The organism is Shinella sp., from assembly GCF_035998705.1.
GTDB lineage: Bacteria > Pseudomonadota > Alphaproteobacteria > Rhizobiales > Rhizobiaceae > Shinella.
In genome coordinates this window covers 222,259-264,249 of record NZ_DASYHH010000007.1, presented here as the reverse complement: position 1 = coordinate 264,249, position 41,991 = coordinate 222,259, and the positions used below count along the sequence as shown (strand labels likewise).

At 64.4% G+C, this 41,991-nt stretch carries 42 protein-coding genes, 2 tRNA genes and 1 pseudogene (1 of these 45 only partly in view); 21 read left to right on the top strand and 24 right to left on the bottom strand.

Translation table 11 applies throughout. The features are described 5' to 3' along the window. Both VGN93_RS02950 and VGN93_RS02945 read left to right on the top strand, forming a co-directional pair. Positions 1 to 232 (top strand): annotated as a pseudogene (locus VGN93_RS02950) (IS110 family transposase); the annotation flags it as partial. 283 nt (positions 233 to 515) lie between these two features. Then, entirely contained in the window at positions 516 to 1,952 is a 1,437-nt protein-coding gene (locus VGN93_RS02945; protein ID WP_327506273.1) for an MFS transporter, read from the top strand. A gap of 51 nt (positions 1,953 to 2,003) precedes the next feature. Here the strand turns inward: VGN93_RS02945 and VGN93_RS02940 are convergent, their stop codons facing one another. Continuing rightward, on the bottom strand, positions 2,004 to 3,026 hold the full coding sequence (locus VGN93_RS02940; protein WP_327506272.1) for an NAD(P)H-quinone oxidoreductase: 1,023 nt from the start codon (positions 3,024 to 3,026) through the stop codon (positions 2,004 to 2,006). Between the two features lie 329 nt (positions 3,027 to 3,355). Here VGN93_RS02940 and VGN93_RS02935 point away from each other — a divergent pair, with 329 nt between their 5' ends. Beyond that, positions 3,356 to 3,613 (top strand): DUF1344 domain-containing protein, encoded by a 258-nt coding sequence (locus VGN93_RS02935; protein ID WP_327506271.1) that lies wholly within the window; start codon positions 3,356 to 3,358, stop codon positions 3,611 to 3,613. A gap of 93 nt (positions 3,614 to 3,706) precedes the next feature. Here the strand turns inward: VGN93_RS02935 and VGN93_RS02930 are convergent, their stop codons facing one another. The 3 genes from VGN93_RS02930 to crcB form a co-directional block, all read right to left on the bottom strand. Next, positions 3,707 to 5,521 (bottom strand): GGDEF domain-containing protein, encoded by a 1,815-nt coding sequence (locus VGN93_RS02930; protein ID WP_327506270.1) that lies wholly within the window; start codon positions 5,519 to 5,521, stop codon positions 3,707 to 3,709. A gap of 123 nt (positions 5,522 to 5,644) precedes the next feature. After that, positions 5,645 to 6,082, bottom strand: coding sequence for an EamA family transporter (locus VGN93_RS02925; RefSeq protein WP_327506269.1), 438 nt, complete (start codon positions 6,080 to 6,082; stop codon positions 5,645 to 5,647). Next, positions 6,079 to 6,468, bottom strand: coding sequence for a fluoride efflux transporter CrcB (crcB, locus tag VGN93_RS02920; protein ID WP_327506268.1), 390 nt, complete (start codon positions 6,466 to 6,468; stop codon positions 6,079 to 6,081). Before crcB ends, VGN93_RS02925 begins: the two co-directional genes overlap by 4 nt. A gap of 202 nt (positions 6,469 to 6,670) precedes the next feature. Here crcB and VGN93_RS02915 point away from each other — a divergent pair, with 202 nt between their 5' ends. The 4 genes from VGN93_RS02915 to betB all read left to right on the top strand — a co-directional run bounded on the left by VGN93_RS02915 (position 6,671) and on the right by betB (position 10,909). Further along, the gene (locus VGN93_RS02915) at positions 6,671 to 6,949 is read left to right on the top strand and encodes a helix-turn-helix domain-containing protein (protein ID WP_327506267.1); all 279 of its coding nucleotides are present in this window, start codon (positions 6,671 to 6,673) and stop codon (positions 6,947 to 6,949) included. 151 nt (positions 6,950 to 7,100) lie between these two features. Further along, the gene (gene betI, locus VGN93_RS02910; RefSeq protein WP_327506266.1) at positions 7,101 to 7,697 is read left to right on the top strand and encodes a transcriptional regulator BetI; all 597 of its coding nucleotides are present in this window, start codon (positions 7,101 to 7,103) and stop codon (positions 7,695 to 7,697) included. Positions 7,698 to 7,914: 217 nt separating this feature from the next. Further along, entirely contained in the window at positions 7,915 to 9,444 is a 1,530-nt protein-coding gene (betC, locus tag VGN93_RS02905; protein WP_327506265.1) for a choline-sulfatase, read from the top strand. A 1-nt stretch (position 9,445) separates the two neighbouring features. After that, complete coding sequence (betB, locus tag VGN93_RS02900) at positions 9,446 to 10,909, top strand: betaine-aldehyde dehydrogenase (RefSeq protein WP_327506264.1); 1,464 nt, start codon at positions 9,446 to 9,448, stop codon at positions 10,907 to 10,909. A 10-nt stretch (positions 10,910 to 10,919) separates the two neighbouring features. On the opposite strand, the gene VGN93_RS02895 is transcribed toward betB, so the two are convergent. Then, the gene (locus VGN93_RS02895) at positions 10,920 to 11,285 is read right to left on the bottom strand and encodes a helix-turn-helix transcriptional regulator (RefSeq protein WP_319310735.1); all 366 of its coding nucleotides are present in this window, start codon (positions 11,283 to 11,285) and stop codon (positions 10,920 to 10,922) included. 6 nt (positions 11,286 to 11,291) lie between these two features. After that, a complete protein-coding gene (locus VGN93_RS02890; RefSeq protein ID WP_327506263.1) occupies positions 11,292 to 11,627 on the bottom strand; it encodes a cytotoxic translational repressor of toxin-antitoxin stability system in 336 nt (111 codons plus the stop codon). Between VGN93_RS02890 and betA the strand changes: the two genes are divergently transcribed. Both betA and VGN93_RS02880 read left to right on the top strand, forming a co-directional pair. Continuing rightward, positions 11,626 to 13,284 carry a choline dehydrogenase gene (gene betA / locus VGN93_RS02885; RefSeq protein ID WP_327506262.1) on the top strand — a complete coding sequence of 553 codons (1,659 nt, stop codon included), beginning with the start codon at positions 11,626 to 11,628 and terminating at the stop codon, positions 13,282 to 13,284. The genes VGN93_RS02890 and betA overlap by 2 nt on opposite strands. A gap of 61 nt (positions 13,285 to 13,345) precedes the next feature. After that, positions 13,346 to 13,624: a hypothetical protein gene (locus tag VGN93_RS02880; protein WP_327506261.1), complete on the top strand. Its 279-nt coding sequence runs from the start codon at positions 13,346 to 13,348 to the stop codon at positions 13,622 to 13,624. On the opposite strand, the gene VGN93_RS02875 is transcribed toward VGN93_RS02880, so the two are convergent. The 3 genes from VGN93_RS02875 to VGN93_RS02865 form a co-directional block, all read right to left on the bottom strand. Further along, positions 13,617 to 14,087 carry a DUF6644 family protein gene (locus VGN93_RS02875; protein ID WP_327506260.1) on the bottom strand — a complete coding sequence of 157 codons (471 nt, stop codon included), beginning with the start codon at positions 14,085 to 14,087 and terminating at the stop codon, positions 13,617 to 13,619. The two genes, VGN93_RS02880 and VGN93_RS02875, sit on opposite strands and share 8 nt — an antisense overlap. Positions 14,088 to 14,099: 12 nt before the next feature. Beyond that, positions 14,100 to 14,459 carry a DUF6152 family protein gene (locus VGN93_RS02870; RefSeq protein ID WP_327506285.1) on the bottom strand — a complete coding sequence of 120 codons (360 nt, stop codon included), beginning with the start codon at positions 14,457 to 14,459 and terminating at the stop codon, positions 14,100 to 14,102. Between the two features lie 164 nt (positions 14,460 to 14,623). Beyond that, positions 14,624 to 15,544: a hypothetical protein gene (locus VGN93_RS02865; RefSeq protein ID WP_327506259.1), complete on the bottom strand. Its 921-nt coding sequence runs from the start codon at positions 15,542 to 15,544 to the stop codon at positions 14,624 to 14,626. 263 nt (positions 15,545 to 15,807) lie between these two features. Here VGN93_RS02865 and VGN93_RS02860 point away from each other — a divergent pair, with 263 nt between their 5' ends. Genes VGN93_RS02860 through cysN form a run of 3 tightly spaced genes read left to right on the top strand, consistent with a single transcriptional unit; the run spans position 15,808 to position 19,041 of the window. Further along, the gene (locus tag VGN93_RS02860; protein ID WP_327506258.1) at positions 15,808 to 16,557 is read left to right on the top strand and encodes a phosphoadenylyl-sulfate reductase; all 750 of its coding nucleotides are present in this window, start codon (positions 15,808 to 15,810) and stop codon (positions 16,555 to 16,557) included. A 47-nt stretch (positions 16,558 to 16,604) separates the two neighbouring features. After that, positions 16,605 to 17,558, top strand: a complete 954-nt coding sequence (cysD, locus tag VGN93_RS02855; RefSeq protein WP_319310709.1) for a sulfate adenylyltransferase subunit CysD — start codon at positions 16,605 to 16,607, stop codon at positions 17,556 to 17,558. Position 17,559: 1 nt separating this feature from the next. Then, entirely contained in the window at positions 17,560 to 19,041 is a 1,482-nt protein-coding gene (gene cysN / locus VGN93_RS02850; protein ID WP_319310708.1) for a sulfate adenylyltransferase subunit CysN, read from the top strand. A 357-nt stretch (positions 19,042 to 19,398) separates the two neighbouring features. Here cysN and VGN93_RS02845 read toward each other — a convergent pair whose 3' ends face one another. The 3 genes from VGN93_RS02845 to VGN93_RS02835 form a co-directional block, all read right to left on the bottom strand. Then, entirely contained in the window at positions 19,399 to 20,715 is a 1,317-nt protein-coding gene (locus VGN93_RS02845) for an HlyD family type I secretion periplasmic adaptor subunit (protein WP_327506257.1), read from the bottom strand. A 13-nt stretch (positions 20,716 to 20,728) separates the two neighbouring features. Beyond that, positions 20,729 to 22,435, bottom strand: a complete 1,707-nt coding sequence (locus tag VGN93_RS02840) for a type I secretion system permease/ATPase (protein ID WP_327506256.1) — start codon at positions 22,433 to 22,435, stop codon at positions 20,729 to 20,731. Between the two features lie 230 nt (positions 22,436 to 22,665). Beyond that, on the bottom strand, positions 22,666 to 23,178 hold the full coding sequence (locus VGN93_RS02835; RefSeq protein WP_327506255.1) for an MgtC/SapB family protein: 513 nt from the start codon (positions 23,176 to 23,178) through the stop codon (positions 22,666 to 22,668). A 161-nt stretch (positions 23,179 to 23,339) separates the two neighbouring features. Here VGN93_RS02835 and VGN93_RS02830 point away from each other — a divergent pair. Beyond that, a tRNA-Pro gene (locus tag VGN93_RS02830) sits at positions 23,340 to 23,416 on the top strand. 97 nt (positions 23,417 to 23,513) lie between these two features. On the opposite strand, the gene VGN93_RS02825 is transcribed toward VGN93_RS02830, so the two are convergent. Further along, on the bottom strand, positions 23,514 to 24,272 hold the full coding sequence (locus VGN93_RS02825) for a hypothetical protein (RefSeq protein ID WP_319310697.1): 759 nt from the start codon (positions 24,270 to 24,272) through the stop codon (positions 23,514 to 23,516). A gap of 501 nt (positions 24,273 to 24,773) precedes the next feature. Between VGN93_RS02825 and VGN93_RS02820 the strand changes: the two genes are divergently transcribed. From VGN93_RS02820 to VGN93_RS02810, 3 genes are all read left to right on the top strand, one after another. After that, positions 24,774 to 26,150: a M10 family metallopeptidase gene (locus VGN93_RS02820; RefSeq protein WP_327506254.1), complete on the top strand. Its 1,377-nt coding sequence runs from the start codon at positions 24,774 to 24,776 to the stop codon at positions 26,148 to 26,150. A gap of 218 nt (positions 26,151 to 26,368) precedes the next feature. After that, entirely contained in the window at positions 26,369 to 26,704 is a 336-nt protein-coding gene (locus VGN93_RS02815) for a hypothetical protein (RefSeq protein ID WP_319310693.1), read from the top strand. A gap of 73 nt (positions 26,705 to 26,777) precedes the next feature. Continuing rightward, the gene (locus VGN93_RS02810) at positions 26,778 to 27,524 is read left to right on the top strand and encodes a class I SAM-dependent methyltransferase (RefSeq protein ID WP_327506252.1); all 747 of its coding nucleotides are present in this window, start codon (positions 26,778 to 26,780) and stop codon (positions 27,522 to 27,524) included. Positions 27,525 to 27,568: 44 nt separating this feature from the next. Here VGN93_RS02810 and VGN93_RS02805 read toward each other — a convergent pair whose 3' ends face one another. The 3 genes from VGN93_RS02805 to VGN93_RS02795 form a co-directional block, all read right to left on the bottom strand. Then, positions 27,569 to 28,015, bottom strand: coding sequence for a DUF3597 domain-containing protein (locus VGN93_RS02805; protein ID WP_327506284.1), 447 nt, complete (start codon positions 28,013 to 28,015; stop codon positions 27,569 to 27,571). Between the two features lie 70 nt (positions 28,016 to 28,085). Then, positions 28,086 to 28,898: a hypothetical protein gene (locus tag VGN93_RS02800; RefSeq protein ID WP_327506251.1), complete on the bottom strand. Its 813-nt coding sequence runs from the start codon at positions 28,896 to 28,898 to the stop codon at positions 28,086 to 28,088. Between the two features lie 155 nt (positions 28,899 to 29,053). Beyond that, positions 29,054 to 29,128 (bottom strand) — tRNA-Gln (locus tag VGN93_RS02795). A 219-nt stretch (positions 29,129 to 29,347) separates the two neighbouring features. Between VGN93_RS02795 and VGN93_RS02790 the strand changes: the two genes are divergently transcribed. Together VGN93_RS02790 and VGN93_RS02785 are read left to right on the top strand one after the other, a co-directional pair. Beyond that, the gene (locus VGN93_RS02790) at positions 29,348 to 29,644 is read left to right on the top strand and encodes a cupin (RefSeq protein ID WP_327506250.1); all 297 of its coding nucleotides are present in this window, start codon (positions 29,348 to 29,350) and stop codon (positions 29,642 to 29,644) included. Positions 29,645 to 29,649: 5 nt separating this feature from the next. Then, a complete protein-coding gene (locus tag VGN93_RS02785; RefSeq protein ID WP_327506249.1) occupies positions 29,650 to 30,597 on the top strand; it encodes an MBL fold metallo-hydrolase in 948 nt (315 codons plus the stop codon). A gap of 23 nt (positions 30,598 to 30,620) precedes the next feature. Here VGN93_RS02785 and VGN93_RS02780 read toward each other — a convergent pair whose 3' ends face one another. After that, positions 30,621 to 31,526, bottom strand: coding sequence for a DUF1499 domain-containing protein (locus VGN93_RS02780; RefSeq protein ID WP_327506283.1), 906 nt, complete (start codon positions 31,524 to 31,526; stop codon positions 30,621 to 30,623). A 186-nt stretch (positions 31,527 to 31,712) separates the two neighbouring features. On the opposite strand from VGN93_RS02780, the gene VGN93_RS02775 reads away from it, so the two are divergent. Together VGN93_RS02775 and VGN93_RS02770 are read left to right on the top strand one after the other, a co-directional pair. Beyond that, positions 31,713 to 32,096, top strand: a complete 384-nt coding sequence (locus VGN93_RS02775; protein ID WP_319310683.1) for a hypothetical protein — start codon at positions 31,713 to 31,715, stop codon at positions 32,094 to 32,096. Positions 32,097 to 32,217: 121 nt separating this feature from the next. Further along, the gene (locus tag VGN93_RS02770; RefSeq protein WP_327506248.1) at positions 32,218 to 32,475 is read left to right on the top strand and encodes a hypothetical protein; all 258 of its coding nucleotides are present in this window, start codon (positions 32,218 to 32,220) and stop codon (positions 32,473 to 32,475) included. Between the two features lie 3 nt (positions 32,476 to 32,478). Here the strand turns inward: VGN93_RS02770 and ppdK are convergent, their stop codons facing one another. The 7 genes from ppdK to VGN93_RS02735 form a co-directional block, all read right to left on the bottom strand. Further along, positions 32,479 to 35,148, bottom strand: a complete 2,670-nt coding sequence (gene ppdK / locus VGN93_RS02765) for a pyruvate, phosphate dikinase (RefSeq protein ID WP_327506247.1) — start codon at positions 35,146 to 35,148, stop codon at positions 32,479 to 32,481. A gap of 180 nt (positions 35,149 to 35,328) precedes the next feature. Beyond that, positions 35,329 to 35,475, bottom strand: a complete 147-nt coding sequence (locus VGN93_RS02760; protein ID WP_256118651.1) for a hypothetical protein — start codon at positions 35,473 to 35,475, stop codon at positions 35,329 to 35,331. An 80-nt stretch (positions 35,476 to 35,555) separates the two neighbouring features. Beyond that, the gene (locus VGN93_RS02755; protein WP_327506246.1) at positions 35,556 to 35,855 is read right to left on the bottom strand and encodes a type II toxin-antitoxin system RelE/ParE family toxin; all 300 of its coding nucleotides are present in this window, start codon (positions 35,853 to 35,855) and stop codon (positions 35,556 to 35,558) included. A gap of 2 nt (positions 35,856 to 35,857) precedes the next feature. Next, a complete protein-coding gene (locus tag VGN93_RS02750) occupies positions 35,858 to 36,088 on the bottom strand; it encodes a ribbon-helix-helix domain-containing protein (RefSeq protein ID WP_319310674.1) in 231 nt (76 codons plus the stop codon). A gap of 48 nt (positions 36,089 to 36,136) precedes the next feature. Next, entirely contained in the window at positions 36,137 to 39,601 is a 3,465-nt protein-coding gene (gene smc, locus VGN93_RS02745; RefSeq protein WP_327506245.1) for a chromosome segregation protein SMC, read from the bottom strand. 258 nt (positions 39,602 to 39,859) lie between these two features. Next, entirely contained in the window at positions 39,860 to 40,717 is an 858-nt protein-coding gene (locus VGN93_RS02740; protein WP_327506244.1) for a DsbA family protein, read from the bottom strand. Between the two features lie 223 nt (positions 40,718 to 40,940). Continuing rightward, positions 40,941 to 41,483 carry a DUF721 domain-containing protein gene (locus tag VGN93_RS02735; RefSeq protein ID WP_327506243.1) on the bottom strand — a complete coding sequence of 181 codons (543 nt, stop codon included), beginning with the start codon at positions 41,481 to 41,483 and terminating at the stop codon, positions 40,941 to 40,943. Between the two features lie 106 nt (positions 41,484 to 41,589). On the opposite strand from VGN93_RS02735, the gene mutY reads away from it, so the two are divergent. After that, positions 41,590 to 41,991, top strand: partial view of an A/G-specific adenine glycosylase gene (gene mutY / locus VGN93_RS02730; protein ID WP_327506242.1) — the beginning only. The gene runs 687 nt beyond the window's last position; 402 of the gene's 1,089 nt are visible here — the first part of the coding sequence; the start codon lies at positions 41,590 to 41,592; its stop codon lies off the right edge, out of view.

The following is a 41,991-nucleotide window of genomic DNA, read 5'->3' as shown; positions in this document are numbered from 1 at the left end:
GGGCACGTGGAAAGGCAGGAGCTTCATCGGCGGCGGCAGGGGCAAGGTGCGGGCCGTGCTGTTCATGGCCGCCCTCGTCGCCAGCCGTCACAACCCCGTCCTGAAGGCTTTCCGCGACAAGCTGGTGGCCGCCGGCAAGCCGAAGATCGTCGCCATCGTCGCAACCATGCGAAAGCTGCTCACCATCCTCAACGCTGTCATCAGGGACAATCAGCAATGGCAAAACGCTTGACAGCCAAGACAGTCGCTCTGCCCTGCCGGGCATCTCCCCCTCAAGGGGGGAGATCGGCTGGACGTGAGGCATTATCCGATTCGCAATGTTCGCGTTGGGCGAGGCGTTTCCACTTGCCGATCTCCCCCCTTGAGGGGGAGATGCCCGGCAGGGCAGAGGGGGGGTGAGCGCCAAATGCGGGGCGCTCGGACCCGCATTTTCAGTGAAAAGTCACGGCTTGCAGTCGGTTTGAAGCCGTGCGACGTCTGAAATCCATTCTTTTCGCATGCCAAGGCTCAATTTTATGTCCGATAGCGTCATCACCCCGAAGGAGGCCGCGCCGCGGCTTTCCAGCCTGTTTTCGCGCGCCTATCTGTTCGGGACGCTGATGCTGGGCGGCGGGATCATGCTGCATGCGGTGGAGACTTATATCACCGCGACGCTGATGCCCTCGATCGTGAGGGATATCGGCGGCCTGGCGCTGTTTGCCTGGGCGACGACGATCTATGTCGCGGCCTCGGTGCTCGGCTCGACCTTCGTCGCCGTGCGGCCGAAAAGCGTGACACTCAACCGCTGTTATGTCTTCGGCGCGGTGCTGTTCGGCATCGGCAGCCTGGTCTGCGCCATCGCGCCGACCATGGAGACGGTGCTGGTGGGCCGGGCGATCCAGGGGCTCGGCGCCGGTTTCCTCGTGGCGCTCGGTTATGCCTTCATCCGCTTCGTCTATCCGGAACCGCTGTGGAGCACGGCCTCGACGCTCTACGCCGCCGTCTGGGGCATCGCGACCTTCCTCGGCCCGACGATCGGCGGCATTTTCGCGGCCGGCAGCGCCTGGCGCGAGGCCTTCGCGCTGCTCATCCCGTTGTCCATCCTGATGGCGGTCTCGGCGCCAAAACTGCTGCCCTCCGGCGAGGCCGAGCGGGTGACGACGAAGACGCCCTTCCTGCAGATCGTGCTGCTGGTCGCGGCCGTGGTCGTCCTGTCCTTCGCGAGCTCGGTGGATGCGCCGGCGCTGCGCAGCCTCTTTGCGGCCTCGGCCGTCATTGCGGTCGTCGCCGCCATCACCATCGAGCGGCACACGGAGGCGCGGCTGCTGCCGGCCGGCACGATGCGCCTCGCCTCGCCGCTCGCCCGCGTCTATCTCATCATGCTGATGCTGCTCGTCACCGTCTGCTCGGATATCTATATCCCCTATTTCCTCCAGGTGCTGCACGGGGTGACGCCGCTCGTCTCCGGCTATCTCGTGGCGCTGCTGGCGCTCGGCTGGACGGCGGCGGCCTTCGCCACCGCGAACATCCGGGGGCGGCGCGCCAACCGGGTCATCGTCGCGGGCGCGCTGGTCGAGGCGGTCGCCACCGCGCTGCTCGTCGTCACGCTCGCCCGGCACAATCCTCAAGGCAGCCTGCCGCTGCTGGCGATCGCCACCGTCTTCATCTTCCTGATGGGGTTCGGCATCGGCCTCGGTTGGGCGCATCTCGTCACCCATGTGCTGCACCTGGCGCCCGCCGGCGAGACGGACAAGGCGTCCGCGGCGATCACCACCATGCAGGCGCTGGGTGCTGCCTTCGGGGCGGCGATCGCCGGCATCATCGTCAACACGACCGGCCTCGTCGATCCCGGCGGCACGGAAGGTGCTGTGACGGCGGCGCGCTGGCTCTACCTGCTGCTCGCCATCCCGGCCGCCCTCGGCATGCTGCTCGCGACCACCCTTCCGGCGGGAAAGGCCGCAAGCGCGGGCTGAGGATCTGTTAACGGCATCCGGCGGTCCTCGTTGCGACGCTGCGCAAAACCGCTACGCACTTTTGCTGGAATTGCTTTCGAAGGTCAGCACGATCTTTCCGATATGATCGCCGTGTTCCATCATGCGGTGGCCGGCGGCGGCGTCGGCATAGGGCAGGACGGCGTGTACCACCGGGGCGATGCGCCCCTCCTCCAGGAGCGGCCAGACCTTCTGCAACAGTTCGTCGCGGATCGCCTGCTTTTCCGCCGCGGTGCGCGGCCGCATGGCGGAGCCCATCAGGTGCAGGCGCTTTTGCAGGATCGGCGCGAGGCTGACCTTTTCGGCGAATGTGCCGCCGAGGAAGGCGATGATCGACAGGCGGCCGTCGCGGGCGAGCGATTTCAGGTTCCGCTCGAAATAGGCGGCCCCGATCATGTCGAGGATGACGTCGACGCCGTCCTTGCCGGTTTCCTCCGCGATGACGGCGCAGAAATCCTCGCTGCGGTAGTTGATCGCGCGGGAGGCACCGAGGTCGAGGCAGGCCTCGCATTTCTCCGCCGTGCCGGCCGTCGTGAAGACGCGCGAGCCAAGGGCTGCGGCAAGCTGGATCGCCGTCGTGCCGATGCCGCTCGATCCGCCGTGGATGAGCACGCTTTCACCGGGCTTCAGCCCCGCCATCATGAAGAGGTTCGCCCAGACGGTGAAGAAGGTTTCCGGCAGCGCCGCCGCCTTCACGGCGTCATAGCCTTTCGGGAAGGGCAGCGCCTGCGTCGCCGGCACGGCGCAATAGCGCGCATAACCGCCGCCATTCGCCAGCGCGCAGACCTGGTCGCCCAGTTCGTAGCCGGTCACGTCGTCGCCGATCGCCACCACCTCGCCTGCGATCTCCAGGCCGAGGATGGGGCTTGCATCCGGCGGCGGCGGATAGTCGCCCTTGCGCTGGAGCACGTCCGGCCGGTTGATGCCGGCGGCCGCGACCCGCACGAGGATTTCGCCGCTTCTGAACTGCGGCGTGCGGCCCTCCATCACCACCAGATTGTCCGGGCCGCCATGGTCTGTGAGACCGATATAGGACATGGATGATGGAATGGACATGGCTTCTGCCTCCCCGGGCGCTTTGGCGACGCGCAATCTGTAACGCTGATTCTAGCCTAAAGCGCGAACCAATTGAATCGGTTCCGCCCTTGCCTGCAAGATTTGCGATGGCGCGCCCACCGCCCATTTTCAGCCACAAACCGCTGGAATTCCGGCTGTTTCGGGACGCGCAGAATTAAATCTTGTTAATTTGAAAACGGATTTTTCCGGGCCTAGCTTCTGTTTCGAAGCCGGGGAGCGCCGGCGGCTCATCCCCCGGGAGCCGCGACGCGACGTCTCCCGGACGGCTTCTCTGCGCCCCCTTGCGGGGCCACTTTAGGACGACACAGATGCGTGTTCTTCTTTCCAATCTCGCCATCGTCACTGTTCTCACCACGCCGGCTCTTGCGCTTGCCGCCCAGACGGCGACCGGTACGGTGAAGGATTACAACAAGGCGTCGATGTCTCTGACGCTCAGCGACGGCATCACCTACCAGCTTCCGAAGGGTTTCCACGAACCCGGGCTGAAGACGGGCGAAAAGGTGTCCGTCTCCTTCGACATGTCCGGCAAGAAACACGAAGCGAAGAGCGTGAAGCTCCTTCGCTGACGTAGAGGGAAGCGGGTTTGAAGGGGCCCGCTTCCAAATTTTTTGTTTTGCCGCATTGTCCGACGCCGAAGCGATGCCGCTTCTGGAAATGCTCTAGTGCGCAGCCGAAAGCTGTGCTGCGGCGGATGTCGAGGACAGCACGAGCCCCCCGTCGCTGCCCTTGGCATCCGCCTTCAAGGCGGCGATCCGGCTGCTGATCAGCCCCGCCTCGCCGATCACCTCGCCCTCCGGCACGATGAGCACGACAGCCGAGCAGCGCATCAGCGGAAAGGTCGTCTGGTTGCCGGCGCGGTCATGCCCGCGGATCTGGCCGGCAAGCTGGTCTTCCGCCGCGTAGAGCAGGCGCACCTCGCGGCTGAAATCGGCAAGCAGCCGCTCCAGGGTAACCCGCACTGCCTCGACGGGGCGGCCGGAAATGCCGGCGAAGAAGTCATCCCCGCCGACATGGCCGATGAAGACGTCGTCGCCGATGAATTCGCGGCGCATCAGCGAGGCGAAGAGCGACAGCGCAAGATCGCCCTTCTGGAAGCCGTAATGATCGTTGAACGGCTTGAAATTGTCGAAATCGAAATAACACAGGCAGCGCAGCTGGTCGCCGTCGAGCGCCTTGTCCTGAAGATAGTCGCGGATCGAGCGGTTGCCGGGAAGCCCGGTCAGCGGGTTCTGGTCCTCCGCCGTCTTCAGGCGCTTCTCGTTGATGATCTTGAGCAGCGAGGAGGCGGACAGGATGCCGGCATAACGCAGGTCTTCCGTCATGATCACGCATTCATTGCCGCCCATGCCGGTGAAGACGTCGAGCAACTGCTCGGCGGGCGTGTCGAGATCGGCGATGGGCGCGGTGGTGACGAAATGCGACAGGCTCTTCTGGTAGAGCTTGTTCTTCAAAAGATCGCGGCCGAACGGGTGATAGCTCAGTTCCTTGACGTGATATTCGTGCAGGATGCCGCGCGGCTCGTCATTGGCGTTCAGCACCGGGAAGAAGGTGCGCTTGGGGTCGCGGCGGAAGAATTCGAAGACCGATTCCAGGCTCTCGTTCTCGCGCAGCACCGCAACCTGCTCGATCTCGCGGCGGATGAGGATGCTGTCCAGCGTGCGCGACGAGCGGCGCGTGCCGCCGGCCCGCGTCACCTGCGCATAGACCGGGCTGAGCATGGAAAAATCGGTGACGGGGCGGGAGACGAACCAGCCCTGCACGAGATCGCAGCCGGCCTCGCGGGCGGCGACGAACTCCGCCTCCGTCTCCACCCCTTCGGCGATGACGCGGATGCCGAGCACGTGGGCGGCGTTGACGGTGTTGCGCACCAGATGGCGCTTGCGCGCATCGTTCTCCATGCCGGTGATGAAATGGCGGTCGATCTTGAGATAGTCGACCTGATGGTCGCAGAGCAGCTTCAGGCCGTTGTGCCCGACGCCGAAATCGTCGATGGCGAGCTTGAAGCCGGCCAGCCGGAGCTTGCGCACCAGAATGGCGAAATCCGGCAGCGTATCGTTGTCGAAGCGCTCGGAAATCTCGAAGCAGATCGAGGAGGCCGGGATGCCGGCGCGGAAGAGATGGCCGGCGAGGCGTTCGACGAGGTCGGCGCCTTCCGGCACCAGGCGGGAATCGAGGTTGATGAACAGCGTGCGCGAGCGGAAATCCGGCAGTGCGGCGAAGGCCGCGATCGCGCGGCTGTTGGCCATGTGCTCCAGCGCCAGCAGCTGGCCCGCCTCGTGGGCGCGATCGATCAGGTCGAGCGGCGAGCTGAAGCCGAGCCGGTCGAAGCCGCGCATCAGCGATTCGTAGCCGAACACCGCGCCGGTGCCGGCCTCGACGATGGGCTGGAAGGCCGTCTCGATCACCAGCTTGGCAAGGGTGACGATCTCGCCATCTCCGAAACGGCGAAGGGCGAGCAATTCGGCGGCGGACATGGGCGGCTCCGAGGCGTGAACTTATGCCGCGAAGTGTTTTCCGGGATCGCTGAAGAATCCGTTTCCGTAGTGTGACAGTTCGATGAAAGTTCAACGACTACAAGGAATTGAAAAAGAACCCCCTCATATAGGCAGCGCCAGCAGCAAGGCGCCCGCGCCGATCATCGACACGGCCAGCCAATGGGTCGGCGAAAGCTGTTCGCCGAGGAACAGCACGGCGAAGACGGCGACGAGCACGACACTCAATTTGTCGACCGGTGCCACCTGTGCGGCCTTGCCGATCTGCAGCGCGCGAAAATAGCAGAGCCAGGACGCACCCGTCGCCAGGCCCGAGAGAATGAGGAAGATCCAGCTCCTTGCCGACACCGTGCCGGGCGCCTGCCAGTTGCCCATGAGCGTCAGCATGAAGGCGAGCGCCAGCAGGATGACCACGGTGCGCACGAAGGTCGCGAAATCGGAATTGACCTCGGCGATGCCGATCTTGGCGAAGATCGCCGTCAGCGCCGCGAAGACCGCCGAGCCGAGCGCCCAGACCTGCCAGGATGAGAGAAGCGCCTTCACATTGCACCTCCTGCGAGCATCAGGCGCGACAGAGCGAGCCCCGCCGCCACGGCGAGCAGCGAAAAAATCACCGAGGCGCCGACATAGAGCGCGGCCAGCCCCACCTCGCCGCGCTCCCAGAGCAGTGCGGCATCGAGCGAAAAGGCGGAAAAGGTGGTGAAGCCGCCGAGCACGCCCGTCGTCAGGAACAGCCGCAATTCTTGCGGCAGGTGGCCGCGAAAGGCGAAAGCCCCGGCAATCAGCCCCATCACCAGGCAGCCCAGCACGTTGATGACGAGCGTGCCCGCCGGAAAGCCCGTGCCGAACAGGCGCGCCGACAGCAGGTTCACCCCGTGGCGCCCGGCACCGCCAAGCCCGGCGCCGAGAAAGACGATCAGATAGCTCATGTCCGTTGCCCTCATGGTCCGCATTTTCAGCGGGTACGGGAATTCCGCACCCTCACTTGCCCGGCCTACGGAATTTCAGTATGATTCCGTATGGACAACAGGTTCGATCCGGCAAAGGACGCCGTCAACCAGGAGAAGCATAAGCTGTCTCTGGCCTTTGGCGATCTGCCCCGCTTCATTTCCGTACGAAGGAGCAACAAAGGTGAAGAGAGATTCTATCGTTCTTCCGGCTGATCCGTCGGACTTCGAAGATTTCGATGTGACGGCCGAAGCGATGGATCGCGGCCAGCGTGCCCGGTTGATCCGCAGGACCAGAACAGGTCTCGGTCTGTCACAGACGGAGTTCGCGGATCGTTTCCGCGTCCCCGTCGGCACGTTACGTGACTGGGAGCAGGCGCGGGCCACGGCACCGGATTTCGCCATCGCCTATGTGCGGGTGATCGGCCGGCATCCGGACCTTGTGGCGAAAGCAGTCGCTTAGACGGGTTTCCAGACGCCCTGCCGACGCACCATGATATTTGCCGGCCCATTCGGCATGCGGCAGGGAAAAACGTGCAAGATTTTTATTGGCAAGATTTTTATTGATTGATCACTCAATTAAAAATACGCTCGCGGAAAATCAGGGGAACGACATGCCGAAGGTTGGAATGGAGCCGGTGCGCCGCAAGGCGCTGGTGGACGCGACGCTGAGGGCGGTCGGCGACCATGGCTCGCTGACCGTCACGATGTCGGAAATCGCCCGCCATGCCGGTGTGTCGGCTGCCCTTGCCCACCACTATTTCGGCTCTAAGGAGCAACTGGTCATCGAGACGATCCGCAGCCTTTTGCGGCAATTGCGCATCGATGCCGTCGCCGCGCTGAACGCGGCTGCGACCCCGCGGGAAAAACTGTCGGCGGTCATTCGGGTGAATTTCCAGGCCCACCAGTTCGCGCCTGAGACCGTCGCCGCCTGGCTCGCCTTCTATTCGGAGGCGCAGCGCTCGGAAGAGGTGCGCCGCCTGCTCGTCGTCTATGCGCGGCGACTGAACTCCAACCTGCTGTCGAGCCTCAAGCAGCTCTGCCCCGCCGCGACCGCCTCCGACATTGCCGACGGGGCGGCGGCGATGATCGACGGGCTCTATCTGCGCCAGGGGCTGAAGTCGGCGCCGGTCAGCATCGAATCGTCGATCGCGCTGACGGAGGGGTATGTGAATGCGCAGCTTCAGGCTTGCGGGGGACAGCCGGCATGATCCGAGCCTGCCATACCCCCCTCTGCCCTGCCGGGCATCTCCCCCTCAAGGGGGGAGATCGGCAAGAAGCAAACACATCGTTTAAACAGCGGCGCCCGTTCTGGGCAAAGCGCCCGCTCCATCCAATCTCCCCCCTTGAGGGGGAGATGCCCGGCAGGGCAGAGGGGGGTAAAGCCGCTATCTCCCGCACCCCATTCGAAACGCCAAGGACCCATCCGTGACCGCCAGCAAGCCGAATATCCTGATCATCATGGTCGACCAGCTCAACGGGACGCTTTTCCCGGATGGCCCGGCGGAGTGGCTGCATGCGCCGCATATGAAGGCGCTGGCCGCGCGGTCGGCGCGCTTTCGCAACAACTACACGTCCTCGCCGCTTTGCGCGCCCGCCCGCGCCTCCTTCATGGCCGGGCAATTGCCGAGCCGCACGCAGGTCTATGACAATGCGGCGGAATATGTCTCCTCGATCCCGACCTTCGCGCACCACCTGCGCCGCGCCGGCTATTACACGGCGCTGTCGGGCAAGATGCATTTCGTCGGGCCGGACCAGCTGCACGGTTTCGAGGAGCGGCTGACCACCGATATCTACCCGGCCGATTTCGGCTGGACGCCGGATTACCGCAAGCCCGGCGAACGCATCGACTGGTGGTATCACAATATGGGTTCGGTGACGGGCGCAGGTGTCGCCGAGATCACCAACCAGATGGAATATGACGACGAGGTCGCCTTCCTCGCCAACCAGAAGCTCTATCAGGTTTCCCGCGAGAACGACGATGCCGGCCGGCGCCCCTGGTGCCTCACCGTCTCCTTCACCCACCCGCACGATCCCTATGTGGCGCGCAAGAAGTTCTGGGATCTTTACGAGGACTGCGAACACCTGCTGCCCGACGTCGGCATGCTGGAGGAGCAGGACCCGCATTCGAAACGCATCCTGCATTCCTGCGACTATGCGAGCTTCGCGATCAGCGGCGAAGACGTACGCCGCTCGCGCCAGGCCTATTTCGCCAACATATCCTATCTCGACGAGAAGGTCGGCGAACTGGTCGACACGCTGACGCGCACGCGCATGCTGGACAACACGCTGATCCTGTTCTGCTCCGACCATGGCGACATGCTGGGCGAGCGCGGCCTGTGGTTCAAGATGAACTTCTTCGAGGGTTCCGCCCGCGTGCCGTTGATGATTGCCGGCCCCGGCGTCACCCCCGGCCTGCACCTCGCCCCCTCCTCCAACCTCGACGTGACGCCGACGCTGTGCGACCTCGCCGGCATTTCGATGAGCGAGGTCATGCCCTGGACGGACGGTGAAAGCCTTTTGCCCGTCGTCAACGGTGCGGAGCGGACGTCGCCCGTGCTGATGGAATATGCGGCGGAAGCCTCCTATGCGCCGATCGTCGGCATCCGCGAGGGCAAGTGGAAATACATCCACTGCGAGCTCGACCCGGAGCAGCTCTACGATCTCGATGCCGATCCGCTGGAGCTCACCAATCTGGCGACCTCGGAAAATCCGGTCATCAGGACGACGCTCACGGCCTTTAGACAGATGCGCGAGGCGCGCTGGGACATGGCGGCATTCGATGCGAGCGTGCGCGAAAGCCAGGCGCGGCGCTGGGTGGTCTACGAGGCGCTGCGCAACGGTGCCTATTATCCCTGGGACCACCAGCCGCTGCAAAAGGCATCCGAACGTTACATGCGCAACCACATGAACCTCGACAATCTCGAGGAATCCAAACGCTATCCGCGGGGAGAATAAGATGAGAGCTCAACCGAAAGCCTCGCACTTCATCGATGGCGACTATGTCGAGGATGCCGCCGGAACGTCCTTCGAGAGCCTCTACCCCGCCACCGGCGAGGTGATCGCCAAGCTCCATGCCGCAACGCCCGCCATCGTCGAAAAGGCCATCGCGTCGGCCAAGCGCGCGCAAAAGGAATGGGCCGCGATGAGCCCGACGGCGCGCGGCCGCATCCTCAAGCGCGCCGCCGACATCATGCGCGAGCGCAACCGCGAGCTTTCCGAGCTGGAAACGCTCGACACCGGCAAGCCGATCCAGGAGACCATCATCGCCGACCCGACGTCGGGTGCCGACGCCTTCGAATTCTTCGGCGGCATCGCGGCGGCCGGCCTCAATGGCGACTATATCCCGCTCGGCCAGGATTTCGCCTTCACCAAGCGCGTGCCGCTCGGTGTCTGCGTCGGCATCGGCGCCTGGAACTACCCGCAGCAGATCGCCTGCTGGAAAGGGGCGCCAGCGCTGATCTGCGGCAATGCCATGGTGTTCAAGCCTTCGGAAAACACGCCGCTCGGCGCGCTGAAGATTGCCGAAATCCTCGTCGAGGCCGGCCTGCCGAAGGGGCTCTACAATGTCATCCAGGGGGATCGGGCGACCGGGCCGCTGCTCGTCAATCATCCGGACGTCGCCAAGGTCTCGCTGACCGGCTCCGTGCCGACGGGCAAGAAGGTGGCAGGGGCTGCGGCCTCCGACCTCAAGCATGTGACCATGGAACTCGGCGGCAAGTCGCCGCTCATCGTCTTCGACGATGCCGACCTCGAAAGCGCCATCGGTGGCGCCATGCTCGGCAACTTCTATTCGACCGGCCAGGTCTGCTCGAACGGCACGCGCGTCTTCGTGCAGAAGGGCATCAAGCAGAAATTCCTGTCGCGCCTCAAGGAGCGCACGGAAAAGATCCTCATCGGCGACCCGATGGAAGAGGCGACGCAGCTCGGCCCGATGGTCTCGAAGGCCCAGCGCGACAAGGTTCTCGACTATATCGAGAAGGGCAAGGCGGAGGGCGCGACGCTTCTCACCGGCGGCGGCATCCCGAACGATGTCTCGGGCGACGGCTACTACATCCAGCCGACCGTCTTTTCCGACATCACCGACGAGATGACCATCGCGCGCGAAGAAATCTTCGGGCCCGTCATGTGCGTGCTCGATTTCGACCAAGAGGACGAGGTGATCGCCCGCGGCAACGCCACGGAATTCGGCCTCTCCGGCGGCGTCTTCACCTCCGACATCACCCGCGCCCACCGCGTCGTCGACCAGCTCGAAGCCGGCACGCTGTGGATCAACACCTACAACCTCGCCCCCGTCGAAATCCCCTTCGGCGGCTCAAAACAGTCCGGCTTCGGCCGCGAGAACTCGCTTGCCGCGCTGGAGCACTATTCGGAGCTGAAGACGGTCTACGTGTCGATGGGCAAGGTCGAGGCGCCGTATTGAGATGGGCGCCTCAGTCGTCGTTCATGTTGACGAAAAGGTCTTCGAGGTCGATGCGAAGCACCTTGCAAATACGTCTCAGGACATCGATGGAGCCAGTCTTCTTGCCAGCCTCTATCTCGGAAAGATAGGGCTGGGATATGCCTGCTGCATCGGCGAGTTCGGTTATCGTCATCTTACGGTACGTCCTGTAAAGACGGACGGGATTTTCGCCGTTGGATTTGGCTTCGACAAGCTCCAGCGGCCACGTTTCCTCGCCGGCACGAATACCGGCGATGACAGCTTCCGCACGCAGTCCGTCGACAAGATCTTCGTAGTCTTCCTCGCTGAGGAGGACGTAGGACTTGCCATCAATGGTCAATCTCTGGATATCGCCCATCCCGTTTTACTCCTTGTAGATGCTGCCGCGCGGTCCCGCATCGATCACCATAACGACGGTTCCATCGTCATCAATGATGACGCGATCGCCGCCGACGCGGATACGAAAGAACGGCTGGCCTTTCATTTTCTTGATATCGACGACCTCACCCCGCGCATAGGCGCGAAGCTTATCGAGAATTGCGGCCCTCCTCTTGGGCTGCATACGTTGCAGCGCCTGATCGGCAGCTCTTCTGAAGCGAATTTCCTTCATCAACACATCATAGCAATTAGCGATACAGCTATCAATGGCGGCATCGCGATAGACTATGATCTTCACCGCCGCACGAGGCACTGACACCATGCCCTCCCAGAACGCAGACTACATCATCGTCGGCTCCGGCTCCGCCGGTTCGGCATTGGCCTACCGGCTTTCGGAGGACGGCAAGCATTCGGTCATGGTGCTGGAATATGGCGGGTCGGATATCGGGCCGTTCATCCAGATGCCGGCCGCACTTGCCTGGCCGATGAGCATGAAGCGGTACAATTGGGGTTATCTCTCGGAACCCGAGCCGAACCTCAACAACCGGCGCATCACCGCGCCGCGCGGGAAGGTGATCGGCGGGTCGTCGTCGATCAACGGGCTCGTCTATGTGCGCGGACACGCGGAAGACTTCAACCGCTGGGAAGAGCTCGGCGCGCGCGGCTGGGCCTATGCGGACGTGCTGCCCTATTACAAGCGCCTGGAGACCTCGCATGGCGGGGAACGGGGCTGGCGGGGAGCGGACGGGCCGCTGCATGTGCAGCGCGGCCCCGTGACGAACCCCCTCTTCCATGCCTTCCTACAGGCGGGCAAGCAGGCGGGCTTCGAGCTGACGGATGACTATAACGGCTCCAAGCAGGAAGGTTTCGGCCTGATGGAGCAGACGATCCACAACGGCCGGCGCTGGTCGGCGGCGAACGCCTATCTGCGTCCCGCCATGAAGCGGCCGAACGTCTCGCTGGTGCATTGCTTCGCGCGAAAGATCGTCATCGAGAACGGTCGGGCGACGGGTGTCGAGATCGAGCGCAACGGCAAGATCGAGGTGGTGAAGGCGAACCGCGAGGTGATCGTCTCGGCCTCCTCCTTCAACTCGCCGAAACTGCTGATGCTGTCCGGCATCGGGCCGGCCGCGCACCTGAAGGACATGGGGATCGAGGTGAAGGCGGACCGGCCGGGCGTCGGCGCCAATCTGCAGGACCATATGGAATTCTACTTCCAGCAGATATCGACGAAACCCGTCTCGCTCTATTCCTGGCTGCCGTGGTTCTGGCAGGGGGTGGCGGGCGCACAGTGGCTGCTCTCCAAGGGCGGGCTCGGCGCTTCCAACCAGTTCGAGGCCTGCGCCTTCCTGCGCTCGGCACCTGGGCTCAAGCAGCCGGACCTTCAGTACCACTTTCTGCCGGTCGCGATTTCCTACGATGGCAAGGCGGCGGCCAAGAGCCACGGGTTCCAGGTGCATGTCGGCTTCAACCTGTCGAAGTCGCGCGGCAGCGTGACGCTGCGCTCCGGCGAGCCGATGGCCGATCCGGTCATCCGCTTCAACTATATGAGCCACCCGGAGGACTGGGAAAAGTTCCGGCATTGCGTGCGGCTGACGCGCCAGATTTTCGGCCAGCAGGCCTTCGACGAATTCCGCGGGCCGGAAATCCAGCCGGGCGCCGGCATCGAGACGGACGAGCAGATCGACGCCTTCCTGCGCGAACATCTGGAAAGCGCCTACCATCCCTGCGGCACCTGCCGCATGGGTGCCGCGAGCGACCCGATGGCGGTGGTCGATCCGGAAACCCGCGTGATCGGCGTCGACGGGCTGCGCGTGGCGGATTCGTCGATCTTTCCGCATGTCACCTACGGCAACCTCAACGCGCCGTCGATCATGACCGGCGAAAAGGCGGCCGACCACATCCTTGGCAGGCAACCGCTGGCGCGGTCCAACCAGGAGCCGTGGAGCAACCCGCGGGGTGCCGTCAGCGACCGGTAGAAACTTGGGAACCAGAACGGTTCCAAGGGGTTAAGGCGGGCAACAGTTCCAGGGGGAGCCCATGACCGTCTACCAGAAGGTTTCGAACATCGACATCAGCAAGGAGACCGACCTCGTCGTCACCTTGATCCACGGCATCACCGGTCCCTGCGCCTTCATCACCGACCCGGCGCAGGCCGAGGACACGATACCGCTTCCCGCCGAGGAAGCGCTGACCGGCGCCAGGCAGATGATCGCCGGCGACGTCAACCCGCGCAATCTCGTCGTCGTCGACGACGAGGACCTGTGGGACGAGCGCTGGGGCAGGCTCGTGCCGCATCCCGATCGCGGCGTCAGATAAAGCCGATCCAGCGTCCCGCCAGCACAGCGCCAATCCAGATCACGAGTGAAAACACCGCCTGCACGCGCAAGGTCGGCGGTGCGCTGTCCGTGGACATCGCCATGCGCCAATCGCTGCGCCGATGCAGGATGAGGGCATTGACGATGCCAATTGCGACGAGGCCGACCTTTGCCAGGAAGGCCGGGTTTTGCGCATATTCCTGCGGCCGGACGGAGAAGAGGCAGAGGCCGGTCACGATGGCAAGGACGATGCCGGTCGCCGCGGTGCGCGACAGGAGCGGGCCGATGGCGGCGATGGGTGCGGCACGGACCACGCCGATCAGCCGCAGGTCCAGCGGCAGGATCGCCCCGACGATGAGGCCGATCGACAGGATGTGGGCGGCGTTGACGACGAGATAGAGCGTGCCGGAGGCCTTCAGCGCCGCGGCGACCGGTGTCGTCGAGAACCAGGCGAGCGTCTCCATGCGGGCCGCCCGTCAATTGGTCTCGATGCGCTCGGGATAGATGTCGAAGACCTTGCCCGCGACGGTGATGCGCACCGCCTTCATGCGCTTCTCGCTCCGGTCGAGCGAGCGGTTGCCGAGCACGACGATCTCGTCGCCGGGTTTCGCAGACCCTTCCACGAAGCCGGCGCGTTCGGTCTGGCGCGGATTGCCGAGTTCGACGTTCCAGATGCCGTCGGCCGTCTCGACCTCAAGGGCTGGATGCGGCGGCGCGATCGCGACGGTGCGGATCGTTCCGGTCAATTCGCTCTGCTTCTCCTCCGCCCAGGTCCAGCCGTGATGGGCAAATGCGGCGAAAGCGGTCATCGTGCCGGCGGCGGCCAGCATGACCATTCTGGTTCCTGCGGCTTGCATGGCGTTCTCCTTCGAGGTTTCGCGCCCCGCGGGACAACATACACGCCTTGGCTGGCCAAGGCCGTTCAAGGATAGGTGAACGGCGCCAAAACGGAAAAGGCCGGGCGAATGCCCGGCCTTTTCGTCTCGACCCGGCCGGAGGCTCAGAAGAAGAAGAAATCGTTGGCGTGCAGGTCCGCCTTGTCGACGCCGGCAAGCTTGATCGTGTTGTTGCCGTAGTCGATGACGACGCCGCTGGACGAGTCGTCGGCATGCGCCAGCACGTCCTTGAAGCTGGACAGCACGGACTTGTCGAGGCGGATCACGTCGCCCTTGGCGCTGCCGGCGGAAAAGTCGGTGATCGTGTCGTTGCCCTGGGCCTTCTTGAAGATGAAGGTATCGTTGCCAGCGCCGCCGGAAAGGCGATCGTTGCCGGCGCCGCCATCGAGCGTGTCGTTGCCAGCACCGCCCGAAAGCTTGTCGTTGCCGGCATCGCCGTAGAGCTTGTCATTGCCGGCACCGCCGGAAATCGTATCGTTGCCGGCGCCGCCCCTCAGCGTGTCGTTGCCGCCGTTGCCGGCGATCTTGTCGGCCTTGCCGAAGCCGGTGAACGTGTCGCTGCCATTGCTGCCGCGATAGTCGATGGCACTGGCCTTGAGGATCTTTTCCAGAGCGGTCGTCGCGCCGCCATCGGTGTTCTTGCCGCCCATGATGTCGGCGAGGATCTTGCCGCCGAGCGTCTTGTCGGTGACGTTGAGGCCGGTGATGTCGATATCGGAAACCGCCTTGAAGCGGGAGCCCGCCAGGTCGATGGAATTGCCGAAGGTGACGGCGTTCAGCGAGCCCGTGACCTTGTGGGTCATCAGGTCGTATTCCCACTTCGTCTTGCCCGCCGTCAGGAAGGCACCGAAGTCCTTGGCATTGGTGGTGGCATATTGCGTGCCGGTCATCGCCATCGGGTCGGCGCTGTTGAAGGAACCGTAGCCGTCACGAAGATAGGTCCTGTTGAAGCTGGCGAGGTAGGCGGCGAAGTTGATGCCCTTGCCGTCGTTGTTCGCATCCTTGACCGTGATCCTGATCGCCATTTTCCTGTCCTTCCCGAAGGGCCGCGCGGGCCCCGTTTATAACATGACCAGATAGTCAGCTATTAAATCTGATTTTTCCTGTCAAGTTTTTTGAAGGCCTGTCCGCCACATGCGCGGCTGCTGGAAAGCGGCAGGATTTCTCCTCTCGGCGCGAGATGGAGAGATATTTGCTCCCGCGCCGACATTTCAGAAATCCGTTTTGCTGTCTTAGCAGGGGCAAGGCTGCGATAATCCCCTCAATTCTCGTAAAGGCATGGAATGGAATGACTGCTCTCACCGGAAACGGGACCGCGCAGGCCCTGAATGACAAACTCGCCGAACTCGACCTCGCTGGGCGCATCGCGCTCGTGGCGGAGTTGGGCGGCCGTGCCGTCTTCACCACCAGTCTCGGCATCGAGGACCAGGTCATCACCGCGGCGATCGGCACCGATCGCCTGCCCGTCGACGTGGTGACGCTGGAGACCGGCCGGCTCTTCAAGGAGACCGTCGACCTGATCGACGAGACCGAGGAGCAATACGGCATCACCATCACGCGTTATCGCCCGGTGCAGGACGATATCGACGCTTACGCCAAGCAATATGGCCTCAACGGCTTCTACGAAAGCGTCGAAGCCCGCCACGCCTGTTGTGGCGTGCGCAAGCTGAAGCCGCTTGCGCGCGCGCTCGAAGGGGCATCCTTCTGGATCACCGGCCTTCGCCGCGGCCAGTCCGGCAACCGTGCCGACACGCCGTTCGCGGAGTTCGATGCCGAGCGCAACCTGATCAAGATCAATCCGCTGGCCGACTGGGACATGGGGCGCATCAACGCCTATGTCGCCGACAACGCCGTGCCGGTGAACCCGATGCACAAGCGCGGTTATCCCTCGATCGGCTGCGAGCCCTGTACGCGCGCCATCAAGCCGGGCGAGCCCGAGCGGGCCGGCCGCTGGTGGTGGGAAAACGACGAGAAGCGCGAATGCGGCCTGCATGTGCCGGAATCGGCGCTCCCATCCCTCGAGTCGAGCGCCCTTTGACAATCCTTCGCCTCGACCAGGCACATCAATCCGGAGACTACCCTTTCATGTCCGATCCCCGTCACGAAGCGGAAGCGAAGCAGAATGCAACGTCGAAGCCGCCGCTCGATCCGCATCTGAAGGCACTCGAGAACGAAGCGATCCACATCTTCCGCGAAGTCGCCGCCGAATTCGAGCGTCCGGTGATGCTCTATTCGATCGGCAAGGATTCCTCCGTCCTCCTGCATCTCGCGCGCAAGGCCTTCTATCCGGGCCGCGTGCCCTTCCCGCTGCTGCACGTCAACACGGGCTGGAAGTTCGCGGAAATGATCGCGTTTCGCGACAAGGTCGTCGCCGACTACGATCTCGACCTGATCGAGCACATCAATCCGCGCGGTGCGGCCGAGAACGTCACGCCCTTCACGCATGGTTCGGCGCTCTATACCGACATCATGAAGACCGAGGCGCTGCGCCATGCGCTCGACGCCGGCAAGTTCGATGCGGCCTTCGGCGGCGCGCGCCGCGACGAGGAGGCCTCGCGCGCCAAGGAGCGCATCTACTCGTTCCGCACGCCGGACCACCGCTGGGACCCGCGCAACCAGCGCCCGGAACTGTGGAACATCTACAACGGCATGATCCGCAACGGCGAAAGCGTGCGCGCCTTCCCGCTGTCGAACTGGACCGAGGTCGATATCTGGCGCTACATCCAGGCGGAAGAGATCCCGATCGTGCCGCTCTATTTCGCGGAAAAGCGTCCCTTCGTGGAACGCGACGGCATGATGATCCTCGCCGAGGACCCGCGCCTCGAACTGCTGCCCGGTGAAGTGAAGCAGGAAGGCGTCATCCGCTTCCGCACGCTCGGCTGCTTCCCGCTGACGGGCGCCATCCGCTCGCAGGCCACCACGCTCGACGACATCATCGCCGAGCTCGAGACCGCCACGGTCTCCGAACGCCAGGGCCGCGCGATCGACCGCGACCAGTCCGGCTCCATGGAAAAGAAGAAACGCGAAGGGTACTTCTGAGATGACCGTTTCCGCAACTGCAATCGCCGAGGTTCTTCCGCACGCAGAACCTGAAACGGCCCGCGCGATCCGCGATTCCCGCCCGCTTCGCCTCATCACCTGCGGCTCGGTCGACGACGGCAAGTCGACGCTGATCGGCCGCCTGCTCTGGGATACCAAGGCCGTCAAGGAAGACCAGGCCGCGACCCTGCACCGTGACAGCGGCAAGCAGAACGACCTCGGCCTGCCCGATTTCGCGCTGTTGCTCGACGGTCTCCAGGCCGAGCGCGAACAGGGCATAACCATCGACGTCGCCTATCGCTATTTCGCGACGGACCGCCGCTCGTTCATCGTTGCCGATACGCCCGGCCACGAACAATATACCCGCAACATGGCGACCGGCGCCTCGACGGCCGACCTCGCCGTGCTGCTGATCGATGCCCGCGCCGGCATTCTCGAACAGACCCGCCGCCACGCCACCATCGCGTCGCTGATGGGCATCCGCCAGTTCGTGCTCGCCGTCAACAAGATCGACCTGACCAACTACGACCGCGCCGGTTTCGAGCAGATCGTGCACGACTTCAAGGAGTTCGCGCTGACGCTGGGTGTCAAGCAGATCACCGCCATCCCGATGTCGGCGCTGAAGGGCGAGAACGTCGTCTATGACGGCCGCGCGGTCATGCCCTGGTACGACGGCCCGACGCTGGTCGAGACGCTGGAAAAGGCCACCACCCGCTCCAACCAGACGGTCGGCTTCCGCCTGCCGGTGCAGCGTGTCTCCCGCCCCGGCGAAAGTTTTCGAGGCTACCAGGGCACGGTTGCCGGTGGCTCGGTGAAGCCGGGCGACAGCGTCGTCATCCTGCCGTCCGGCATGGTGGCCAACGTCACCAAGATCGTCACCTTCGATCTCGTGCGCAACGCTGCCGTCGCGGGTGACGCGATCACGCTGGTGCTCGACCGCCAGGTGGACGTGGCGCGCGGCGACATGATCGTCGCCATCGACAGCCAGCCGATGACCGGTCGTGGTTTCGACGCGCAGCTCGTCGCCCTCCAGCCGGAAGGCATCGAGCCGGGCAAGCGCTACTGGCTGAAGAGCGGCTCGCGCCGTCAGCGCGTCAGCGTCGAGCCGGTGAGCCAGCTCGATCTCAAGACCTCCAAGTGGCATCCGGCCGAAAAGCTTGGGTTGAACGGCATCGGCAAGGTCCATCTCGTCTTCGACGAGCAGGCGATCTTCGACACCTACGAGCAGAACCGCACGACCGGCGCCTTCATCCTGATCGACCCCGACACCAACAACACGGTGGCCGGCGGCATGATCACCGGCCGGCGCTCGGAACTCGGCGGCATCCACAAGGACGACCAGCGCGTGCTGCTGTCGCTGCCCGCCGACCTCGCCGAAAAGATCATGGCCACCGAACTCTTCGCCAACCGCCGACAGGACGTGGACGTGCGCCACACGAGTGCCGGGCGGGCTGCGGAAATCCTGGCCGATCTGGACGAGTGAGGTCTACCCTCCCCTCGAGGGGGAGGGTCGGGCCAAAGGCCCGGGGTGGGGTGACGCAACGTCTCCACGCGTGATGCCGGTGTGGATGCAGGTCACCCCCACCCGCCGCTTCGCGGCGACCTCCCCCCTCAAGGGGGAGGTACGAAAAAGGGGCCGAAAGGCCCCTTTGTCATGTCTGTTGCTTTCGAATTCCGCTCAGAAGAAGAAGTACCAGAGCAGGAGAACGAGGAAGAGCGGTACGCCCATCAGCCAAAGGATCAAAGCCCGAGCCATTGAAGTTTCCTTTCCGATATTGTGCTGGTCGGGAAATGTCCGGGCGGGAAAATTGTTCCATCAGCGACGGGTCATGCGCGCCCCTCAGCGCTCGCGGAACGCCTTGGCGAAATAGTCGGCGAGCGGCTTTACCAGATATTCGAGCGGCGAGCGTTCGGTGGTCTGGATGAAGGTCTCCACGGGCATGCCGGGCATGACGTGTTTGTCGCCGAGCTTCGTCATCTCTCCCGCATCCGGCTTGATCTCGGCCTTGTAATAGGTCGCACCCGTGCGCTGGTCGGCGAGCACGTCGGCGGCGACCTTGGTGACGTGGCCGAAGATTTCCGGCGTCGAGCGATGATCGAAGGCGGCGAAGCGGATATGCGCCATCTGCCCGACATGGACCTGGTCGATCTGCGTCGGGGAAATCTGCGTCGAGATGACGAGATCATGCTCCTGCGGGATGATGTAGAGCAGCGGATCGGCCGGGCGGATGACCGAGCGCAGCGCATGCACCTGCATGCCGAGCACGATGCCCGACATCGGCGCGGTGATGTCCATGCGGCTCAGCGTTTCGAGCTTTGAGTTGCGGTTTTCCCGGAGTTCGGCGACCTTCGCCTCGATCTCGCGCAGCGTCGTCGTCGCCTCCTCGCGCACCGTCGAGTGGATGTTGAGGATGGCGATCTCGATTTCTGCGACGCGGCCGGTGTTTTCCGCGATGTTGGCGCGGGCCTGGCTGATCGTGCCGAGGATTTCCGCCTCCTCGCGTTGCAGCGCCAGCACGCGGCTGGCATTGGTGAGCGACTGGGCGAGCAGCTTGTTCTGGGCGTCCAGCTCTTTCCCGATCAAGGCTTGCTGGGTTTCCAGCGCCTTGATGCGGCTTTCCAGGCCCTCGTTCTGCTTGCCGATCTGCGCCTTCTTTTCCTGAAGCTGGCCGGCCTGCTTGCCGCGTGTTTCGGCGCGCGCTTCCATCAGCCGCTTCTGGCCGGCAACGATTTCGGCGACGTCGGGATCGCTTGCCGCGACCTTCAGCAGTTCCGGATCGAAGGTGATCTCGGTCTTCTCGTCCTGCTCCGCCTGAAGCCGCGCGGCGGTGCCGAGCAGGCTGAAGAGCTGGCCCTCGATGACGGCGAGCTCGGAGCGGTCGAAGGTGTCGTCGAGGCGCATCAGCACGTCGCCCGCCTTGACCGTGTCGCCTTCCTTGACGCGGATCTCGCCGACGACGCCGCCCGTCAGGTGCTGCACGATCTGGCGGTTGCTGGCGACCTCGATGATGCCGCTGGCGACGACCGCGCCGTTGATGCGCGTCAGCGCCGCCCAGGCGCCCATGCCGCCGAGCAGCACGAAGACCGTCGCATAACCGGCAATCGCATAGCCGCTGCTGGCCCACTTGCGGTCCCTGGATGCCGTTTCCTTCTTCATTGGCCGAAACCCCTTATTTGTTGCTGCCGCCGGTGCCGGCGACGACCTGCGTGTGGTTGCGCAGATGCGCGCGCAGCACGTCGTCGCGCGGGCCGAAGGCGAGGCGCTGGCCGTTTTCCATGATCAGGATCAGCTCGCATTCCTCGATCGCCGCCGGGCGGTGCGCCATGATGACGATGGACTTGCCGTCAGCCTTCATGTTGCGGATGGCGAGGTTGAGCGCCATCGAGCCCTCGGCGTCGAGGTTGGAATTCGGCTCGTCGAGCACCAGCAGCACCGGATCGCCGTAGAGCGCGCGGGCCAGGCCGACGCGCTGCTTCTGGCCGCCGGAAAGCCGGCCGCCCATGGCCGGCAGTTTCGTGTCGTAGCCATCCGGCAGGCGCAGGATCATGTCATGCGCGCCGGCCTTTTTCGCCGCGTCCACCACCTTCATCGGATCGGGATCGAGCGCCATGCGGGCGATGTTTTCCGCCACCGTGCCTTCGAACAGCACGACATCCTGCGGCAGGTAGCCGACATGGTCGGCAAGGCCGTCCGTGCCGTATTGTTCGAGCGACGCGCCATCGAGCCGCACCTTGCCGGCGGCGGGCGACCAGATGCCGGTGAGCACGCGCGCCAGCGTCGACTTGCCCGACGCGCTCTGGCCGATGACGCCGAGCGCCTGGCCGGGCCTCAGTTCGAAATTCAGCATGCGCAGCGTCGCGACCTGCTCGCCGGGCGGCACGACCGTCACCTGCTCGACCTCCAGGATGGCGCGGGGCTTCGGCAGCGCGGTGCGGGCATTGTCTTCCGGCACGCGGCCGAGCAGCTCGGAAAGCTGTCGCCAGCCCTGCATGGCGCGCTGGATCAGCGACCATTGGCCGATGGCGCCTTCGATGGGCGCAAGCGCACGCCCGATGATGATGGAGCTAGCGATCATCGCGCCGGCGGTGATCTCGTTCTTCAGCACCAGATAGGCGCCGAGCGCCAGGATCGCCGATTGCAGGAAGACGCGGAAGGTCTTCGAGGAGATCGAATAGAAGCCGTTGCTGTCGGAATAGTGGATGTTCGCCTCGAGCGCCCTGTCGCGCAGCAATTGCCAGCGGCCGGCGACGGCGCGGCGCATGCCGAGCGCACGCACCGTGTCGCTTTCCTTCTGCAGGGTCTGGGTCATCTCGTCGCTCATACGACCGGCGATCATCGCCTTTTCCTGGTCGTCCTTCGTGCCGTTCTGGTTGAGCCAGGTGAGCGCCACGAGGATGAGGCCGCCCGCAACGCCGAGCAGGCCCATCCAGGGGTGGAAGGTGAAGATGATGAACAGGAAGAACGGTGTCCACGGAATATCGAACACCGTGAAGAGCGCCGGCGAGGACAGCACCTTCTGGATCGCGTCGAGATCGCGCATGCCGGTGACGGTGGAGACTCCCTGCGCGTGCAGGTTGGTGCGGTCGAGCACGGCGTTGAAGACGCGCTTGTCGAAGCGGGCCTGGAAGCGCGCGCCGATGCGCGCCGCGACACGGCTGCGGATATGGTCCAGCACGCCCATGACGAGATAGAGGCCGATGATCAGCCCCGTCAGCGCCACCAGCGTCGCTTCGGAGCGCGAGGACAGCACCCGGTCGTAGATCTGCAACATGAACAGCGGGCCGGTGAGCACGAGCAGGTTCACGAAGAAGCTGAAGAAGCCGATGGCGAGGAAGCCCGCGGCGCTCGATTTCAGCACGGCTCTGAGTTCTTCCACACCGGCTTTGCCCGATGGACGCATCGCATTGTCTCTTCAAAGATCGACGCCGGAGGTTCGGCCGATCTCCGGCCGTTGTCCGAGCGGCGAAGGGCCACTCGACCGCCCTGCCGCGACCGGCCGGATGCGGGGGTGCTCGCAAAACGCGAGCCACCTCAATGGAAGACGGTATAGGGCGCGATTTATTCGTAAATCAACAGAATTCCGACGAACCGCCTTAAAACAGGAGTTCAACTGTCATCTTTATCGTGTCGGCCGTCCCGTTTTGTCCCGCCATCCGTCTTGATTTCGAGCCTGCCGATAATGAAAAGCACGACGAAGCAGGCGACCGTTGCGAAGACGGCAATGAGCCAGTAACCGAGGCCCACGCACAGCCCGACCGAGCCGGCGAGCCACATCCCCGCCCCGGTCGTCAGGCCCTTCACCTCACCCCGCGAGAAGACGATCATGCCGGCCGCGAGGAAGGCGACGCCGGCGGTGACCGCCTCGATGACGCGCAGGGGATCAATCTGCACCTGCTCGTCGGCAAAGCCGACCATATGCACGCTCTCGATGGACAGGATGGCGAAGACGCAGGCCGACAGCGCCACCAGGATATGGGTGCGCAGCCCCGCCGGATGCTCCCGGTACTCCCGCTCCGCGCCGATCACCCCGCTCAGCACGATGGCGCCCACCATGCGGGCAAGGATGACGGGATAGGGCAATCGCGTCGGCGGAAAGAAGTCGGCGAGGATCTGTTCCATGGCTCGCCAAACGCACCCGCCGCATTTCGGTTCCCCCGAACGCCCCGTTCGCAAACAATAATTTCCCGGCCGGCCGGCATTTTGCCCAAGGTCGCGAATTTTTTTGATCTTTTACGCTTGTCGAAACGAAATGCCTGATCTATAGGAAGCGCCGCTGGTCACGGAGTGTAGCGCAGTCTGGTAGCGCACCACGTTCGGGACGTGGGGGTCGGAGGTTCGAATCCTCTCACTCCGACCAGCCAGAACCGCCGGCCTTCCGGCGTTTCTTCATCTTCCCGAAAAATCCGCAAAAACCGACCTTGTTTTAACGGCTTCCAGTCGCGCTCGGCGCTGGTTCAGAGCAGTCGCCAGTTCTCCAGCGTGTCGGGATCGTATTTTGCCTTGCGGTCTCGCTGCCATGTGACGCCGCGCTTGACGACTTGGGCGGGCAGGCCGGCAATGACCGTGCCGCTTTCGAGGAACGGCTTGGCGACGAAGGACTTCGCGCCGACGACATTGTCCTCGGCGATCTTCGCGCCCTTGCTGACGAGCACGCCGACCCCCATCCACACGTGATCGCCAATCTCCACGGACTGCGCAAGGTTGAGACGCTCGCCCGTTTCCCGGTTGATCAGGGCATGCGCGTCGGTGGTGCGGATTTCGACGTTGCGGGAGAACAGGCATCCCTTTCCGATAATGACATTCTTCTCCTCGGAGCAGAGGATGTAGGTGTCACGCGCGACGGTGCCGTTGCCGATGTCGACCAACTGTCCGACGCCCTTCATCATGATCCGGCCGCCCAGCGCGACCTTGTCTCCGATTGCGATCTTGTTCTCGCGGCCCTGGATGACGATCTGGTCGCTGCATTCGACGTCTTCGCCGATTGTCACTCGATTGTTGCGGCCCTTGATCCGGATCGAGCCGCGGATGCGTGACCCGGCGCCTACCGTGATCACATGGCCTTCGCCTTCAATGATGAGCTTGGCGGTGAACGTCGCGGTCGCGGCGATCTGCATCGTCACGCCCTTTGGGGGAGCGCTGAGGAAAGCCAGTTTCGAGGTCGGATTGGATGTCCTGGATCGTTTGAAGGTGCCGAATTTGAACAGCTTGAACATTGCGCCTACCTCTGGAGTGGCGCGACCCTATACAAGCCAAGGATGCTTTGGAAGTGGCCTCGATCTACAGCTGATATCAGAGGGCCGGCCACCTTCGCCGCCCTAGTTCCTGATGAAGAACACCCCGGCAAGCAGCACCAAGGCAGCCGCCTGCAAGAACCACATTGGCCATTCTGCTGACATGGCGAATTCCTCCTGTTAAGGAAGGCGTGTACAGGGCTTTGGTTCCGCAAATGCGGTCCTGCGGTTACGGACGGAGCATAGCATGTCGGCCCACGGCTGTTGCGCGCCCTCGCGTGGAACGCGCGCGGCCGGCAGAACTATCACCAAATTTGTTCCTCCGCGCATGAATAAGGCTTCTTGCAGGAACGTTTCCCAGTTCTATCATACCAGCATTCGAGGGGCGGGATCGCGTCCGACGCAGGCACAGTGCGCGCGGACCGGGGGAAATATTCGCTTTCCGGCAAAAATCCAGACAATTTGGTCGAAGGGGCAACAATCATGACCGGCACAGGCAAGAGTACGAAGACGATCGTCGCGACGGGATCGCAGTTCATTGATGCGGTCCTCAGCGGAAACGCCTGGGGCGGCACCAACATTACCTATGCTTTCCCGAGCTCCACCAACAACTATTCCTACACGAACGAGACGAGCAACAATTTCGGCTCCGTCTCCGCCATGCAGAAGAATGCAGCGCTCTTCGCCATGGAGAAGAGTTTTGGCGGCAGCGCGAATGACGGCTTTTCCGTCGAAGGCTTCACCAACATGAATTTCAGCGCCGGCTCGTCGAGCACGGCGACGCTGCGCTTCGCCCAGTCCGATGCCGCCGACCCGACGGCCTATGCCTATTACCCGGGCGGATCGGCCGAGGCCGGCGACGTCTGGTTCAGCACGAACTATGCCGGCACGATCAACGACTACCGCACGCCGCAGGCCGGCAATTATGCCTGGCACACGATGATCCATGAGCTCGGCCATGCGCTGGGTCTCAAGCACGCGCATGAAACCGATACGTTCGGCGCCATCCAGCCCGAGTGGAACAGCCCCGAATATACCGTGATGACCTACAACGCCTTCGTCGGCGATTCGGGCGGGCCATACCAGTATGGCGAGTTCGACGGCCCGCAGACCTTCATGATGGCCGATATCTACGCGCTCCAGCACATGTATGGCGCGGACTACACGACCAACAAGGGCGCGACCGTCTACAAATGGAAGCCCGGCAGCGGCGACACGTTCGTCAACGGCAAGGTCGCGATCGACGCCGGCGGCAACCGCATCTTTGCCACCATCTGGGACGGCGGCGGCAACGACACCTACGACCTCACGGCCTACAAGACCGGCGTGGACATCGACCTTCGCGCCGGCGCCTATTCGATGTTCAGCAAGACCCAGCTTTCGTTCCTCGGCGGCGGGCCGAACGACGGCTATTCCCGCGGCAACATCTTCAATGCACTGCTCTTCAACGGCGACAAGCGCTCTCTCATCGAGAATGCCAAGGGCGGCTCGGGCAATGACAGCATTCTCGGAAACGAGGCCAGGAACAAGCTGTACGGCAATGGCGGCAACGACACGCTGAACGGCGCCGGCGGCACCGACAGGCTCGACGGCGGCGCCGGCAACGACAAGCTGACCGGCGGCTTCGGCGCGGATATCTTCGTGTTCAAGAAGGGGTACGGTCGCGACACCATCACCGACTTCAAGAACAATATCGACGATATCGACCTGCGCTCCTACAATTTCTCCAAGATCGGCCAGGTGCTGAGCAAGGCGGACCAGGTCGGCAGCGACGTGCACATCGCGCTCGGCGGCAACGACGTGCTGATCCTCAAGAAGTTCAACATCGACAATCTCGACAAGTCGGACTTCATTCTCTGAGGCCTCTCGCGGCATGCCCGGCCCATTCGCGGCCGGGCATGCCCTCCCCTCTGCGCGCCTTTTCCGCGAACTGTTGCAAATCCGCACGTTTGACGCCTCTTCGATGGGGAAGACGGGAAAGTTCGCGTGGTGGCGATTCCCCTTTTGCGCGCGCTGCGCTATGGCGAATCCAGGCTCCCATTCACGGCCACACCAAAGCTTCCAAGGAACTGGCACACATGAACTCCCGCATTGCAATTCTGGCAGGCGTCGCGCTTGCCCTCGCCGGATGCACCACCGCAATCGTCGCCTCCAACCCGCTGCAGGCCCGCTGGAACGGCAAGACAGCCGGCAGCTTCTTCGCGGCCTATGGCCCGCCGATCTCCGATGTCAGCGGCGCGGGCGGCTCGACGCTCTACAAGTGGCGCGGCGGCTTTGTGAAGGGCAAGTCCTGCACCGTGGAACTGACCGTCAACGAGGCCTACCGGATCAACAACATCCGCGCCGTCGCCGACCGCGTCGACCCGAAGGGCGGCCCGACCCATTGCGAAAAGGTGCTGGACGCCGCGTCGTAAACATCCCGGCGCGCAATCGACACTTGCGGAGGCCGCGCATCGCTGTGCGGCCTTTTTCTTTTGGGAGGACGATATGGACGAGGACCGCCTTTACCACGATCCGGCGCTTGCCGATTTCTATGATCTCGAAAACGGCTGGGAGCGCTCGCCGGATTTCGATTTCTGCCAGAAGCTGGCCGCGGAGGCGAAAAGCGTGCTCGACCTCGGCTGCGGCACGGGCGAACTCGCCGTGGCGCTTGCCGGCGGCAGGGCGATCGTTGGCGTCGATCCGGCGCCGGCCATGCTCGCCATCGCGCGCGCCAAAGCCGGGGCGGCGGGTGTCGATTTCGTCGAGGGCGATGCCCGCACGCTGCGCCTCGGCCGCCGCTTCGACCTCGTGCTCCTCACCGGCCACGCCTTCCAGGTTTTTTTGACGACGGAGGACCGTCGCGCCGCACTTGCCACCATCGCAGCACATCTCGCGCCGCGCGGCCGCTTCATCTTCGACAGCCGCAATCCCGCCTGCCGCGAATGGGAGGAATGGGGTCAGGAAGAATCCTTCCGCCTCCTCGACCACCCCCGCTTCGGCCCTGTCGCCGCCTGGAACGACGTCGCCCACGACCCCGCCACCGGCATCGTGACCTACGGCACCCACTACGAAATCCGCGCCACCACCCAACGCCTCTCCGCCACCTCCCACATCGCCTTTCCGGAGAAGGCGGAGCTGGAGACGCTGATCGCGGAAGCAGGCTTGCGCGTGGATCGCTGGCTGGGGGATTGGGAGGGCAGTGCCTGGCAGCCGGGCGCCAGGGAGCTTATTCCGATGGGTGGGCTGGCTTAGGGATAAAAGCCCGCCGGATGTCTCCGGCGGGTTTCTTCGTTCAATCAATCCAGCAGATCAGCCGGCACCTTGCCGCCGTTGTCGGCCAGCGCTTTCAGCAGGGCCTTGTGCAGCCAGATGTTCATGCTGGCGGAGTCGTTCTTGTCGCCGGTAAAGCCGAGTTCGTCGGCCAGTTCCTTGCGCTCCTGGAGGCTCGCATCCATGCCGAGCGCCTTCATCATGTCGACGATGGAGCGGCGCCAGTCGAGCTTCTGGCCGTTCTTGGCAACGGCTGCGTCGAGGATCGCCGCGACGTCCACCGGCTGCGCCGGCGTGGCGGAAACGGGCTGGCTTCCGGTGGTCGTCGCCACCACGGCCTCGTTGCTGAGCGTCGGCGTCGCGGAAACATCCGCCGTCGCCGGCTTGACGGTACCGGCCGTGATCGTTTCTACCGGCTTTTCCTGCGCCGCTTTGCCGAAGAGCTTTTCCTTGATGGAACTGAAGATACCCATTTGTGACTCCCTGTTGATCTCTACCGGCTCTGACACGGTGTGACGGAAAATAGAGGCATTGGCCGTCATTTCAATGAAGGCCATGACACAGACCGTCGGCTTCAAGGTCGTCTTCATCGTCAATCGCATCATCCAGATCGGGTTCGTCATTGTCTCCAGCATCGAGCAACCCTTTCCGTATGGGTTGCGTCTTTGAACCGTCCGGAAGGCTGTCAGCCAACAGTGCTGTCTGGAGCAAAGCGTCATCGTCCTGCCGTATCCCGACTCGCCTCTGAGCATTATTCAGGTGGGCAGCCGCCATTCCGCGAAAATATATCTGCTGGACCTGGTCGAAATTCCTCTGACTTTCAGGAATTTCAAATTTCTGCATCAGCGCTTCGATGACCGGGCGGGGCGCTACATCAAGGCCAAGGAGCCGGTAGGTATCCAACATATCGCTCACGGATTTGATCGCTGCATCGTCTAGCCCAGCGGCTCGCATGTGTTGAGTTTCGGAATGTCCAACGGTGGCGTGTTGGCCCTGAGAACTCAAAACACGGGCGGCCCAACCCTCAGCCACGTCGCGCATACGCAGCTTTTCAAAGTCGTCTTCGTGAGCGAGTTCCAGCGCTGAGTGGCTGTCAAGAACCGTAGTGCATGTTTTGGCGACCTCTATGAGAATGCGCTTAACATCGTCCGGTTTGATCATCATTGCTCGCAGCTCTCGAAACAGTCGCTCGCTGATCAAGGTCAACCTGGCAGCTGAGAATTTGGCCTGCTCCACACTCTTCGTGCGGAGACTGACTTCAATCAGCAAGAAAGCACGCGGGTCTGTTCCATTTCGTAAACGACGACGCCACCAGTAAACAGAACCGCGCTTGAAAACGTGTTGAGCAATTGCCATTGCGAACCCCATCCTGAAGGGTAAGCAAGCTCTGAAGTCCTCGAATGAGTCAGACAGTCATTTATGACATTTCTGTATGACATTCGGGATTGTTGGAGTCCCAGCTAAACCGGAACCACTGCAATACCTAGCTTTTTTGACGAAGCGGAAGGACTTGGCTGGGGCGCCAGGATTCGAACCTGGGAATGCCGGTACCAAAAACCGGTGCCTTACCGCTTGGCGACGCCCCACCATGGCGGGAGCCTGATAGCAAAGGCGGGAGGCGTGGACAATGCTTAACTTCCGCTTGGGCTGATTATTCTCCGGGCGCGGCCTTCGAATTGCGCGGGCCTGCGGCTTGGCAGGCGGGCGCGGCGGGGATAGGGTCCCGGCAACAGACCGTCTTTCCGGCGGCGGCGTGCCCCATCGACCGGGCGCACCAGCCCCGCCGTTTCTCACGAGGAGCCGCCATGTCCCAGTTTCGCGCCCGCCCGCCGGCGATGCCGACCGTTCTTCTCGACGACGCGGTGGTGCGCGTCACGCGCTGGGATTTCGAGCCGGGGGCCGATACCGGCCACCATGTGCACGGGCTCGGCTATGTCGTCGTGCCGATGACGGATTGCGATTTCCTCATCGAGGAGGAGGCGGGCGAGCGGCGGGTGCACAGCAAGACGGGCGCGGTCTACCGGCGCGAGGCCGGCGTGGCGCACAATGTCGTCAATGGCGGCGACAAGCCGATGAGTTTTATCGAAATCGAATACAAGTGACAGCCGTGTCCAATTCCACACAAGACGACAGCCAGGAAGCCCCGCATTTCGATCTCGAATTCAAGCCGGCGCATGGCGAGGCGGTGCCGGTGGCGCGGCGGGTGCAGCGCATCACCGTCAACAATCCGGGGCCTTTCACCTTCCACGGCACGAACAGCTACATCGTCGGCGACCGCTCGGTGGCGGTGATCGATCCCGGGCCGGAGGACGAGGCGCATTTCCAGGCGCTGATGAAGGCGCTTGCCGGGCGCGAGGTGACGCATATCGCCGTCAGCCATACGCACCGCGACCACTCGCCGCTCACCCGCCGTCTCAAGGCGGAGACGGGCGCGATCGTCGTGGCGGAGGGGCCGCACCGGGCGTCGCGACCGCTGCATGCCGGCGAGGTCAATCCCTTTGCCGAAAGCTCGGACGTGGATTTCGTGCCGGATATCGCGCTTGCCGACGGCGAGACGGTGGCGGGCGACGGCTGGGCGCTGACGGCGCTGCACACGCCCGGCCACACCGCCAACCACGCCGCCTTCGCGCTCGACGGGCCGGAGGGCATCGTCTTTTCCGCCGACCACGTCATGGCCTGGGCGACGACGATCGTGGCACCGCCGGATGGCGCCATGGCGGACTACATGGCCTCGCTCGACCGGCTGCTTCAGCGTGACGACCGCCTGTATTTTCCCGGCCATGGCGGGCCGGTCACCGAGCCCGCCGCATTCCTGCGGGGGCTCCGGACCCATCGGCGCATGCGCGAGCGGGCGGTGCGCGAGCGGGTGCGCGCCGGCGACCGGCTGATCGCCGACATGGTGAAGGTGATCTACCGCGAGACCGATCCGCGCCTGCATGGCGCTGCCGCCCTTTCGGTGCTGGCGCATCTGGAGGACCTGGTGGGGCGCGGCGAGGTGGTGACCGAAGGGCCACCCGCGCTGAAGGGGCTCTATTTCCCCGCCCCCGGCCTTTAGCACTTATGTTTAAATTGCTCTGATCAATCGCCCGCGATGCCGAGAAGTTCGGCGTCGAGCGCCTTCAGGTAGCCTTCCACCAGTCCGGCGCCGATGCCGAGATCGTGCGGGCCGTAGCGCGAGGCGGCGCGCATGTCGACCAGCGTCGTCTCCGCCTCCTCGCGCAGCCGGATGACCACATCGAAGCGGAAGCCGAAGAGCGGCGAGCGCCATTCCCCCTGCAACAGCACGTCGCCAGCGCCGCCGATTCGCGGAAGGAACGGCGTTTCCAGCGGGCGGGCTTCGGGGATCGGCACGTCGCCGAGCGGTTCCTGGCTTGCGGCGGTCTTGTTCGGATCGACGACGAGGTCTTCGAGGTCGGCGAGGATATTGTCGAGCCCGTTCTCGGCGGTGATGGTGATGCCGTAGGCGGTCGCGACCTTGCGCACGCCCTGATAGACGCGGTCGAGCGCGCCGTCGTAGCGGCGGCCGGAGAGGCCGGGATAGGCTTCCAGCTGCACCGTGCGGTCGCGGGCCGTCACGATGCCGACGCGCGGCAGCCAGTCCTGCTCGGCCGAGGGTTCTGAAAGCCACGGCGGGGCGGCGACGGTATCCGTCGTCACATCATAGAGCGCCGGCTTGTAGAAATAGGCATAGGCGCTGGCTCCGGCCACGCCGAGCGGCAGGAGCGAGAACAGCAGTGCCGTCAGGGCCGCCTTGCCGCCGCGCGCGCCGACATGCCAGAGGCGCGCCAGGCCCACGGCCGCCAGCAGCACGGCAAGCCCCGCCATCGCCGCGGAAATCCCCGCCAGCACCAGGAAATGCGGCGTCGTCAGCGGGCCGAAGCGGTGCGACAGCACGGCGGCGATGAACAGCAGGCAGGAAAACAGCGCCATGCGCCGCGCCCAGTGCGCCGCATGCGAAACGGGCCGTTCGTACTGGATCGTGATTGCCATGGCCTCACCGGATGCGCCTGCCGTTCCCTCTCCCTAGCGCAGTGCTGCGGATTTTTCCATCGGCTTGGTGCGGCATCTTGACCGGGGCTTTTGCGGCACGGCAGCGGAAAATCCTTGCGTGCCGCAAATTTGCCACGCTCGTTAACGACGTTTCACACACGGGGGTTGAGAAGGAGCAAGATGATGTTGCCGATGCAGACGGCTGCCGACACGGCAATCGCCACCACCGCTGGCGAACCCGCCCTCCCCCTGGAGCTTCTGGAACTCGAACTTTCGCTCGACGGTTTTTCCGGCGACGAGGCGGGTTTTGCGGGGGCCGTGCGCGCCGCCGCAGACCAGGTGGGCGGCGATTTCCTGTTCGACCTTCCCGCCTCCGGGCTTGCGGAAGACTGCCGGCGCATCGCCGCGCTGCGCGTACCGCAGGGCGAGAAAGGCGCGCTTTCCGTGGTTTTCGCGCTGCTCGATGCGGAGGGTGCGGCCATCCGGGTGGAAAATCCCGACGAGAAGACCAAGGACCTCAAGCGTTTCGCGGATGCCTTCGTCGACGTGCTGGAGCGTATCTGAGGTCTTGCGAGCGTGCGCCGACGAGCCTTTTTTGCTTCTACGCAATTCCGGACGCAAAACCGCTTCGCACTTTTGCTGGAATTGCTCTATCGATGGCGCGTTACACATCGCCGGAGCCAGCATGTCCAAAGTGGTTATTCGCCTCGCCGCCCTTGCCGCCACCGCACTCTTCCTGGCCGGCTGCCAGACGGCCGCCGAGGTGCGTGCGAACGACGAGAACCGGTGCCGCTCCTACGGTTTCCGCATGGGCACGGATGCCTTCGCCGAATGCCTCCAGCGCATAGACCTCGACCGCCGCGCGGATTTCCGCGCCGCGCGCATGGAATCGCCGCTGTGGGATCGCCCGACCTACATCTACGTGCGTGGACGGCGCCGCTGATCCTCAGCTCTTGCTGCCGTTGAACGCCGCCTGTGCCGCCGCAAGCCTTGCGATCGGCACGCGGAAGGGCGAGCAGGAGACGTAGTCGAGGCCCGCCTCCTCGCAGAAATGGATCGAGGCCGGATCGCCGCCATGTTCGCCGCAGATGCCGAGCTTCAGGTCGTTGCGGGTGCGCCGGCCGCGCTCGGCGGCGATGCGGATCAGTTCCCCCACGCCGTCGAAGTCGAGCTGCACGAACGGGTCCTGCTCGACGATGCCCTTCTGGATATAGGTGGAGAGGAAGGCCGAGGCGTCGTCGCGCGAGATGCCGAAGGTCGTCTGCGTCAGGTCGTTGGTGCCGAAGGAGAAGAATTCCGCCGATTCGGCGATGACATGGGCGCGAAGGGCTGCGCGCGGCAGCTCGATCATCGTGCCGACGAGATAGTCGATCGCAACGCCGCTTTCGGCGATGACCGCCTTGGCGACCTCGTCGATGCGGGCCTTGACGTAATCGAGCTCCGCCTTGAGGCCGACGAGCGGCACCATGATCTCCGGCACGACGGCGGCCCCCGTGGTGCGCGCGGCTTCCGCCGCCGCCTCGAAGATGGCGCGGGCCTGCATTTCGGCGATCTCCGGATAGGAAATCGCCAGCCGGCAACCGCGATGGCCGAGCATCGGATTGAACTCGTGCAGCGTATCGACCCGGCGGCGCAGCACGGCCTCGTCGATGGCCAGTGCGGCCGCCACCTCGGCGATCTCCTCGTCGCTCTTCGGCAGGAATTCGTGCAGCGGCGGGTCCAGCATGCGGATCGTCACCGGCAGGCCATGCATGATCTCGAAGAGTTCCACGAAGTCCGAGCGCTGCATGGGCAGGAGCTTTGCCAGCGACGCGCGGCGGCCGGCCTCGTCCTCGGCCAGGATCATCTCGCGCATCACATTGATGCGGCTGCCCTCGAAGAACATGTGCTCGGTGCGGCAAAGGCCGATGCCTTCCGCGCCGAAGGAGCGCGCCGCGCGGGCATCCGCCGGGGTCTCGGCATTGGTGCGCACCTTCATGCGGCGCGTGCGGTCGGCCCATTGCATGATCCGGCCGAAATCGCCGGACAGTTCCGGCTGGAGCATGGGGATCTCGCCCTTCAGCACCTGGCCGGAGGAGCCGTCGATGGTGATGATATCGCCCTTGGTCAGCGTCAGGCCCTGGGCGATCAAGAGTTCGTTGCGCAGATCGACGCGCAGCGTGCCCGCGCCGGAAACGCAGGGCGTGCCCATGCCGCGCGCGACGACCGCCGCATGGCTCGTCATGCCGCCGCGGGTGGTCAGGATGCCCTCGGCGGCGTGCATGCCGTGAATGTCTTCCGGGCTCGTCTCGATGCGCACGAGAATGACCTTGCGGCCCTCCTCCTCCGCCTGAACGGCATCCTCGGAAGTAAAGACGATCGCGCCGGTCGCCGCACCCGGCGATGCGGGAAGCCCCGAGCCGATGACGTCGCGGCGCGCGCGCGGATCGATCGTCGGGTGCAGCAGCTGGTCGAGCGAGGCGGGATCGATGCGCGCGACGGCCTCGCCCTCGCTGATCAGCCCTTCCGTCGCCATGTCGACGGCGATCTTCAGCGCCGCCTTGGCGGTGCGCTTGCCCGAGCGGGTCTGGAGCATCCAGAGCGTGCCGCGCTCGATGGTGAATTCGAGGTCCTGCATGTCGCGGTAGTGCCGCTCCAGCCGATCACAGATGGCGCGGAACTCGGCAAAGGCCTCCGGCATCAGCTTTTCCAGCGACGGCCGGTCGGAGCCCGACGCGATGCGCGCCTCCTCCGTGATGTTCTGCGGCGTGCGGATGCCGGCGACGACGTCCTCGCCCTGCGCATTGACGAGGAACTCGCCGTAGAGCTTGTTCTCACCCGTCGAGGGATTCCGCGTGAAGGCGACGCCGGTGGCCGATGAATTGCCGAGATTGCCGAAGACCATGGCCTGGACATTGACGGCGGTGCCCCAGATGGCGGGGATGTTGTGCAGGTGGCGATAGGTGATGGCGCGGGCGTTCATCCAGCTGGCAAAGACCGCGCCGACGGCGCCCCAGAGCTGGACTTCCGGATCCTGCGGAAACTCCTCGCCGAGCTCTTCTCGAATGATCTCCTTGTAGCGCGCGATGACATGCTGCCATTCGACCGCGGAAAGCTCGGTGTCGTGCTCGTGGCCGAGGCGACCCTTCTCGTCTTCCAGGATTTCCTCGAAGACCTCGTGATCGAGGCCCATGACGACATCGCCATACATCTGGATGAAGCGGCGGTAGCTGTCCCAGGCGAAGCGTGCATCGCCGGCATCATGGCCGAGCGCCTGCACCGTGCTGTCGTTGAGGCCGAGGTTGAGCACCGTATCCATCATGCCGGGCATGGAGGCGCGGGCGCCGGAGCGCACGGAGAGCAGCAGCGGCCTGGCGGTATCGCCGAAGGCGCGGCCGGTGATCGCCTCCATGTGGCGAAGCCCTGCGCGGACCTGGTCCTTCAGCTCCGGCGGCAGCATGCGGCCGCTGTCGTAATAATGGTTGCAGGCGGAGGTGACGATGGTGAGCCCCGGCGGCACCGGCAGGCCGAGATTGCACATTTCGGCAAGGTTCGCGCCCTTGCCGCCCAGCAGATTGCGATCGCTCGCGCTGCCTTCGGCACGGCCGCCCCCAAAGGTATAGACCCACTTCTCCATCGACGCCTCCCAAATGCGTTTTGCCAATCTACATGAACAGCATGTCTTTGAAAACGCGGCATGATGAGTTTTTTGCTGCATTGCATCAAAATTGCGACGGCACTGCAAAATTATAAGGATCAAATATAAAAGCCGTGCCCCTGGCGGGAACACGGCTTGCGATCGGTGCGATCCGACGGCTCAGTTTCCTTCGATGGAAAGCCCCTGGTCGTCGAGCTTTATCTCCACGCCATCCGGCTTCTTCTCTTCCTGGTAGGCATAGTAGGAAAAGCCGGCCACCACGACGATGAGGGCGCCGATGATCATGTAAAGTGCGTTTCTATTCACGTTTGGTCCCCGATTTCACTAATTGCCCGCGAATGTTCGCAGGCTCTCATAAACGCGCGGAGGGGGCGTTTGTTCCTGCCTCATGGCCTAAAGGCATCTGGCTGGACGTTTTGCCTCGCCGCCAGAACGCGGATCACCAGGACCTCGTTATCGACAAGCACATAGAAGATAAGGTGTTCGCGGTGAGGAAAGCTGCGCAGGTCCGGTGCCAATTCGGGACGCAGCCGACCGGCGGCAGGGTTTGCGGAGATCATGTCAAGAATGCGGTAGAGACCGTCAATATAGGCCTCGGTCTGCGCGTCGCCCCAGGCCGACATCGTATAGGATAGAATTGCGTCGATATCTTTTTCGGCGCTCTCGGTGAACCGGACGGCCTGCACGATCAGGACGCCACAACGCGAGCCCTTGCCAGGAATTCCTTCGCCGTCACAGGCCGATACCGGCCTTTCGCCAGATCATCCAACCCCGTTTGCACGTCCTCGCGGACTGCAGCGAGATAGGTTTCATGAAGCCGAAGCGCATCATTGACAACCGCACTGGCATCGGCGAAGCGGCCGCTCTCGACCTCGTCGGCAATATAATCTTCCAGTTCTTTCGCGATCGACAGCTTCATTCGATGCCTCCAGCACTGCATTAATCTAACACAGCCCGCGCGAGGCGGCTAGGAAGCCTCGCGCAGTTGCTCGGCGGTCTGCAAGTCGACGGAGACGAGCTGGGAGACGCCCTGTTCGGCCATGGTGACGCCGAAGAGGCGGTTCATGCGGGCCATGGTGATGGGATTGTGGGTGATGATGATGAAGCGGGTCTCGGTGGAGGCCGCCATCTCGTCCATCAGGTTGCAGTAGCGCTCGACGTTGTGGTCGTCGAGCGGCGCGTCCACCTCGTCCAAAACGCAGATCGGCGCCGGATTGGTGAGGAAGACGGCGAAGATCAGCGCCATGGCGGTCAGCGCCTGCTCGCCGCCGGACAGCAGCGTCATGGTCTGCGGCTTCTTGCCGGGCGGGCGGGCGAGGATTTCGAGGCCGGCATCGAGCGGGTCGTCGCTCTCGATCAGTTGCAGCTCCGCCGTGCCGCCGCCGAAGAGGTGGGTGAAAAGGCGCTGGAACTGCACGTTGACCACGTCGAAGGCTGCCAGCAGCCGCTCGCGCCCTTCGCGGTTGAGGCTCTGGATGGCGGAGCGCAGCTTGCGGATCGCCTCGATGATATCCTCGCGCTCGGCGACGAGGGCGTCGAGCTTGTCGGTGAGTTCCTGCTGCTCTTCCTCGGCGCGCAGGTTGACGGCGCCGAGCCGCTCGCGCTCGATCCGCAGGCGGTCGAGCTCCCGTTCGCGCTCGCGCGGATCCGGCAGTGGCGAGCCCGCCGGGTGACCGGTGACCTTGAAGGCTTCATGCGGCGCGCAGGAGAGCGCCTCGCGGATGCGCGCCTCGCCCTCGACGCGGCGCTCGCGGGCCGAGACGAGGCGTTCTTCGGCGCGGCCGCGCGCCTCGCGTGATTCGGCGAGCTGCGAAAGTGCGGTGACGGCGACGCGGTCGGCCTCGCGCTGGCGGTTGTCCGCTTCCTGAAGCGCATCGGCGGCCTCGCGGCGGGCCGCTTCGGCATTGGTGAGGCCGGTCAAGAGTTCGCGGCGCTTTTCCTCGATTTCATCCGGCGCCTCGGCGAGGCTTTCCATCTCCTCGCGGGCCTCCGCCTCACGGTCGCGCAGCGTCGCGATGTGGTTTTCCGCATTGGCGGCGCGGCTTTTCCACGTCTCGCGCTCGGCGGAGATCGCCATCAGCCGGCGGCGGCGGTCGGCCATTTCGCGCGCAAGACCGTCATGGGCGGCGCGGGCTTCGGCGAGTGCGGCGCGGTCGGTCGCGACCTCCATCGTGCGGGTGCGCAGCCGCAACTCAAGATCGCCCAGGTCGGGCAAGTCTTCCAGCGCGCCGCGGGTATCCTCCAGGAACTCCACGGCCTCTTCCGCCTGCGCCTCAATCTGCGCCCTCGTTTCGGAGAGCACGGCGCGGCGGCGGATGAGATCGCCGGCGGCGCGTTCGGCGGCCTCCAGGGCGTCGCGGGCCTCGGCGAGCGTGCGGCCGGCATTGCGCTGCGCCTCGCGCGCCGCGTGCTGGCGCTGCGTTTCGGCGCGGATCGTCTCGCCGGCGCGGGCGAGATCGTTTTCGGCATCGGCAAGGGATGCGCGGGCGTCTTCGAGCTCGGCTTCGAGTTCGGCGAGGCGGTTCTTTTGTTCGAGACGCAGGGCGGCGGCACTTGGTGCATCGGCGCCGGTCACATGGCCGTCCCAGCGGAAGACGGCGCCCTCGCGGGTGACGAGCCGCTGGCCGGTGCGCAGCTGCGGCAGCAGGGACAGCGCCTCGTCGACGCTCGCGACGACGCCGATCTGGGCGAGCCGCCGGTGCAGCACTTCTGGCGCACGGACGTGATCGGTCAGCGCTGTGACACCGCTCGGCAGATGCGGATCGTCCGATGTGTTGCCGATGAGACGCCAATGGGCGGGGGCGGACATGTCGGTCGGCGATTCGAGATCGTCGCCGAGTGCGGCACCGAGCGCGGTCTCGTAGCCGCGATCGACATGCACATCCTCGACGACAGGCGCGAAGGAGCCGTCGCCGGCCCCTGCCTCCAGCATGCGGCGAATGGTGCGGGCTTCGGTCTCGATGCCGGCAAGGCGGGCACGGGCCGTATCGACGGGGGCGCGCAGCGCGGATTCGGCAAAGCGTGCCTCTTCCAGCGCCTCTTCCACGGCGGCGAGCATTTCGCCGGCCGCCTCCAGCGCCTCTTCGGCAGACTGGACGTCGGCGCGGCGCTCTTCCGGATCGGGAAGGGCCGCGATACGCGCGTCCATCTCCTCCAGCTCGCGGGCCTGCGCATCGAGCTGCTGGCCGAGCCGCAGGTGGCGCTCGGACAGGTCGCGGATCGCCTTTTCGAGCTGGCTGCGCATGGCGGACGCTTCGGCGCGTTCCGCCGTGACGGCGGCAAGTGCTTCTTCGCTTTCCGTCAGTTTCGCGGCAGCCTCGTCCATCGTTTCTCGGGCGGCCTCGGCGCGCTCGTCGGCCTCGGCGAGGATCTCGCCGATCTCCTCCTCTTCCACCGTCAGACGATCCAGCACGGCGGCGTTGTCGGCCACCATGCGTTCCTCGCGAACGATATCCTCGGCAAGTTGCGCGAGGCGGCGGGTGAGTTCGTCGCGGCGGCGCAGCAGCCGGGCGGAATCCTCCTCGAGCTGCGCGCGGGCGATCTGCAGGCGCTGCAGCACCGCGGCGAGCGTCGCCTCGTTCTCGCGCAGTTCCGGCAGCTTCAGGCTGGCGACCGCCTGTTCCTTGGCCGCCTGCATCTGCGCATTCGCCCGTTCGGCGACCAGCGAAGTCGCCTGGTTGAGCTGGCTTTCCGCCTCGCCTTCCGTCTCCTTCGCCTGCACCCAGCGAATGTGCAGCAGCATCGCCTCGTGGCGGCGGATATCGGCGGAGAGCGCCTTGAAACGGTTCGCCTGACGCGACTGGCGCTTCAGGCTGTCGATCTGGCTTTCGAGCTGCGAGGTAATGTCGTCCAGCCGCTCGAGATTGGTTTCAGCGGCGCGCATGCGCAATTCCGCCTCGTGGCGGCGCGAGTGCAGGCCGGAAATGCCGGCGGCCTCTTCCAGCAACTGGCGGCGGGCCTGCGGTTTTGCCTGGATCAGTTCGCCGATGCGGCCCTGCCCGACCATCGAGGGCGAGCGGGCGCCGGTGGAGGCATCGGCGAAGAGCAGCTGCACATCCTTGGCGCGCGCTTCCTTGCCGTTGATGCGATAGACCGAGCCGTTTTCGCGCTCGATGCGGCGGGTGACCTGGATTTCGTCCTGATCGTTGAAGGCGGCGGGCGCGGTGCGGTCGGCATTGTCGAGATAGAGGCCGACCTCGGCGGTGTTGCGCGCCGGGCGCTGGCCGGAGCCGGAAAAGATGACGTCGTCCATGCCGGACGCGCGCATGTTCTTGTAGGAATTCTCCCCCATCACCCAGCGCAGCGCCTCGACAAGGTTCGACTTGCCGCAGCCGTTCGGCCCGACGACGCCGGTGAGGCCGCGCTCGATGACGAATTCGGTGGGTTCGACGAAGGACTTGAAGCCGAGCAGGCGGAGTTTGGTGAACCTCATGCGGCGCACGCGAAGTGGACGTGGCCACCCCCCTCTGCCCTGCCGGGCATCTCCCCCTCAAGGGGGGAGATCGGCAAGAGGAGAGCACCTTGCTCAAACAGGGTCGCATGTGATGGGCGAAGCGTCACTCCATCCAATCTCCCCTCTTGAGGGGGAGATGGCCGGCAGGCCAGAGAGGGGTGAGCCACACCCGCTACCGCCCGATAAAAAGCGGGCGCACGGCTTCCGCCGTCGCCCGCCAGATATTCGGCCGAAGGATCAGAGCAGGCTGTCGATGAGGGCCGACATGGAGTCAACCGACATGTCTCCGGAATAACGCTTGCCATTGATGAGGAAGGTCGGTGTCGCCGCGACGCCGAATTCCTTGGCACCGCGCTCGCGTACCGCGTTCACATCATCCAGAAGCTTCTGGTTCGTCAAGCAGGCCTGGAAGCTCTCCTGTGTAAAACCGGCGAGTTTCGACATCTGGAGCAGCGCTTCGCGGCCATCCTGCGCCGCAGCCCAGGTTTCCTGCTGTTTCATCAGCATGGAGATCATCGGGAAATACTGCGAGGCATCCGTCAGTTCGGCGGGCGTCGCCGGCTTGCAGCGCGCCAGCATGAAGGCTGCGGCAGCGCGCGGATCGAACGGGAATTCGCGCACGATGAACCGAACCTTGCCGCTGTCGACATATTTCGCCTTGATCGCATCGAAGGTGTTGTTGTGGAAGGCCGCGCAGTGCGGGCAGGTCGTCGACATGTATTCGACGATGGTGACGGGGGCATTCGCCTCGCCGAGCGCCATTTCCGGCAGTGCGCCGGCCTTCAGCACTTCCGCCATGTCCACGTCGCCTTCGGCGGAGGGAACTTCCGCCGTCTTGGTCTCGGTGGCAGGGGTCTGCGCAGTCTCGGTGGTGGTCGTCGTCGTGGTGGTCGGGGTCGTCGCGGTTTCCGTCGTCGTGCCGGTGGACGTGGCCGGTGTCGAGCCTGCGCTTTCCTCGGTCGTCGTCTGGCTGGTTTCGGGAGCCTTCGCGGTCTCCTTCTTCTCGTCGCTGCACGCGACGAGCGTCAGGCCAAGCGCCGCAACGGCGACGCCGGAGAAGAGGCGCTTCATCAGGCTCATTTCGGAAAGGGACATGGTCTCTCCTGTCGGAAGGGATATGGAATTCTTTGGTCCATCGACGCAATGGCGGTCGGAAACCGGAATTGCTCTCGGCACTCCCGTTATACCTGCTTTGGGGCGGGAACAAGCGGGGTTAAGGCAAGTAACTTCAAAGAATTGTGACCGTATGGTCTTACGCGACGCTTTAGGACCAATCAACATTCAGCCCATGCCGGCCTGAACTGAATGTCGATTGGTCCTAGCGCGTCTTCGCGCGGCCGCCGAGCACCGCCGTGCCGAGCCGCTTCAGCGCCGCCTTCAGCGCGTCGCCTTCGATGCCGTCGACGAGGTCGTCGAGATGGCGGGCCGCCTCCCCCGTCAGCGGGCGCGGCTTCGGGCGGCGGTTCGCGTGCGGTGTCACCGGCTTCTGCACGATGCGCACCTGGCTGATCGCCGGGTAGCCGAAGAAGCCGTTGATGCGCTGGATGATCTCGCCCTGCTGGTGGCTGAGGAAGAGCGCGCGTGCGCCCTCGCAGGCAATCGTCAGCACGCCCGGCTGGTGGCCGCCGCCCTCGCCCGTCATCTCGGAGGCGCGGCGCGGCCAGGTGATGCGCTCGGGCCGCGTGCAATCGGCAAACTGCGCGCCGGCGATCTCGTCCCACGAGCCGAGCAGCATCGTGTTGAGACCGGCGCGCTTGGCGAGCACGGGATCGATGAGCGCATTCGCCACTTCGCTGATCTGGACGATGCCGCGCCGCTGGCCGCGCTTCGTTCCCTGCCAGGGCGCCTTGCTGGTGTTCACGTGTCTCACCCCGATCGGGAAAATATTCCTGTCTTGCCGGCGAAGCACTTGAAGATCGCCGGCCGCTCCGCCAGTTATAGGCGCTCCGACCCCGTTCAGGCAAATCATGACCCAGGCCCACCGGACCGCGGCGCCCGCCGACCTCATTCTCGACTGGTACGACCGGCACCACCGCGACCTGCCCTGGCGCGTCAGCCCGCCGATGGCCGCGCGCGGCGTGACGCCGGACCCGTACAAGATCTGGCTTTCCGAGGTCATGCTGCAACAGACGACGGTGCCGGCGGTCAAATCCTATTTCGCGCTCTTCACCACCCGCTGGCCGACGGTGACCGATCTCGCCAAGGCCGACAACGAGGACGTCATGAAGTCCTGGGCGGGGCTCGGTTATTATGCGCGCGCCCGCAACCTCAAGAAATGCGCCGAGGCCGTCGCCTTCCAGCATGGCGGCGTGTTTCCCGATAGCGAGGACGGGCTGAAGGCGCTGCCGGGCATCGGCGATTATACCGCC

What these genes read in the sequence shown, in the direction of transcription:
- betI (WP_327506266.1), top strand. Translation starts at nt 7,101, where the DNA reads ATGCCGAAGGTTGGAATGGAGCCGGTGCGCCGCAAGGCGCTGGTGGAC.
- VGN93_RS02770 (WP_327506248.1), top strand. Translation starts at nt 32,218, where the DNA reads ATGTCCAAAGTGGTTATTCGCCTCGCCGCCCTTGCCGCCACCGCACTC.
- VGN93_RS02740 (WP_327506244.1), bottom strand. Translation starts at nt 40,717, where the DNA reads ATGTCCCTTTCCGAAATGAGCCTGATGAAGCGCCTCTTCTCCGGCGTC.
- VGN93_RS02800 (WP_327506251.1), bottom strand. Translation starts at nt 28,898, where the DNA reads ATGGCAATTGCTCAACACGTTTTCAAGCGCGGTTCTGTTTACTGGTGG.
- VGN93_RS02820 (WP_327506254.1), top strand. Translation starts at nt 24,774, where the DNA reads ATGACCGGCACAGGCAAGAGTACGAAGACGATCGTCGCGACGGGATCG.
- ppdK (WP_327506247.1), bottom strand. Translation starts at nt 35,148, where the DNA reads ATGGAGAAGTGGGTCTATACCTTTGGGGGCGGCCGTGCCGAAGGCAGC.
- VGN93_RS02835 (WP_327506255.1), bottom strand. Translation starts at nt 23,178, where the DNA reads ATGGAACAGATCCTCGCCGACTTCTTTCCGCCGACGCGATTGCCCTAT.
- betA (WP_327506262.1), top strand. Translation starts at nt 11,626, where the DNA reads ATGCCCTCCCAGAACGCAGACTACATCATCGTCGGCTCCGGCTCCGCC.
- VGN93_RS02865 (WP_327506259.1), bottom strand. Translation starts at nt 15,544, where the DNA reads ATGGCGATCAGGATCACGGTCAAGGATGCGAACAACGACGGCAAGGGC.
- VGN93_RS02880 (WP_327506261.1), top strand. Translation starts at nt 13,346, where the DNA reads ATGACCGTCTACCAGAAGGTTTCGAACATCGACATCAGCAAGGAGACC.
- VGN93_RS02935 (WP_327506271.1), top strand. Translation starts at nt 3,356, where the DNA reads ATGCGTGTTCTTCTTTCCAATCTCGCCATCGTCACTGTTCTCACCACG.
- VGN93_RS02940 (WP_327506272.1), bottom strand. Translation starts at nt 3,026, where the DNA reads ATGTCCATTCCATCATCCATGTCCTATATCGGTCTCACAGACCATGGC.
- VGN93_RS02930 (WP_327506270.1), bottom strand. Translation starts at nt 5,521, where the DNA reads ATGTCCGCCGCCGAATTGCTCGCCCTTCGCCGTTTCGGAGATGGCGAG.
- VGN93_RS02875 (WP_327506260.1), bottom strand. Translation starts at nt 14,087, where the DNA reads ATGGAGACGCTCGCCTGGTTCTCGACGACACCGGTCGCCGCGGCGCTG.
- VGN93_RS02825 (WP_319310697.1), bottom strand. Translation starts at nt 24,272, where the DNA reads ATGTTCAAGCTGTTCAAATTCGGCACCTTCAAACGATCCAGGACATCC.
- VGN93_RS02775 (WP_319310683.1), top strand. Translation starts at nt 31,713, where the DNA reads ATGATGTTGCCGATGCAGACGGCTGCCGACACGGCAATCGCCACCACC.
- VGN93_RS02805 (WP_327506284.1), bottom strand. Translation starts at nt 28,015, where the DNA reads ATGGGTATCTTCAGTTCCATCAAGGAAAAGCTCTTCGGCAAAGCGGCG.
- VGN93_RS02860 (WP_327506258.1), top strand. Translation starts at nt 15,808, where the DNA reads ATGACTGCTCTCACCGGAAACGGGACCGCGCAGGCCCTGAATGACAAA.
- betB (WP_327506264.1), top strand. Translation starts at nt 9,446, where the DNA reads ATGAGAGCTCAACCGAAAGCCTCGCACTTCATCGATGGCGACTATGTC.
- VGN93_RS02895 (WP_319310735.1), bottom strand. Translation starts at nt 11,285, where the DNA reads ATGGGCGATATCCAGAGATTGACCATTGATGGCAAGTCCTACGTCCTC.
- VGN93_RS02810 (WP_327506252.1), top strand. Translation starts at nt 26,778, where the DNA reads ATGGACGAGGACCGCCTTTACCACGATCCGGCGCTTGCCGATTTCTAT.
- VGN93_RS02790 (WP_327506250.1), top strand. Translation starts at nt 29,348, where the DNA reads ATGTCCCAGTTTCGCGCCCGCCCGCCGGCGATGCCGACCGTTCTTCTC.
- VGN93_RS02845 (WP_327506257.1), bottom strand. Translation starts at nt 20,715, where the DNA reads ATGAAGAAGGAAACGGCATCCAGGGACCGCAAGTGGGCCAGCAGCGGC.
- VGN93_RS02890 (WP_327506263.1), bottom strand. Translation starts at nt 11,627, where the DNA reads ATGGTGTCAGTGCCTCGTGCGGCGGTGAAGATCATAGTCTATCGCGAT.
- VGN93_RS02815 (WP_319310693.1), top strand. Translation starts at nt 26,369, where the DNA reads ATGAACTCCCGCATTGCAATTCTGGCAGGCGTCGCGCTTGCCCTCGCC.
- VGN93_RS02945 (WP_327506273.1), top strand. Translation starts at nt 516, where the DNA reads ATGTCCGATAGCGTCATCACCCCGAAGGAGGCCGCGCCGCGGCTTTCC.
- cysN (WP_319310708.1), top strand. Translation starts at nt 17,560, where the DNA reads ATGACCGTTTCCGCAACTGCAATCGCCGAGGTTCTTCCGCACGCAGAA.
- smc (WP_327506245.1), bottom strand. Translation starts at nt 39,601, where the DNA reads ATGAGGTTCACCAAACTCCGCCTGCTCGGCTTCAAGTCCTTCGTCGAA.
- VGN93_RS02870 (WP_327506285.1), bottom strand. Translation starts at nt 14,459, where the DNA reads ATGGTCATGCTGGCCGCCGCCGGCACGATGACCGCTTTCGCCGCATTT.
- VGN93_RS02750 (WP_319310674.1), bottom strand. Translation starts at nt 36,088, where the DNA reads ATGAAGCTGTCGATCGCGAAAGAACTGGAAGATTATATTGCCGACGAG.
- cysD (WP_319310709.1), top strand. Translation starts at nt 16,605, where the DNA reads ATGTCCGATCCCCGTCACGAAGCGGAAGCGAAGCAGAATGCAACGTCG.
- crcB (WP_327506268.1), bottom strand. Translation starts at nt 6,468, where the DNA reads ATGAGCTATCTGATCGTCTTTCTCGGCGCCGGGCTTGGCGGTGCCGGG.